Source organism: Dyella sp. SG562, assembly GCF_011759495.1.
Taxonomy (GTDB): Bacteria; Pseudomonadota; Gammaproteobacteria; order Xanthomonadales; family Rhodanobacteraceae; genus Dyella_D; species Dyella_D marensis.
In genome coordinates, this window is the sequence record NZ_JAAOYS010000008.1 from 170,526 (window position 1) to 227,551 (window position 57,026).

Consider the following 57,026-nt stretch of genomic DNA (forward strand, 5'->3'; position numbering starts at 1 on the left):
AGAATATTACGACGTGGCACGGCGCTTGCTTTACGCCACGGTAAGGGCAGTTTGATCGGCGCGGGGATAGGCCGCATGCGCGGCGGGGGTCCATTTCACGGGCACTAGTGCCTGCCGCGAATAAGTTGGATGACGCTGCACGGCAGCGGGGATGGGAGGGAAAGGCATGACCAAAGCCGGCGGCAAGCACCATAACGATGGTCCGGAGCAGCTGCGCCCCGCGCGGATGCGCATCGAGACGACCGTACTGATGAGCCGCGGCAGCCAGTCACAGCCGACGGAACTGGTAGACATCTCGGCCACCGGCGCGCTGCTGCGCCGCCCGCTGGGATGGCAGGGCGAAGTAGGGCAGAGCTGGATGCTGGACATGATTTTCGGCCACGACCTGCACATCCACCTGGAGGCCCAGGTGAAGCGCATCTCGGACCGGCACATCGGTTTCGCGTACACGCGCATACCGGAGGACAAGCAGGTTCCGCTATGGAATCTGCTGGGCGGCTACGCCGACATCCTGGAGACGTGGCACGACGATTGATTCGTCGCGGCAGCCGCTGGTGGAATCCCGCGCGGATCGGCGCGGGCGAGGCAGCCTGGAGCCTGTCCGAACTCCCTGGGGAGGACAGGCTCCTCGCTGGTTCATGAGTTGATCCATCAGGCCGCCGAGGCGGCTGGCTTCTTCTCGTCGCGCAGTTCGCGGCGGAGGATCTTGCCCACATTGCTCTTGGGCAGCGCATCGCGGAATTCGATCAGCTTGGGCCGCTTGTAGCCGGTGAGGTTGGCGCGGCAGAACTCCTTCAGCGCTTCCACCGTCAGGTTCGGGTCCTTGCGCACCACGAACAGCTTCACCACTTCGCCGGAATGCTCGTCCGGCACGCCCACCGCGGCCACTTCGGCCACGCCGGGGTGGGTCATGACGATGTCCTCGACCTCGTTCGGATACACGTTGAAGCCGGACACCAGGATCATGTCCTTCTTGCGATCGACGATATAGACGTAGCCATTCTCGTCCATGCGCGCGATGTCGCCTGTGTGCAGCCAGCCGTCGGCGCCCAGCACCTTGGCGGTCTCGTCCGGGCGCTGCCAGTAGCCCTGCATCACCTGCGGGCCCTTCACCATCAGCTCGCCCACTTCGCCGAACGGCAGCGGCTGGCCTTCCTCGGACCAGATCGCCACGTCGGTGGAAGGAATCGGCAGGCCGATCGAGGCGTTGTAGTCCTTCAGGTCCAGCGGATTGATGCAGGCCGCGGGCGAGGTCTCGGTCAGGCCGTAGGCTTCGGCCAGGGTCACGCCGGTGACTTTCTTCCAGCGCTCGGCCACGGCGCGCTGCACGGCCATGCCGCCGCCCAGGCTCAGGTGCAGGCGCGAGAAATCGACCTGGTCGAAGCCCGGCGTGTTGAGCAGGCCGTTGAACAGCGTGTTGACGCCGGTGAGCGCGGTGAAGCGCGACTTCTTCAGTTCCTTGACGAAGGCCGGCATGTCGCGCGGATTGGTGATCAGCCAGTTCAGGCCGCCCAGGCGCGTGAACACCAGGCCGTTCGCCGTGAGCGAAAAGATGTGATACAGCGGCAGGGCGGTGATGATGACCTCTTCGCCCTCCTTGGCGTTGGTGCCAATCCAGGCACCCGCCTGCAGCATGTTCGCCACCATGTTGCCGTGCGACAGCATGGCGCCCTTGGCCACGCCGGTGGTGCCGCCGGTGTACTGCAGGAAGGCGAGGTCGTCGTGGGTGAGCTCGACTTTCGGCGCCGGATGCGCGGCGCCCTGCGCCAGCGCGTCGCGGAAGCGCACGGCCTGCGGCAGGTGGTAGTCGGGCACCATCTTCTTGACGTACTTGACGACCAGGTTCATCACCTTGCCCTTCAGGCCGAGCAGGTCGCCCAGGCCCGTGGTGACGATGTGCCTGACCTGTGTCTCGGCCACCACCTGCTGCACGGTGGCGCCGAAGTTGTCCATCACCACCAGCGCCTTGGCGCCGGCGTCTTCGAGCTGGTGCTTAAGTTCGCGCGCGGTGTACAGCGGATTGGTGTTGACCACCACCAGGCCGGCGCGCAGCGCGCCGAACAGCGCGATGGGGTACTGCAGTACGTTGGGCATCATGATCGCGATGCGGTCGCCCTTGACCAGCTTCAACACGCCGGTGAGGTAGCCGGCGAAGTGGCGGCTCAGCTCGTCGATCTCGCCGTAGCTCAGCTCCTTGCCGAAGCTGTGGAAGGCGGGGCGGTCGCGGAACTTCGCGAAGGCTTCCTCCAGCACCGCGGCGACGGAAGCGTAGGCATTGAGATCGATCTGCGCGGGTACGCCTTCCGGATAATTAGCCAGCCACGGACGCTCGTTGCTCATGTTGTATCCCTGCTCCTGGTATCGAATGCCGCCGCTCGCGCGCATGGGGCATCATGGTCACAGGGCATTGGAGCATACGCCCGCGTACAGCGGCAAGCCGCGTTGCAGCGGGTTTTTCGAGGGGTGATCGGTCGATGCGCAAGCTTGTTTTTCTGCTGTTTTTCGCCGTGCTGGCGGTGGCCCTGGGCGGCTGCCGGCGCGCGCCCGACGAGGTGCGCATCCGCCAGTCCATCGAGGCCGCGCGCACCGCCGCGGCCGACGCCGATGCCGGCGCGCTCACCGGCGTGCTGAGCGAGGATTTCGACGGCAACGGCGGCGCCATGAGCGCCAAGGACCTGGGCAATCTGCTGCGCCTGGCGAAGTTCCGCGGCGAGAGCGTGCATGCGGTGCTCGGCCCGATCGAGGTGGAGCCGCGCGGCGACCGCTACGTGGCGCGCTTCACCATCACCCTGGGCAGCGGCGGCAAGCTGTTCCCGGCGGAACTGGGCATGTTCAAGGTGGAGACGGGCTGGCGCAGGGAAGGGCGCGAGTGGCGCTGCTTTACCGCGAGCTGGGAACAGCAGCTGTAAGCCGTCCCAAAAAAGAACGCCGCCTGAGGGCGGCGTTCTTTCAAGCGTTAGGAACGAAGGCCTCAGGCCGCCTTCTTCCCCGCCAGCTGCCGCAGCACGTACTGCAGGATGCCGCCGTGGCGGAAGAACTCCCGCTCCTTCGGCGTCAGCAGCAGCACCTTCACGGTGAACTCCTTCCTGCTGCCGTTCGGCGCGGTGGCGGTGACCTTGGCCACCTTCGACTCGCCGTCGTTCAAGCCGGTGATGTCGAACACCTCCTTGCCGGTCAGGCCCAGCGACTGCGCGCTCTGGCCGTCCTCGAACTGGCAGGGCAGCACGCCCATGCCGACCAGGTTGGAGCGGTGGATGCGCTCGAAGCTCTCGGCAATCACCGCCTTCACGCCCAGCAGCAAGGTGCCCTTGGCCGCCCAGTCGCGCGAGGAGCCGGTGCCGTATTCCTTGCCGGCCAGCACCACCAGCGGCGTGTGCTCGGCCTTGTACTTCATCGCCGCGTCGTAGATCGCCAGCTGCTCGCCGCTGGGCACGTGCAGGGTGTAGCCGCCTTCGACGCCGTCCAGCATCAGGTTCCTGATGCGGATGTTGGCGAAGGTGCCGCGCACCATCACGTCGTCGTTGCCGCGGCGCGAGCCGTAGGAGTTGAAGTCCTTCGGTTCCACGCCCTTGCCGATCAGGAAGCGGCCCGCCGGGCTGTCCTTCTTGATCGAGCCGGCCGGCGAGATGTGGTCGGTGGTGATGGAGTCGCCGAACAGGCCGAGCACGCGGGCGCCGTGGATGTCCTCCACCTTGCCGACTTCGCGGGTCATGCCGTCGAAGTAGGGCGGGTTCTTGATGTAGGTGGAATCGCCCCACTGGTACACCGAGCCATCCGGCGAGGCGATGTGGTTCCAGCGGTCGTCGCCCTTGAACACGTCGGCGTAGTTCTTGGTGAACATGGCCGGGTTGATCGCACCGGCGATGGTGTCGGAGATCTCCTGGTTGCTCGGCCAGATGTCCTTCAAGTACACCGGCTTGCCGTCGCTGCCGGTGCCCAGCGGTTCCTTGCTCAGATCCACGTCGAGCGAACCGGCCAGCGCATACGCCACCACCAGCGGCGGCGAGGCGAGGTAGTTCATCTTCACTTCCGGGTGCACGCGGCCCTCGAAGTTGCGGTTGCCCGACAGCACCGACGCCACCGCCAGATCGCCCTCGGCGATGCCCTTGCTGATTTCCGCCGGCAGCGGGCCGGAGTTGCCGATGCAGGTGGTGCAGCCATAGCCGACCACGTAGAAGCCGACCTTCTCCAGCTCCTTCAGCAGGCCGGTCTGCTCGAGGTAATCGGTGACCACCTTCGAACCCGGCCCGAGCGAGGTCTTCACCCACGGCTGCGCCTTCAGGCCCTTGGCCGCGGCCTTCCTGGCCAGCAGGCCGGCGGCGAGCATCACGGCGGGGTTGGAGGTATTGGTGCAGGAGGTGATCGCGGCGATCACCACCGCGCCGTCGGACAGGCGGAAATTCTCGCCGTCCTTCTCCACCAGCACGCCGCTTTCGGAAACCGCATTGGCGGGATTGCCGATCGCGGAGGAGCCGCCTTCATTGATGAAGTTCGAGGTGTCGCCGTTGCGCGGACGGCGGTTGGCCGTGAGCGGGCCGAGCGCGTCGCGGAAGCTCTTTTCGACGTCCTGCAGCAGCACGCGGTCCTGCGGACGCTTGGGGCCGGCCAGCGAGGGGCGCACGTCGCCCAGGTCCAGTTCCAGCGTGGTGGTGAACTGCGCGTGCGGCGTGTTCTCGTCGTGCCACAGGCCCTGCGCCTGCGCGTAGGACTTGACCAGCTCGATCTGCTCTTCGCTGCGGCCGGACAGGCGCAGGTAGTTCAGCGCTTCCTGGTCGATCGGGAAAATGCCGCAGGTGGCGCCGTATTCCGGCGCCATGTTGCCGATGGTGGCGCGGTCGGCCAGCGCCAGATCCTTCAGGCCGGGGCCGAAGAACTCCACGAACTTGCCCACCACGCCGAGCTTGCGCAGCATCTGGGTGACGGTGAGCACCAGGTCGGTGGCGGTCACGCCTTCGGCAAGCTTGCCGGTGAGCTTGAAGCCCACCACCTGCGGAATCAGCATCGACGACGGCTGGCCCAGCATGGCCGCCTCGGCCTCGATGCCGCCCACGCCCCAGCCCAGCACGCCCACGCCGTTGATCATGGTGGTGTGCGAGTCGGTGCCGAACACGGTGTCCGGATATGCCCAGGACTGGCCGTCCTTCTCGCCGGTGAACACCACGCGGCCGAGGTATTCCAGATTCACCTGGTGCACGATGCCGGTGCGCGGCGGCACCACCTTGAAGTTGTCGAACGCCTTCTGGCCCCAGCGCAGGAAGGCGTAGCGCTCCTGGTTGCGCTGGAATTCGATCGCCACGTTCTGTTCCAGCGCGGATTCCGAACCGTACACGTCGACCTGCACCGAGTGGTCGATCACCAGTTCCGCCGGCGCCAGCGGATTGATCTGCCTGGCGTCGCCGCCGAGCTTCACCACCGCGTCGCGCATCGCCGCCAGGTCGACCACGCAGGGCACGCCGGTGAAGTCCTGCAGCACCACGCGCGCGGGCATGAAGGCGATCTCGGTATCCGGCTCGGCCTTCGGGTTCCAGCGCGCGACCGCTTCGATTTCCTTGGCGGTGACGTTGACGCCGTCCTCGTGGCGCAACAGGTTCTCCAGCAGGATCTTCATCGAGTAGGGCAGGTGCTTGATGTCGAAGCGCTGGCCGAGCTTGGCGAGGCTGGCGATCTGGTACGAGCTGCCGTTGACCTTGAGGGTGTCGCGGGTGGCGAATGAATCCAGCATGGGTTGAACTCCTGTTGCTTGGGGTCGCGGCGCTGAGGTGGCGTCGCTGGGGGATCCTAGGGCAGCCGGCGTGAGCATCGGGCGCAAACAAGCCCTTCCGTTCTGCCGATTCCGGGGAGTTTGAGGCAAACGGCGCTACGCGCAAGTTACCGGGCGGGCGATTTGCCGTTGCCGTCATTGCAAGATATCGAACGCAGGCGGAAACAACGTCTTGCGTTGCGGCAGATGGCCTGCGGCTGGCAAAATGAGCGGCTGAAACGACCTCCGGAAGCGGCTTGGGGACTGGCTTTGCGGCCTCCTGCCAACTCGGGTGACGTTCCGCTTCCCGCCACGCCAACGGACGAGAACCACATGCTCAACGCCTATCGCCAACACGTCGCCGAGCGCGCCGCCCTCGGGATCCCCGCGCTGCCGCTGACGGCCCAGCAGACCGCCGACCTGATCGAGCTGCTGAAGAACCCGCCCGCCGGCGAGGAGGCCTTCCTGGTCGACCTGATCAGCAACCGCGTGCCGGCCGGCGTGGACGACGCGGCCAAGGTCAAGGCCTCGTACCTGGCCGCCGTGGCGTTCGGCAAGGAAGCCTGCCCGCTGCTCAGCCGCGAGAAGGCCACCGAACTGCTCGGCACCATGCTGGGCGGCTACAACATCCATCCGCTGATCGAACTGCTGGACGACGCGCAGGTGGGCGGCATCGCCGCCGATGCGCTGAAGAAGACCTTGCTGATGTTCGACTCCTTCCACGACGTGAAGGAAAAGGCCGACAAGGGCAATGCCAACGCCAAGAGCGTGCTGCAGAGCTGGGCCGACGCCGAATGGTTCACCAGCCGTCCGGAAGTGCCGCCGAGCCTGACCATCACCGTGTTCAAGGTGCCGGGCGAGACCAACACCGACGACCTGTCGCCGGCCCCCGACGCCACCACCCGCCCGGACATCCCGCTGCACGCGCTGGCCATGCTGAAGAACAAGCGCGAAGGCGCGCCGTTCCAGCCGGAAGAAGACGGCAAGCGCGGCCCGATCCAGCAGATCCAGGACCTGGCCAGGCAGGGCCACCTGGTGGCCTACGTGGGCGACGTGGTCGGCACCGGCTCCAGCCGCAAGTCCGCCACCAACTCGGTGCTGTGGTGGACCGGCGAGGACATCCCCTTCATCCCGAACAAGCGCTTCGGCGGCGTGTGCCTGGGCAGCAAGATCGCCCCGATCTTCTACAACACCATGGAAGACGCCGGCGCGCTGCCGATCGAGCTCGACGTGTCGAAGATGGACATGGGCGACGTGGTCGAGCTGCGCCCGTACGAGGGCAAGGCGCTGAAGAACGGCGAGGTGATCGCCGAGTTCCAGGTGAAGTCCGACGTGCTGTTCGACGAAGTGCGCGCCGGCGGCCGCATTCCGCTGATCATCGGCCGCGGCCTCACCGCCAAGGCGCGCGAGGCGCTGGGCCTGGCCCCGTCCACGCTGTTCCGCCTGCCGCAGAACCCGGCCGACACCGGCAAGGGCTACACCCTGGCGCAGAAGATGGTCGGCCGCGCCTGCGGCCTGGCCGAAGGCGAGGGCGTGCGCCCGGGCACCTATTGCGAGCCGAAGATGACCTCGGTCGGTTCGCAGGACACCACCGGCCCGATGACCCGCGACGAGCTGAAGGACCTGGCCTGCCTGGGCTTCTCGGCCGACCTGGTGATGCAGTCGTTCTGCCACACCGCGGCGTATCCGAAGCCGGTCGACGTGAAGACCCACCACGAGCTGCCCGCCTTCATCTCCACCCGCGGCGGCATCAGCCTGCGTCCGGGCGACGGCGTCATCCACTCCTGGCTCAACCGCATGCTGCTGCCCGACACCGTCGGCACGGGCGGCGACAGCCACACGCGCTTCCCGATCGGCATCTCCTTCCCGGCCGGCTCCGGCCTGGTGGCCTTCGCCGCCGCCACCGGCGTGATGCCGCTGGACATGCCCGAGTCGGTGCTGGTGCGCTTCAAGGGCGAGCTGCAGCCGGGCGTTACGCTGCGCGACCTGGTCAATGCGATTCCGCTGTATGCCATCAAGCAGGGCCTGCTCACCGTGGCCAAGCAGGGCAAGCAGAACATCTTCTCCGGCCGCATCCTGGAGATCGAAGGCCTGCCGAACCTCAAGGTGGAGCAGGCGTTCGAGCTGTCCGACGCCTCGGCCGAGCGCTCCGCCGCCGGCTGCACGGTGCGCCTGGACAAGGCGCCGATCATCGAATACCTCAACAGCAACATCACCCTGCTGAAGTACATGATCGCCCAGGGCTACCAGGACGCCCGCTCGCTGTCCCGCCGCATCAAGAAGATGGAAGAGTGGCTGGCCAACCCGCAGCTGCTGGAGCCGGATGCGGACGCCGAGTACGCCGCGGTGATCGAGATCGACCTGGCCGACGTGCACGAGCCGATCGTGGCCTGCCCGAACGACCCGGACGACGTGAAGTCGCTGTCCGACGTGGCCGGCGCGAAGATCGACGAGGTGTTCATCGGTTCCTGCATGACGAATATCGGTCATTTCCGGGCAGCGTCGAAGCTGCTGGAAGGCAAGCGCGATATCCCGACCCGCCTGTGGGTGGCTCCGCCGACCAAGATGGACCAGCAGCAGCTCACCGAGGAAGGCCACTACGGCGTGCTCGGCACTGCCGGCGCGCGCATGGAAATGCCGGGCTGCTCGCTGTGCATGGGCAACCAGGCGCAGGTGCGCGAAGGCGCCACGGTGATGTCCACCAGCACGCGCAACTTCCCTAACCGCCTGGGCAAGAACACCAACGTGTACCTCGGCTCGGCGGAACTGGCGGCGATCTGCTCGCGCCTGGGCCGCATCCCGACCAAGGAGGAGTACATGGCGGACATCGGCGTGATCAATGCGAATGGCGAGAAGATCTATCGCTATATGAACTTCGATCAGATTGCCGATTTCAAGCAGGTAGCGGATACCGTCGACGCTTAATCGTGGAATCCTTCTCCCATCGGGAGAAGGTGGCGGCAGCCGGATGAGGGTTCGGCCGGAGCGGCGCACATCACTCTTGCGCTCCGGCCGTACCCTCACCCCAACCCCTCTCCCGATGGGAGAGGGGCTTTCAAGAGCCCGGCCCCGTGCCGGGCTTCGTCGTTTATGCTTTGCGCCGCCTCGATGCGGGGCTTCGGCGGCGAGGCGCGGGCAGCAGGATGATTTCCACTCATTTATCGGCCGTCTCGCTGCGCGACCTGATCCTGGTCCAGGCGGTGCGCTGGCACGGCAGCTTCAACAGCGCCGCGCGCGCCATGCACATCAGCCCCTCGGGCCTGTCGCACCAGGTGCAGAAAGTGGAGCAGGCACTGGGCACGCCGCTGTTCGAGCGCGGCGGCCGCCGGGTGGTGCCCACCGCCGGCGGGCAGCGCCTGCTGGAACAGATCGATGCGGTGCTGCTGGCGGCCGACCATCTGCAGCAGGCCGCGCGCGCCGGCGAGACCGCCTTCGGCGGCGAACTGCGCCTGGGCGTGCTGGCCACCTTGGGGCCGTACCTGCTGCCGCATCTGATCGCGCCGTTTCCGCAGCATTTCCCGGGCGCCCGGCTCAGCCTGTCGGAAGGCAAGCCGCGCGGCCTGCTGCGCCGCCTGCAGGAAGGCGAGCTCGATGCCGTGCTGGCGCAGCCGTCGCCCCCGGTGAGCGGCATCGCCATGCGTCCGCTGTTCTTCGAACCCTGGGAAGTGATGCTGCGCGCCGACCATCCGCTGGCCGGCCGCCGCACCCTGACGCTGGAGCAGCTCGACGCCGCCGACGCCACCCTGATGGCGGAAAGCCGCGCCGACGACGTGCTCGGCGGCGGCCACGTACAAGATGTAAGCCTGGAAAGCCTGGCCGCCCTGGTCGGCCTGCGCGGCGGTTACGCCCTGGTGCCGGCGCTGGCGCACGAGCGGCTGGCCTCGATGCCGGAAGTGGCGCTGGCCAAGTTCAAGGGGCAGGCGCCGGGGCGCGAGATCGCGCTGTACTGGCGCGAGGCCTCGCCGTGGGAGGCGGACCTGCAGGCGTTTGCCGAGCTGCTGCGCAAGCTGGCGAAGCAGCGGCCGGGACTGAAGGTGATGGGTTGAGGGCGATGGGCTGAAGGCGGGCGACGCCGCCTGAGCGGCGTCAGCCGTTGTCCAGCGTCACCCCGGTCAACAAGCCCCGCGCCAGCATGCTGCACTGGCGCCGGTAGAACAGCAGCTGCCACTGGCGCCCGCCGATCTGTCGCCACAGCACCGCCGAACGCACCGCCGCCAGCAGGCTGGCGCGCACCTTCTCCACCACCTTGGGCTGCTGCAGCTGCTGCGGATTGCCGGTGACCATCACGCGCGGCTTCAGCGTGGACAGGGTGGACGCGTACAGCTCGGCCAGGCGCTTGACCACCTGCGGCGAGTCCTGGCCGAAGTGCTCGACCTGGCGCTGCGCGGCGACGATGCCTTTCTGCAGGTCGTCCAGCAGCTGGCGGTTGCGCGACAGGCTGCGCTCCAGCCGCATCACGGTGACCGCCATGCGGGTGACGCCCATGTCGCGGCCGGTGTCGTCCAGCTGGGCGATCAGCTGGCGCAGGCCCAGGCGCACGCCGCCGACATGGCCGTAGACGCCGACCACCGATGGCGCATCGATGCGGAACACGCTGCCGACGCTGCTCTCGAACGCGCTCTCGTCGCAGCGCCCGTCGTTGGCCAGCTGCTGGGTGAGCGCGGCGGCCTGGAACAGGCCGGCCAGCGCGAGCACGCGCTCTTCGGTCATGGCATAGGTTTCAAACACGTTGTGCGGACTCTTCGGGGACAGGGGCGGCGTTCCAGCCGCCGTAGGGAGCGTCGGTGCGGGCGATCACGGCGCCGCCCAGGCAAACCTCGCCATCGTAGAAAACTACGGACTGGCCGGGTGTGACGGCGCGCTGGGCTTCGTCGAAGCGCACTTCCACGCCGGCGGCGTCGACGCGCACGGTGCAGGCCTGGTCGTGCTGGCGGTAGCGCGTCTTGGCGGTACAGCGGAATTCGGCGGCGGGCGCCGCGCCGGCCACCCAGGTGGGAGCGTCGGCATGCAGGCGCTGCGAGTGCAGCCAGTGGTTCTCGCCGCCCTGGGCCACGTACAGCACGTTGGCGCGCACGTCCTTGCCCACCACGTACCAGGCGTCGCCGCTGGCGCCCTGGCGGCCGCCGATGCCCAGGCCGTTGCGCTGGCCCAGCGTGTAGTACATGACGCCCTGGTGCTCGCCCACGCGCGCGCCGTCGGGCGTGCGCATCTCGCCGGGGCGGGCGGGGATGTACTGGCCCAGGAATTCGCGGAAATCGCGCTCGCCGATAAAGCAGATGCCGGTGGAATCCTTCTTGGCGTGCGTCGGCAGGGCCGCGTCCAGGGCCATGCGGCGCACCGCGGATTTCTCGATCTCGCCGACCGGGAACAGCGTGGCGGCGAGCTGCCGCTGGCCCAGCGCGTGCAGGAAATAGGTCTGGTCCTTGCCAGCATCCACCGCGCGCAGCAGGCGGTGCTGCCCGTCGCGTTCGTCCACGCGGGCGTAGTGGCCGGTGGCGATCTTGTCCGCGCCGAGCGCGCGCGCTTCGTCGAGAAAGGTCTTGAACTTGATCTCGCGGTTGCACAGCACGTCGGGGTTCGGCGTGCGGCCGGCGCGGTATTCGGCGAGGAAATGCTCGAACACGCCGTCCCAGTATTCGGCGGCGAAATTGCGCGCATGGAAAGGAATGCCCAGGCGGCCGCAGACCGCGACGGCGTCCTTGCGGTCGGCGTCGGCGGTGCAGGGGCCGGCGCGGTCGTCTTCTTCCCAGTTCTGCATGAACAGGCCTTCGACCTCGTGGCCGGCCTGTTGCAGCAGCAGGGCGGCGACCGAGGAGTCCACGCCGCCGGAGATGCCCAGCATCACTTTCACGGATAGCGGTCCTCGGGCAGCAGGCTGCTCAACGCGGACAGCGGAACCCGCTGGCCGGCCAGCCAGGCGTCGATGCTCCGCAGCACCAGCGGGCTGCGCAGGCGGTCGCCCAGGCCGGCCACTTCGGCGCGGGTCAGCCACAGGGCGCGGCGGATGCCGGTATCCAGCCGGCGGTCCGGGTCGTGCCCGACGGGGCTGGCGGCGAAGCTGAAACGCAGCACGCTGTGGCCGTGCTCGGTGCTGCGCCACTGGTGCACGCCGACCAGCGCGTCGAGCTCGACGGTCCAGCCGGTTTCCTCCAGCGTCTCGCGCACGGCGGCGCTGGCCAGGCTTTCGCCATCGTCCAGATGGCCAGCCGGCTGGTTGTAGACGAGCCGGCCATTGACCTCTTCTTCCACCATCAGGTAGCGGCCGCCGTCGGCCACCACGCAGGCGACGGTGACGCGCGGACACCACACGGCAGCAGGGGCGGGAGCGGAATCGTTCATGGGCAGGGGATATAGCGCTTAAAGCCGGCACTGGAAAAGATGACATTGTGCCATCACCTGAAAGTGCTATCCCGGAACGCGGAAACCATCGCGTGGGCCGGGCGGTATACTGGCCACAAGATCGAGACAGCGGAACTCATGGCGCACGAACCCGAACACGAGCAAGGCACAGGGCATGGCCTGGCGTTGGAAACCGCCCGTCCGGAGGTGGCACGCCCGCCGCTGTTCCAGGTGGTCCTGCTCAACGACGATTTCACCCCCATGGATTTCGTGGTGGAGGTGCTGCGCAGCTTCTTCGGCCTGGACCAGGAGCGCGCGGTGCAGGTGATGCTTCACGTGCACACCCGCGGCAAGGGCGTGTGCGGGGTCTTCACGAGGGAGGTGGCCGAAACCAAGGTGACCCAGGTGAACGAATATTCACGTGCCCATCAGCATCCTTTGCTATGCACTATGGAAAAGCTGTGAGCGCCCCCATTTCGTGGTCATCGCGGCGTTAGCCGCCCTGCCATCCAAGCGGAGAAGGTCCGGATGTTCAGCAAGGATCTCGAAGTCACCATCGGCCAGTGCTACAAGCAGGCCCGCGAGCAGCGCCACGAATTCATGACGGTGGAGCACCTGCTGCTCGCGCTCACCGAAAACCAGTCCGCCCTCGGCGCCCTGCGCGCCTGCGGGGTCGACCTGCCACGGCTCACCCACGAGCTGGAAAAGATCATCGCCGAGACCGTGCCGGTACTGCCGCACGGCGACGAGCGCGACACCCAGCCCACCCTGGGTTTCCAGCGCGTGCTGCAGCGGGCCGTGTACCACGTGCAGTCCTCCGGCCGTAAGGAGGTCACCGGCGCCAACGTGCTGGTGGCGATCTTCGGCGAGAAGGACTCCCACGCGGTGTACTTCTTGCACCAGCAGGAAATCACCCGCCTGGACGTGGTCAATTACATCTCGCACGGCATCGCCAAGATCGGCGACGAACCGTCCACCGGCATGCCCGGCACCGACCGCGAAGGCGAGGAGGGCGGCGATCCCAAGGGCAATCCCTTGAGCGAGTACGCCGCCAACCTCAACGAGCTGGCGCTGGAAGGCAAGATCGACCCGCTGATCGGCCGCCAGGACGAGATCGAGCGCACCATCCAGGTGCTGTGCCGCCGCCGCAAGAACAACCCGCTCTACGTGGGCGAGGCCGGCGTGGGCAAGACCGCCCTGGCCGAAGGCCTGGCCAAGCGCATCGTCGACGGCGACGTGCCCGAGGTGCTGGAAAACGCCACCATCTGGTCGCTGGACCTGGGCGCCCTGGTAGCCGGCACCAAGTACCGCGGCGACTTCGAGAAGCGCCTGAAAGCGGTGATCACCCAGCTGAAGAAGCAGCCGGGCTCGATCCTCTTCATCGACGAGATCCATACCATCATCGGCGCCGGTTCCGCCTCGGGCGGCACCATGGACGCGTCCAACCTGATCAAGCCGATGCTGGCCTCCGGCGAGCTGCGCTGCATCGGTTCCACCACGTTCCAGGAATTCCGCGGCATCTTCGAGAAGGACCGCGCGCTGGCCCGCCGCTTCCAGAAGATCGACGTGGTCGAGCCCACCGTGGCCGACAGCATCGAGATCCTGAAAGGCCTGCGCTCGCGCTTCGAAGAGCACCACAACGTGGTCTATACCAACGAGTCGCTGAAGGCGGCGGTGGACCTGTCGGTGAAGCACATTCCCGACCGCCTGCTGCCGGACAAGGCGATCGACGTGATCGACGAAGCCGGCGCCCGCCAGCGCCTGCTGCCGGTCGACCAGCGCACCGGCAAGATCGACGTGCCGGAAGTGGAATACATCGTGGCCAAGATGGCGCGCATCCCGGCCAAGCAGGTCTCGGCCTCGGACCGCGACGTGCTGCGCAACCTGGAACGCAACCTCAAGATGGTGGTGTTCGGCCAGGATGCGGCGATCGAGGCGCTGGCCTCGTCGATCAAGATGGCGCGTTCCGGCCTGGCCGATCCGTCCAAGCCGATCGGCTCCTTCCTGCTCGCCGGCCCCACCGGCGTGGGCAAGACCGAGGTCACCCGCCAGTTGGCGATGCAGCTGGGCATCGAGATGATCCGCTTCGACATGTCCGAGTACATGGAAGCGCACTCCGTCTCGCGCCTGGTCGGCGCACCTCCGGGCTATGTCGGCTTCGACCAGGGCGGCCTGCTGACCGAGGCGGTGACCAAGCATCCGCACGCGGTGCTGCTGCTGGACGAGATCGAGAAGGCGCATCCGGATGTGTACAACATCCTGCTGCAGGTGATGGACCGCGGCGTGCTGACCGACACCAACGGCCGCGAGGCGAACTTCAAGAACGTGATCCTGGTGATGACCACCAATGCCGGCGCGCAGCAGGCGGCCCGCCGCGGCATCGGCTTCGTCAAGCAGAGCCACACCACCGACTCGATGGAAGTGATCCGCCGCACCTTCACGCCGGAGTTCCGCAACCGCCTGGACGCGGTGATCCAGTTCAACGCGCTGGACTTCGAGCACATCCTGCGCGTGGTGGACAAGTTCCTGATCGAACTGGAGACCCAGCTGGGCGAGAAGCACGTGTCGCTGGACGTGGACGCCGACGCCCGCCGCTGGCTGGCCGAGCACGGCTTCGATCCGCAGATGGGCGCGCGCCCGATGGCCCGCGTGATCCAGGAGAAGGTGAAGCGTCCGCTGGCCGACGAGCTGCTGTTCGGCAAGCTGTCCGAGGGCGGCAAGGTGCGCCTGAGCGTGGCCGACGGCGAGCTGAAGGTGGACACCGAGGAAGCGGAGAAACTGCCGGCGGTGGTTTCCTGAGCCGCCGCGGTTTCGCAGGCAGAAAGAAAAGGCCGCGCTCAGCGCGGCCTTTTCGTTTGCGGAACCCGGCCCGCTGGTGGGGCCGATCCGGATGCCCGCCCGTCCGGGCAGGCGGCCGGCATCACTTCATGCGATAGGTGATACGACCCTTGGTCAGGTCGTACGGAGTCATCTCCACCTTCACCTTGTCGCCGGTGAGGATACGGATGTAGTGCTTGCGCATGCGACCGGAAATGTGGGCGGTGATCACGTGCCCATTCTCCAGCTGCACGCGGAACATGGTGTTCGGCAGGGTCTCCATGACCGTGCCTTCCATTTCGATGACGTCGTCTTTGGCCATGCGTTCCGGTCGGTAAGAGGGCGGCCGTCGCGGCCGCGTAAGCGGGCGATTATGCCATGGAATAGCGGATGGTTAAAGAATCATCAGCCGAAGTGCTCGTCCAGCTTGCGGCGGATCTCCTGTTCCACCATCCCCTTGAGCGGGGCCAGCATCATGCCCAGCTCGGCCCGGACCTGGATGGCGTCGGTTCCCACCTCGATCGAGCCGTTGACCCCCGGCCGCTGGAAGCTGAGCGTGTCGCCCTGCCAGCTGCCCTCCATGCCGAACTTCTCGCGCATGCGCGCCGCCACCTGCTCGACCACGGCGCGGGCCTCGGGCACGGAAAGCTGGTGTGGGCGGCGGATGTCGATCTTGGGCATGGTCGGTTCCTGCGGAGAAACCACGCATATTAGCGGCGATAGCCACGCATGGCAGCGATCGCCACGCATTCAGCGCAGGCCGCATGGAGCGGACGCATGTATCTGCTAGAGTCCCGCCGGTCTCTAGACTGGTTCACAGATGCGCATCGAGTTTCCTCATTCGGCCCGCGAAGATTTTCGTTGGGAGCAGCCGCTGCTGAGGATCGGCAGCGCGCCCGACAACGATCTGGTGCTGGCCGAGCGCCAGGCCGGCAGCCACCACCTGCGCATCCAGCTGGATCGCCGCGGCTGGGTGCTGCAGGTGCTGCCGCAGGGGAACCGCATCTACGTCAATGCCCGGCCCGTACGCGAACGGGCGCTGCTGCGCGCCGGCGACATCCTGAGCGTCGGCGATTGCCGCATGCTGCTGTGCGCCGACGAGCTGCCCGAGGCCCGCGCCCCGCTCGAAAGCGTGTCCGATGCGGCCCGCTGCGCGGTGGCGCTGCGGGCGATGGGCGGCCCGCTGTCGGGCCGGGTGATCGCGGTCGACGGCGCGCTGGAATTCGGCCCGCTCGGCCGCTATCCGCTGGAACTGCCGCAGGGCGAGACGGCCTCGTTCCGCCTGGCCTGGAAGGACGGGCAGGTGTGGCTGGAATCGCTGCAGGGTTCCGAACGCTATCCGCTGCGCGTCAACGGCGCGCCGGTGCAGCGGGTGGCGCTGCATCCGGGCGACCAGATCGGCCTGGCCATGCACCGCTTCGTGGTCGATGCCCCGGGCCTGGAACGCGAGCCGGAACTGCCGCCGCCTCCGCCGGAACCCGAGCACCTGCCCGAGGAAGACGCCGGCCCGCGCGGCGAGGTGTGGTGGCTGATCGTCACCGCCGCCGTGCTGGCGCTGGGCATCGCCCTGATCTTGCTCGTCCGTTTCTAAAGCAACGGTTTTCTACGGTTGACGCTGGGTTGTTGCGGCGCGGCATAATGCGGCGCTTATTCCCTTCATAAAGGCGTCGCTCGTGAGCAGGGTCTGGAATTTCAGCGCGGGGCCGGCCGCGATTCCCACCGCGGTACTGGAACGCGCGCAGCGCGAACTGCTCGACTGGAACGGCAGCGGCGCCTCGGTGATGGAACTGTCCCACCGCGGCAAGCGCTTTATCGGCCTGGCCGAACAGGCCGAAGCGGACCTGCGCGAACTGCTGCGCATCCCGGCCGACTACGCCGTGCTGTTCCTGCAGGGCGGCGCCACCCAGCATTTCGCGCAGATTCCGCTGAACCTGGCGGGCGAGGGCGACAGCGCCGACTACATCGTCAACGGCCACTGGGGCGAGAAGGCGGCCAGCGAAGCGGCGCCGTACGTGCGGGTGAACGTCGCCGCCAGCAGCAAGGACGAGCATTACCTGCGCCTGCCGCCGCGCGGCAGCTGGCAGCTCGATCCGCGCGCGGCGTACGTGCACTACACGCCGAACGAGACCATCCACGGCGTCGAGTACCACGACGTGCCGGACGTGGGCGAGGTCCCGCTGGTCGCCGACATGTCGTCCAACATCCTGTCGGAACCGCTCGACGTCAGCCGCTTCGGCCTGATCTACGCCGGCGCGCAGAAGAATATCGGCCCCTCCGGCCTGGTGGTGATGATCGTGCGCCGCGACCTGCTGCAGCGCGCCTCGCGGCCGATGGCGAAGATCTTCCGCTACGCCGATCACGCCGCCAACGATTCCATGCTCAACACGCCCAATACCTGGGGCTGGTACCTGGCCGGGCTCACCTTCCAGTGGCTGAAGGAGCAGGGTGGCCTGGATGCGATTGCGCGCCGCAACCACGACAAGGCCGCGCTGCTGTACCAGGCCATCGACGGTTCCGGCGGCTACTACCGCAACCCGGTGGAACCGGCCGCGCGTTCGCGCATGAACGTGCCTTTCACCCTGCACGACAGCGCGCTGGACGCGGACTTCCTCAAGGAATCCGAAGCCGCCGGCCTGCTCGCGCTGAAGGGCCACAAGGCGCTGGGCGGCATGCGCGCCTCGCTGTACAACGCGGTGCCGCTGGAGGCGGTGCAGGTGCTGGTGCAGTTCATGCGCGACTTCGCCGCGCGGCATGGTTGACCGGCGTGCCTGATCGCTTTTACCGCCGCCGATCAGGCACTATGCGTTTCCCCGTTTGGACATCTTTACCCCCGAACCTCAGCTCATGACCGAATCAAAAGTCTCGCTCGAACAGGTGCGCGAACGCATCGACAGCATCGACCGCCAGATCCAGGAGCTCATCGCCGAGCGCGCGACCTGGGCCCAGGAAGTGGCGCGCGTCAAGGGCGAAGGGCTGTCGGCGATCGACTATTACCGGCCCGAGCGCGAGGCCCACGTGCTGCGCATGGTGGTGGACCGCAACCGCGGGCCGCTGTCCGACACGGAAATGGTGCGCCTGTTCCGCGAGATCATGTCCTCCTGCCTGGCGCAGGAAGACCCGCTCAAGGTCGGCTTCCTCGGCCCCGAAGGCACCTTCAGCGAGCAGGCCGTGCGCAAGCACTTCGGCCATGCCGCCTATGGCCTGCCGCTGGGCAGCATCGAGGAAGTATTCCAGGAGGTCGCCGCCGGCCATGCCGATTTCGGCGTGGTGCCGGTGGAGAACTCCGGCCAGGGCATGATCCAGATCACCCTGGACATGTTCCTTACTTCCGCGGCCACCATCTGCGGCGAGATCGAGCTGCGCGTGCACCAGTGCCTGCATTCGCAGAGCGGCAGAATGGAAGACATCAAGCGCGTCTATGCGCACGCGCAGTCGCTGCAGCAGTGCAAGACCTGGCTGCGCATCAACCTGCCGGGCGTGGAATGCATCGCGGTCAGCAGCAATGCCGAAGCCGCGCGCATGGCGCGGCATGCGGACGACGCGGGCGCGATCGCCGGCGAAACGGCCGGCCGCGTGTACGGCCTGAAGACGCTGGCCACCGGCATCGAGGACCGCGCCGACAACACCACGCGCTTCCTGGTCATCGGCCGCTCGCTGTTCCCGCCCTCGGGCAACGACCGCACCTCGCTGCTGATCACCGTGAACGACAAGCCCGGCGCGCTGTACGACGTGCTCAGCCCGTTCGCCAAGCACGACGTCAGCCTCAACCGCATCGAGTCGCGCCCGGCGCACACCGGCAAGTGGCAGTACGCGTTCTTCATCGACGTGTCCGGCCATGTGCAGGACGCGCCGATCCAGGCCGCGATGCAGGAGATGGACGGCGCCGCCGCGCAGGTGCGCGTGCTCGGTTCCTACCCGGTGGCCTTGCCCTGATCCCAGACCGCGGCGGCCGCCGGCCGCCGCCCGGAGAAGCTTCGTGACCCGACTCGACTGGTTGAGCCAGCCCGCCCGCGCGCTGCACGGCAGCGTGCGCGTGCCGGGCGACAAGTCCGTTTCGCATCGTTCGATGATGTTGTCCGCATTGGCCGAAGGCCGCTCGCATATCCGCGGCTTCCTCGAAGGCGAGGACACCCGCGCCACCGCGGCGGTGCTGCAGAAGCTCGGCGTGCGCATCGAAACGCCCAGCGCCGGCGAGCGCGTGGTCGACGGCGTCGGCCTGCACGGCCTGCGCGGCACCGCCGAAGCGCTGGACTGCGGCAACGCCGGCACCGGCATGCGCCTGCTGGCCGGCCTGCTGGCGGGGCAGGCCTTCGACAGCACCTTGATCGGCGACGAGTCGCTGTCCAGGCGCCCGATGCGCCGCGTCACCGAGCCGCTCGCCGCGATGGGCGCGCGCATCGATACGCAGGACGGCCTGCCGCCGCTGCGCGTGCACGGCGGCCAGCCGCTCAAGGGCATCCGCTACACGCTGCCGGTGGCGAGCGCGCAGGTGAAGTCCGCGCTGCTGCTGGCCGGCCTGTATGCGCAGGGCGAGACGGAAGTGATCGAGCCGCATCCCACGCGCGACTACACCGAGCGCATGCTCGCCGCCTTCGGCTGGCCGATTGAATTCGAACCCGGCCGCGCGCGCCTCAGCGGCGGCCATCGCCTGCGCGCCACCGACGTGGACGTGCCGGCGGATTTCTCCTCCGCCGCGTTCTTCCTGGTCGCGGGCAGCATCGTGCCCGGCGCCGAACTGCGCCTGCCGGCGGTGGGCCTCAACCCGCGCCGCACCGGCCTGCTGCAGGCGCTGCGCCTGATGGGCGCGGACATCACGGTCGAGCACGAACGCGAGAGCGGCGGCGAGCCGGTGGGCGATCTGATCGTGCGCCACGCGCAGTTGCATGGCGTGGAGCTGCCGGAGGCGCTGGTGCCGGACATGATCGACGAATTCCCCGCGCTGTTCATTGCCGCGACGGCGGCCAAGGGGCGCACCGTGGTGCGCGGCGCGGCCGAGCTGCGCGTGAAGGAATCGGACCGCATCGCCACCATGGCCGCCGGCATGAAGGCCATCGGCGCGAATATCGAGGAGACGCCGGACGGCGCCATCATCGACGGCGGCGCGCTGCGCGGCGGCGAAGTGGACAGCCACGGCGATCACCGCATCGCGATGAGCTTCGCCGTTGCCGGCCTGGTGGCGCAGGGGCCGATCCGCATCGCGGATTGCGCGAATGTGGCCACGTCGTTCCCGGGCTTCATGGAGCTGGCGAACGGCTGCGGTTTCGAACTGCGCACCGACGGCTGACGTAGGTTGGGGTGAGCCGCAGGCGAACCCCAACAGCGCGGCAACGTTGGGGTTCGCCTGCGGCTCACCCCAACCTGCGCGGTCGAGGCTCGTGTCAACCTTGCCCAGCGGTTAGGCTTGGCGCCTCCACACGAGGTCGCCATGTCCGCACACGTCCCGCCCTTCATCGTCGCCATCCCCGCCCGCTACGGCTCCACCCGCCTGCCGGCCAAGCCGCTGCGCGCCTTGGGCGGCGTGCCGATGGTGGTGCGCGTGGCCCAGCGTGCGCTGCAGGCCGGCGCGGCCCGGGTGGTGGTGGCGGTGGACGACCGGCGCGTCGCCGATGCGCTGGCCGGGCAGCAGGGCATCGATATCTGCATGACCCGCGCCGACCACGCTTCCGGCAGCGATCGCCTGGCCGAATGCGCCGCGCATTACGGCTGGGCGGACGACGCCATCGTGGTGAACCTGCAGGGCGACGAACCGTTCGCTCCCGCGGCCGGCATCCGCGAGGTGGCGCGTGCGCTGGCCGAGGACGATGCGCCGATGGCCACGCTGGCCACGCCCATCCTCGATGCGCACGAACTGTTCGATCCGAACGTGGTGAAGCTGGTGCGCACCGTGTCCGGCCGCGCGCTGTACTTCAGCCGCGCACCGCTGCCCTGGGCACGCGATGCCTTCGCCGCCAGCCGCGAGCAGCTGCCGGCGGATACGCCGTTCCTGCGCCATATCGGCATCTACGCGTACCGCGCCGGCTTCCTGCAGCGCTACACCACGCTGCAGCGCACGCCGCTGGAGCAGGCCGAATCGCTGGAGCAGCTGCGCGTGCTGGAACATGGCCACGCCATCGCCGTGCGCCTGACGCCGGAGCCGTTCCCGCCGGGAATCGATACCGAAGCCGACGTGCTGCGCGCGGAGCAATGGCTGGCGGCGCAGGGATGAGCGCGCCGCGCGTCCTGTTCGTGTGCCTGGGCAATATCTGCCGCTCGCCGCTGGTGGAAGGCGTGGCGCGCCAGCGCTGCGCCGAGGCGGGGCTTGCCGTGGAGGTGGCCTCCTGCGGCACCGGCCATTGGCATGTGGGCGAGGGCGCCGACCTGCGCATGGTGCATGCGGCCGCGGCGGCGGGCTTCGATCTTTCGCCGCACCGCGCGCGGCAGCTGCGGGCCGCGGACCTGGACGCATACGACCTGGTCTTCGCCATGGACAGCGACAATCTGCGCGGCATCCAGCGCTTCGTCACACCTCGCTCACGCGCCGAAACCGGCCTGTTCCTGCCCTGGACCGGCGCCGCGCCGCCGCAGGATTTCCCCGACCCGTACTACGGCGGCCCCGAAGGCTTCACCGCCTGCGTGGCGCTGGCCGAACGCGGCGTGGCCGGACTGATCGAGCGCCTGCGCCGGCGCTGATCCGCGCCATTGCAATGGCGACGCCGGCCTCCATAAGAGAGGGGCGAATCCCGTTAGAATTCACCCTATGCAGCCCACTCCGCCGCAGGCCTTCGACGGCAAGGCCTTCGTCCGCACCCTGACCACCTCGCCCGGCGTCTATCGTTATTTCGATGCCGAGGGCGAGCTGCTCTACGTCGGCAAGGCGGGCAATCTCAAGAAGCGCGTCGGCAGCTATTTCCTCAAGCCGCGGATGGAGCCGCGCATCGCCTCGATGGTGTCGCAGATCGAGAGCGCCGAGATCACCATCACGCGCACCGAGGGCGAGGCGCTGCTGCTGGAATCGCAGCTGATCAAGTCGCTGAAGCCGCGCTACAACATCCTGCTGCGCGACGACAAAAGCTATCCGTACATTTATCTGTCCAGCAAAGAGGAGTATCCGCGGCTGGCCTTCCACCGCGGCGCCAAGAACCTGCCGGGCCGCTATTTCGGCCCGTATCCGAGCGCGTTCGCGGTGCGCGAAAGCCTCAACCTGATGCAGAAGCTGTTCAAGGTGCGCCAGTGCGAGGACAGCTATTTCCGCAACCGCTCGCGGCCCTGCCTGCAGCACCAGATCGGGCGCTGCACGGCGCCGTGCGTGCAGCTGATCGCGGTCGACGACTACCGCAGCGACGTGCGCCATGCCGAGATGTTCCTGGAAGGTCGCAGCAGCGCGGTGATCGACGAGCTGGTGGGTTCGATGGAGCAGGCCAGCAAGTCGCTGGAATTCGAGCGCGCCGCCTCGATGCGCGACCAGGTGGCCGCGCTGCGCGGCCTGCAGGCGCAGCACCACGTGCATGGCGCCAGCGCCGACATGGACGTGATCGCCTGCCGCATCGAAGCCGGCATGGCCTGCGTCAGCGTGCTGTTCTTCCGCAACGGCATCAGCCTGGGCACGCGCGATTTCTTCCCGCGCCTGCCGCTGGATGCCGAGCCGGGCGACGTGATGGCCCAGTTCATCGCGCAGTACTACCTGGACCGCCCGGTGCCGCGCGAGCTGATCCTGTGCCAGCCGATTCCGGACCAGGAAATCCTGGCCGAGGTGCTGACCCAGCAATCCGGCCGCACGGTGGAACTGAAAGCCAGCGTGCGCGGCGAACGCGCGCGCTTCCTGCAGATGGCCGAGCGCAATGCGCAGGCCTCGCTCACCGCGCGCCTGGCCAGCCGGCAGACGCTGGGCGCGCGCTTCGACGACCTGCAGCGGCTGCTGGAGCTGGATGCATCGCCGCGTCGCATCGAATGCTTCGACATCAGCCACACCATGGGCGAGGCGACGGTGGCTTCGTGCGTGGTGTTCGGTCCGGAAGGGCCGGAGAAATCGCACTACCGCCGCTTCAATATCGCCGGCATCACGCCGGGCGACGACTACGCCGCCATGCACCAGGCACTGACGCGCCGCTTCCGCAAGGTGGCGGAAGGCGAGGGCGCCAGCCCCGACATCCTGCTGATCGACGGCGGCGGCGGGCAGGTGGCGCAGGCGCTGGATGTGCTGAAGGAACTGGGCGTGAGCGGCATCCGCGTGGTCGGCGTGGCGAAAGGGCCGGGCCGCCGCGCGGGCGAGGAGACCTTGATCCTCGCCGACAGCGGCCGCGAGCTGCATCCCGGCCCGGCGTCGCCGGCGCTGCATCTGGTGGCGGCCGTGCGCGACGAGGCGCACCGCTTCGCCATCAGCGGCCATCGCAAGCGGCGCGAGAAGGCGCGCGAGCGCAGTGTGCTGGAAGACGTGCCGGGCATCGGCGCACGCCGCCGCGCCGCGCTGCTCAAGGCCTTCGGCGGACTCGCCGGCGTAGAAGCGGCGGGCGTGGAGGAACTCACACGGATCAAGGGCATCGACCGTGGCCTGGCGGAGCGCATCTATGCGGCCCTGCATGGCTGAACCTTCGTTACTGTGGGCACGACGCGCGCATGCGACACTGCGCGGATGAGAGCTAAGGAACCTATGCGCATCAATCTGCCGACCTGGCTCACCCTGTTCCGCGTGGCACTGCTGCCGGTGATGGTGCTGGTGTTCTACTGGCAGTTCCCGGGCCACAACATCACCGCCGCGGTGGTGTTCCTGCTCGCGGCGATCACCGACTGGCTGGACGGCTACCTGGCGCGCCGGCTCAATCTGACATCCGCGTTCGGCGCTTTCCTGGATCCGGTGGCCGACAAGCTGATGGTGGCGGTGACGCTGTTCCTGCTGGTGGAATCGCATCGCGGCGGCTGGGCCGGCGTGCTGATGGCGGTGACGGCGGCGATTATCGTCGGGCGCGAGATCAGCGTGTCCGCGCTGCGCGAGTGGATGGCCGAGATCGGCATGCGCGCGGCGGTGAAGGTGGCCTTCGTCGGCAAGCTCAAGACCGTGATGCAGATGATCGCGCTGGTGGTGCTGATCGTGCAGCACGAGAAGAGCGCCGAGGCGCTGCGCCTGTATCACATCGGCGAGGCGCTGCTGGTGATCGCGGGCGTGCTGACCATCTGGTCCGGCCTGTACTACCTGCGCGCCGCATGGCCGATGCTGCGCGGCGAACCGCCGCGCAACGAGCCGGCGAACGAGGAAAACGGCACCGTGTGACAGAGGCTTGACGACCGCGCTTTAGCCATTACAATGCGCGACTCCGATGCGGGAATAGCTCAGTTGGTAGAGCACGACCTTGCCAAGGTCGGGGTCGCGAGTTCGAGTCTCGTTTCCCGCTCCAGTTTCGATGAAAGCCCCGGTAAATCCGGGGCTTTCTCGTTTCCGGGGTCCACGCGCCGGCGGGCTCGGAAGGGGATGAAAGCGGTAAGCGCGGGCAAATTAATCCGTCGCCGCCTCTTCACAAATCCCGATCTTCTGCTATGATTTCTGACTCTGATGCGGGAATAGCTCAGTTGGTAGAGCACGACCTTGCCAAGGTCGGGGTCGCGAGTTCGAGTCTCGTTTCCCGCTCCAGTCTTCAGCAAAACCTCGGACCGCCGGGGTTTTGTTTTTTAAGGCACAGCGTGATCTTTCCGGTTACGATGCGCCGGCAATGGCCAGGTGGCAGAGTGGTCATGCAGCGGCCTGCAAAGCCGTGTACGCCGGTTCGATTCCGACCCTGGCCTCCATTGCGAAGATTCAAAAAGCCCGCCATGCGCGGGCTTTTTGTTGCCCGCATGAGCGGGATCCGCGCAGCAGAGGACGCGGAGTGCCAGCCACGCACGCATGCTAGGATGCGCCGCGATATCGCAGGCGGCGCGCACCGCACGTGCATCATGTCGCTCGGCCCGGATGGCGAAACTGGTATACGCAAGGGACTTAAAATCCCTCAGCCGAAAGGCTATGCGGGTTCGACCCCCGCTCCGGGCACCATGTCTTCCTCTTGTTCCCTGGCTGACGCTACGGCGTCCGTTTCGTGCGCGTTCGTTTCGCGTGCGGCGGGTGCTTCCGTTTGCGCGACGGCCGCGCTGAGGGGCGGATGCCTTCGTCCATCCATCTGCGGGTGAGGTTTTCCTGACATCGCACCGACCACTGATGTAGGACGACACCGCAGACACGGCCCAGCGAAAACCGCCAGCCAGGCCGGAATCACTCCTAAAACCATGCGGCCTTCGGGAGCTGCGCTGTCAGCGGGCACCTGCTTGAGGCGCTAGGGATTTCCTGGCGCCAACGCACGTCCGGAGCCTCTGGAAAGCGCGAAAATCATCACGGGGAGATAACACTCGCCAGCTTATGACGACACACCGTAGGTCATGACTGACAGACCCGGTCAGGGCGATCGAAGATACTTGCGCAAGTCCAGGCGGCAACGCTCCGGGAAAGGGAGGCGAGAAAAAGTTTTTATGTTGGTGGACGCCACTTACAGGGGGGTGCTTGCATCGTCTGCGCATGCCGCCTACTTTCAGGAACTTGACCCACGGAGGGCGGGGACGTGATCAATCTGGTTCTTATCGACGATCACGAGCTCGTCCGCACCGGCTTTCGGATGATCCTGCAGCAGCAGCCGGACGTGCATATCTGCGGCGAGGCGGGCACGGCGGAAGAGGGACTGAAGCTGATCCGCGCGCATGAGCCGGAAATCGCGCTGGTCGACGTGCACATGCCCGGCATGAGCGGCATCGAGCTCACCGAGCGCGTCGCCCGCGCCAAGATGCCGACGCAGATCATCATCATCACCGTGGTGGACGACGCGCGCTTTCCCAAGCGCCTGCTCGAAGCCGGCGCCACCGGCTACCTCACCAAGGGCTGCACCGCCGACGAACTGCTGTGCGCGGTGCGCCAGGTCGCCGGCGGCCGCCGCTACCTGGCGCCGGCGGTGGCGCAGCAGCTGGCGCTGGCGACGCTGGACGGCGAGGCCTCGCCGTTCGACGCGCTGTCCAGCCGCGAGCTGGAAGTCGCCATGATGCTGGTGCGCGGCAAGGCGCTCACCACCATCGGCGAGCAGCTCAACCTGAGCCCCAAGACGGTGTCCACCTACAAGCAGCGCCTGATGGAGAAGCTGCAGGTGGATCACATCGTGAGCCTCGCGCACCTGATGACCATCCACGGGCTGCTGGATACGCATAACAACCAGATCGGCGGCGGTTGAGCGCGGCGTAGCGAACCGTGGCTTGCGGTCGATTCGCGGCATAAAAAAAGCCGGGCGATAAGCCCGGCTTTTTCGTTGCGCGATGCGCCGGATCAGCCGTTGGAAGCGTGGCTGTCCTTCTTCTCTTCCGAAGCAGCGTCGTCCTGCGCGGCGGCTTCGTCCGTGCTTGCGTGGGTCGCCGGCGGCGCCACGTGGCCCAGCAGATCGCCCTGTGCGGGCAACTGCGTGACCGGTGCGGGCACCACGGTGACTTCCGACGGCAGCTCCGCCTGAGCGGGTTCGTCGGCGATCGCTTCGTGTTTCGTCTCGACGGCTTCCGGCGCCTGGACTTCCGGCTCGGCCTTGACCGTCTCGACGACGACAACCGCGGGTTCGATGACCATCGGTTCCACGGCAGCCGGTTCGACCGGGAGCACCGGCTCGACATGGACCACCACCGGGGCCGCTTCAACCGCGGGCGCTTCGGCGACCGGAGCGGCAGCGACGGGCTCGGCTGCCACGGCCTCGGCGGCGGTGAACAGCGGAGCGGACTCCAGCGTCGTCACCGTCGCGGCGGCGCGGCTCTCGCTTTCCGCCACGGTGGCCGGCGGCGCCGATACGTCGGCGGCGACCGGCGCGTCTTCCACCGGCGCGTGCGCCACCACCGGCTCGGCCGGCAGTGCGGCCACGGCTTCCGGCTCGTCCGCCTTCGCGGGCACCGGCGGCAGGGCGGGCAGGTTGAACGAAGCTGGTGCCGGGGCGGGCGTTTCGACCACCGGGACCTCGAGTTCGGCGCGAGCCGCCGGAGCATGGGCCGACTCGATGCCTTCGACGGCGATCACGGCGGCGGCCGCGGTCGCGGCGACAGCCGCTGCGGCGGGACGCGCTTCGGCCTTGGCCGGCTGCCCGGCGCCATCTTCCTCGCGGTCTTCGTCGTCCAGATCGAACTCGTTGTCCTGCTGCGCGTCGGGCGAGCCGGCCTGGGCGGCGTCTTCGTGACGGCGGCGGCGGCGGCCGCCGCGGCGGCCACGGCGGCGGCGCGGCTGGCCGCCTTCGGCTTCGGCGGCGGCCGGATCCAGCGCGTCGGGTGCGACGGCATCGGTCACCGGCTTGGCGGCGAGCGCGGCGTCCTGCGCGGCTTCATCGGCGGGCGCCGGGGCCGGGCGCTGCGGCTGCGGTTGCGGGGCCGGCTGCTGCGGAGCGATCGGCTGGACGGCGGCGGCGGCCGGAGCAGCGTGCTGCGGCTGCGCGGCCGGACGCGGCTGGCGCGGTTCCTGCGCCTGCGCGGCCTGCGGCTGGGCGGGCTTGGCCTGTTCCTGGCGCGGCTGCTGCGGGTTCTGCTTGCGCTCGCCGGCCTGGGCCTCGGCGGCCTTCGGCTGCTGCTGGCGCTGCTGCTGTTCCGGCTTGGCCTGGCCCTGCTGCTGGCGCGGCTGCTGCTCGTTGCCGCGCTGGCGATTGCCCTTGCCCTGCTGTTGCTGCTGCTGGGCCTGGCCCTGCTTGGGCTGCTGGTCGCGGCGCTGCTGGGGTTGCTGCTGCTGGCGGTTCTGCGGCTGCTGTCCGCGGCCGCGCTCGTCACGGCGCTGGTTGCGGCCGCCGGTGTTGGACGGGGTGCTTTCGCGCCTGGCTTCCGGCGCGGGCGCCGGGGCCGGGGCGGCACGGAACCAGCCCAGGAAGCGGGAGATCATGCCGCCGCTCGGCGTCGGCGCGGCGGCCGGACGCGGAGCCTGGCGGGCCGGCGGCGCGGCGACCGGAGCCGGCGCGGTTTCCTCGCGCACGGGGGCGGGCGAGGCGGGCACGATGCCGCTGACGGCCGGCTGCTCGCCGCTGCCCAGGGCCTGGCCCATCTTCGGGATCGGCGCGGCTTCCACCACGGTCCGGCGCTCGTAGCTGGGCTTGCTGTGCTCGCCCATCTCCGCTTCGCGGATGCGCTGGATCTGGATGTGCGGGGTCTCGAGCTGGTCGTCGGCCACGATCACCACGTGGACCTTGTTGCGCAGCTCGATCTCGACCACGCCGGCACGCTTCTCGTTGAGCATGAAGTTGGCCACCGCCGGCGGGGCCTGCACCAGCACCTGGCCGGTGTTGTCCTTCATGGCGTGCTCTTCGATCAGGCGCAGGGTCGACAGCGCCAGCGATTCCACGCTGCGGATGTGGCCATGGCCCTCGCAGCGCGGGCACACGATCTGGGTGGCTTCACCCAGGCTCGGGCGCAGGCGCTGGCGCGACATTTCCAGCAGGCCGAAGCGCGAGATGCGGCCGACCTGCACGCGGGCGCGGTCCAGCTTCAGGGCGTCCTTCAGGCGCTCTTCCACTTCGCGCTGGTGCTTGGGGCTGTCCATGTCGATGAAATCGATCACGATCAGGCCGCCGGCATCGCGGATGCGCAACTGGCGGGCGATTTCCACCGCCGCCTCGCAGTTGGTGTTGAACGCGGTTTCCTCGATGTCGCTGCCCTTGGTGGCCTTCGAGGAGTTGATGTCGATGGCCGTCAGCGCTTCGGTCTGGTCGATCACGATCGAGCCGCCGGAGGGCAGGCGGACCTGGCGGTCGAACGCGCTCTCGATCTGGGTCTCGATCTGGTAGCGCGAGAACAGCGGGGTGTCGTCCCGGTACAGCTTGAGCTTGCGCAGGGCATTGGGCATGACCTGCTGCATGAACTCGCGCGCGTCGTTGAACAGCGATTCCTCGTCGATGAGGATCTCGCCGATGTCATTGCGCAGGTAGTCGCGCAGGGCGCGGATGAACAGCTTCGATTCCTGGTAGATCAGGAACGGCGCCTTCTGCGCGCTGGCGGCGGCCGAGATGGCCTTCCACAGCTGCAGCAGGTAGTCCAGGTCCCACTGGAGCTCTTCGGCGTCGCGGCCCATGCCGGCCGTGCGCACGATCAGGCCGACGTCGTCCGGCACCGTCAGGTGCTCGAGGGCTTCCTTCAGGGCCTGCCGGTCCTCGCCCTCGATCCGGCGCGAGACGCCGCCGGCCTTCGGGTTGTTCGGCATCAGCACCATGTAGCGGCCGGCCAGGCTGATATAGGTGGTGAGGGCGGCACCCTTGTTGCCGCGCTCCTCCTTCTCGACCTGGACGACCACTTCGTGGCCTTCCTTGATCAGATCGCGAATATTCGCCTTGTTCGGATCCAGGCCGGGGGTGAAATATTCCCGGGCGATTTCTTTCAGCGGCAGGAAGCCATGGCGCTCGGCACCGTATTCGACGAAGCAGGCTTCCAGGGAGGGTTCGACGCGAGTGATGCGGCCCTTGTAGATGTTGGCCTTTTTCTGTTCGCGGGAGGGGATTTCGATGTCGAGGTCGTACAGAGTCTGGCCATCGACGATGGCCACGCGCAACTCTTCACGCTGAGTCGCGTTGATCAACATACGTTTCATTGTAGTTTTCCTTGGCTTGCCGCGCGTCGCGTGCCGCGGTGGCGCCTTCTGGGCGGCCTGCCGGGGATCGCGCCGCAGCGGGGAAGCGGCATAAAGACGGCGCCGTTACCGGCTCCGGGGTATTCGTGGCATCACGCCAGCCGCGCCGATTCGTTAAGAAATCTCTCTTAACAATCGGACAAACGGCAACCCGAACCGTTACGATGAAAGGGAGCAGCGACCGGCTGCCGGGTGAGCGGCCGGCGCTATCCTCGCCGGCGTCACGGGCGGGCGTCCCGGCCCGGACCGGTTTCGGCGGGCTAGGACGTAGCGCCGGCCGAGTATCCTATTTAGTCAGGTTTTTTTCAATGCAGACGGCAACTTCCCACGACGCACCTCACGGAGTGCGTCAAGTCGAGATCGGCCCGGAAAGGGACGGCCAGCGGATCGACAACGCCTTGATGACCATCCTCAAGGGCGTGCCGAAAAGCATGATCTACCGTCTGCTGCGCACCGGACAGGTGCGCGTGAACGGCAAGCGCGCCAAGCCGGAAACCCGTCTCGCCGCCGGCGATATGCTGCGTATTCCGCCGGTGCGCATGGCCCCGGAGAAGACTGGCGAGCAGCCGCCTTCGGCCGCGCTGATGGAAGCTGTCGCGGAGGCTGTCATCTTCGAGGACAAGCACTTCCTGGTGATCGACAAGCCCGCCGGCATCGCCAGCCATGGCGGCAGCGGGGTCAGTCACGGGGCGATCGAGCTGCTGCGCGCGGCCCGGCCGAACGAGCATCTGGAGCTGGTCCACCGCCTGGACCGCGACACCAGCGGCGTGCTCGTGTTCGCCCGCACCCGCGCCGGCCTGACCGGGCTGCAGGCGCTGATCCGCGCCAATACGGTGACCAAGCAATACCTCTGCCTGATGGTCGGGCATCCGAACAAAGCCAAGTTCGACGTCAACGCGCCGCTGCAGAAATCGGTGCTCCAGGGCGGCGAACGGATGGTAAGAGTGTCCGATAACGGCAAGCCCTCGCTTACTTTTTTCCGCGAGATGGAGCAGTACCGCGGCGCCCGCCTGATGCAGGCCACCCTGGGCACCGGCCGTACCCACCAGATCCGCGTGCACGCCGCCCACGTCGGCCACCCGCTGGCCGGCGACGCCAAGTACGGCGACAAGGAAGCGAACAAGCTGTACCGCGAGATGGGCCTGCAGCGGCTGTTCCTGCATGCCGCGCATATGAGCTTCGAGCTCGATGGGCGCGCCTACGGCTTCTCGGCGCCCTTGCCAGAAGACTTGAAGAACTTCCTCGATGTGCTTGCCGTGAAAGGCAAAAATCCCGAGGGCTACCGCCCTAGAGGAAAAAACGCGCACTGACTTCCAGCGAGCGCAGCAGCCCGCCGGTCAGCCCGCTTTCCACCAGCAGCGCGCAGCCGGCGTGAGCCAGGGCGACCGGCAGCAGGCGGCGGGAGCGCAGGAAGCACCACGCCCACCCAAGCTCGGCCAGGAAGCACAGCTGCATCAGCGCTCCGTTCGGGGAGTGCAGCAGGGCGAACAGGGTGGCGGTGCCCAGGATCGGCAGCGCCGTTCCCCCCGGCCAGTGCTCCAGCCGGCGCAGCACCACCGCCAGCATCAGCCACTGCTGCAGGCCGGCCCAGGCGACATATAAGAAAGCGTGGCGCCATTCCGGCGCGGCGTAGCCATGGCCGAACATGGCCACCACGATCGCGGCCACCGGAAGCAGCGCCAGCGGCGCCAGCCAGTCCTTCGGCTTGCCGCCGATCCAGCGCCAAGCCGCCGGGCGCCGCCGCGTCTCCTTCCACCCGGCCCAGGCCAGCGCACCGATAAAAGCCGCCACCGCCGGCGGCGATGCGCGCAGCCCCCATTGCAGGCCGGCGACCAGCCAGAGCGGGCCGGCCGCCACGGCCAGCGCGTCCCAGGCGGGATGGGTATCGCGCCGCGCCGTATACAGCAGCACCAGCAGGTAGGCCGCGCAGATCGACCAGGCCAGCCAGGCGGGAGCGGCTTCATGCGCGGTAGCGACAGGGGTGGACCCGGCGGAAACGATGAGGGCGGCCGGCCACCGATCGCGCAGCCGGTCGCGCAGCCCGAGCCAGTTTTCGACCGAGCCTTCGCGCGGCAGCCAGACCAGCGGCACGGCCGGCATGGTGGGGGCCACGGTCAGCTGTTCGCGCAGATCGATTTCCCGTCCCGCCGAAAGGTCGACTGTGGGAGCGGAGCCGGGCAACGGGACCGGCCGCTCCGCCACCAGCGCCGCGTCGCGCAGTTCGAGCGTCCCACCGGCCGGCAGTTGCGCGCGCAGGCGGAACAGATACGCCACGGTGGCCGGCATCGCGCAGGGGGACGCGTCCCCATGCCGCCAGTCGAGCTTGCGCAGATCGAAGACCTGGGTGGCCGTGTCGCCGACAGGAATCCCGCCAGCGTCGGCCATGCACGAAGGCTCCCGCGCGTGCGGCTGGACGATGAGATAAAGCGATCCGGCCTTGCTGCCGCGGAGGTCCAGATGCAGCAACGGCCAGTGCGCCAGATCCATCGGCTGCAGCACCGGCAGGCCCAGTTCGAAAGGCTGCCCGTCACGGCTGGTCACTTTCAGACCGGTCCCATCCGCAGCCACCGAAGCATTCCCGAACGCCCGCCCGGCCACCAGATCGCGCGGCTGCCGCAGGCGCCATCGCCACAGCGGCTCGCCCGCCTGCAGCACATGCAGTTCGCGCTCCGCCTCATGGCGCAGATGGCTTTCCACCATCCAGCCCGCCAGCGCGCGCAGCCCCAGCAGCAACAAGGCCGCCGCCAGCACGAAGCTGGCGACGCGAACCGCAGCAGGCAGGCGCGCGCCCAAGCTCAGCGCGCCAGCAAGGCCTCGACGCGCGCGGCGCAGATAAAGTCGTTGAGCGAAAGCCCGCCCACGTCATGCGTCGACCACAGCACCTGGCAGTGCCCATAGCCGGCTTCGAGATCCGGATGGTGGTCTTCCTGGTTGGCCATGAAGCCGACCGCATTGATAAAGCCCAGGGTGTGGTGGAAATCGGCGAACTTGAAGTCCTTCACGATCGCCTTGCCTGCGGCGGCCAGCGTCCAGCCCGGCAGTTTCGCCAGCATGGCCTCGATCTGCGCGCCATCCAGCGCGTGCTCCTTGCCCTTGCGCGGGGTGCAGTGCTGGCTGGCGAGGTCGGCGTAGCTCATGGTCGGGACTCCGGAAGATTCAAAACGCGAAGCGTCGAAGTTGCGTGGCGAAAAGTCAAAACCATGCAGCCGGCGCAAAAGAGGACTAAAATGGTGCTGTTTCCGGCGCGGCTCCCCAGCCTGCGCCAGGCCGTTTCCCCGGAGCAGGCATGATCGACATTTCCGAACGCGCGCAGCGGCATTTCCTGCGTCTTCTTTCGCAGCAGGGCATCGAAGGCCTCAGCATCCGCCTGCGCGTCACCGCGCCGGGCACGCCCGCCGCCAATTGCGAGTTGGAGTTCTGCGAGCCGGACGAGCTCACCGGCAAGGAATGGACCATCGAATGCGAGGGCTTCCTGTTCCAGGTCGAGGGCGACAGCGCGCCCTGGCTTGACGGCGCCAGCATCGACTACGAATCCAACGCCACCGGCGGCCAGCTCAATATCCGCGCGCCGCGCATCAAGGGCGACATGCCGGGCATGGAAGCGGGCCTGGTGGAGCGCGTGCGCTACGTGCTCGACGCCGAGGTCAATCCGCGCATCGCCGCGCACGGCGGCCGCATCAGCCTGCTGGAGGTGAGTGCGCAAGGCGTGGTAGTGCTGCAGTTCGGCGGCGGCTGCCACGGCTGCGGCATGGTCGACGTGACGCTCAAGCAAGGCGTGGAGAAGACGCTGCGCGAACGCGTGCCGGAGATCACCGAAGTGCGCGATGCCACCGATCACGCGGGCGGCAGCAATCCGTACTACAGCAAGCGGGAAGGGCACTCGGCCATGGGCTGATCAGGAAGAACGGTTGAGCTTATGGCGATCCTTCGCTCGCTGCTCCGCCCGCCCCCTCACCCCGACCCTCTCCGCGGAGGGGAGAGGGGGCAAAAGAAAAAGGCCCGCGCGAGCGGGCCTTTTCATGCGGCAAGCTCAGGGCTTACTTATCGCCCTGGATATGCCCTTCGAGCGTGCTGAGCTTGCTCGGCTGCGCGGAGAAATAGGCCGCCACGTCCTCGATGTCCTGCTCGGACAGCGTGGCGACGAAGCCCTTCATGATCGCGTTGTTGCGCGCGCCGCTCTTGTACTCGTGCAGGGCGCGCTGGATGTACAGGTTGTACTGGCCGGCCAGGCGCGGGTACTGCGGGTCGACGGAATTGCCGTCGGCGCCGTGGCAGGCGAAGCAGGCAGCGGCCTTCTGCTTGCCGGCGTCGGTGTTGCCGGCGGCCGGGGCCTGGAGGGAAGCGAACGCCAGGACGGCGCCGAACGAAAGCAGGGTGAGCGCACGATTCATCGGAATCCCTTGGGCTACTTACTTGGCGAGGCTGGACAGGTAGGCGGCGATGTCCTCGATGTCCTTGTCGGACAGGCTCTGCGCCTGGGCACCCATGGTCGGATGGCTGCGGTCGCCCGCCTTGTAGCCGTGCAGGGCGTTGACGATGTACTGCGCGTTCTGCCCGGCGATCTTCGGCACGGGGTAGCGCGGATAGGCGTTTTCGTAACCCTCGACGCCGTGGCAGCCATTGCAGGTGTAGATCAGTTTGCGGCCGGCGGCCTTGTCGCCTTCGGCATGCGCGCTGCCAGTGACGAGTAGAGCGGCAGCGACGGTCAGGCCGAGCAATTGCAGTCGAGTCATCATCATTCCCACGATTCCGACGGGTACATGGCGTTAAGTCTCGGAAGTATAGTCGGTGGGTCCGAGCAGGGACAACAACGCCGATGGGCCATCCGGCGGCTTGCCCAGCCACTCGAAGAACCAGACACTTGATAGATAAGGACACGGCATGGTGGGGATTGCGTCGTACGGCCGCCCGGCGGCTTTCCGGTGGATGCTGGGCCTGGCGGCCCTGCTGCTGACGGGGGCCGCGGTGGCGAAAGAATCGCCAGCCAGCTATCGCATCGTGGGCTACGTGGCCGATGCCGACCCGCTGCCGGCCATCGACCCGGCCAAGGTCGACGTCCTCAACTACGCCTTCGGCACGCTCGACGAACAAGGCCACATCGTGCTGCGCAGCCCGCACGCCACGGCCTCGCTGGCGAGCCTGGTGGCCTTGCGCCAGCGCAACCCGCGGTTGCGCATCGTGCTGTCGGTGGGCGGCTGGAGCGCGGGGCATTTCTCCGAGGCCGCGCTCACCGAAGCCTCGCGCAAGCGCTTTGCCGACGACGCCGCGAAGCTGATCGGGCAGCACGACCTCGACGGCCTGGACGTCGACTGGGAATATCCCACGCTCCCCGGCGGCAACATCAGCCACCGCCCCGAGGACCGCCGCAACTTCAGCCTGATGCTGGAAGCCGTGCGCGCGCGCCTGGACGCGCTCGGCAAGCAGCACCAGGGCCGGCATTACCTGCTGACCATCGCCTCGGCCGACAACGAATTCGTCGCCGGCATCGAGCTGGCGCGCGTGGCGCGTTCGCTGGACTGGTTCAACATGATGGCCTACGACTTCCACAACAGCCTCACGCCCGCCACCGGCCACCACGCCGGCCTGCATCCGTCGGCGCTCGATCCATCCGGCGACCGCGCCGCGGACAAGGCGGTGCAGCAGTATCTCGACGCGGGCGTGCCGGCTTCGAAGCTGGTGCTGGGCGTGCCGTTCTACGGCCGCGCGTTTACGGACGTGGCGCCGGAACACAACGGCCTGCAGCAGAAGTACGGCAAGTTCTTCGGCGCGCCCTCGTGGCGCGAACTGACAGCGGACTACATCGGCAAGAACGGCTACGTGCGCTACTGGGACGAGCAGGCCGAGGTGCCGTATCTGTGGAATGCGAAGACGCACACGTTTGTGAGCTACGAAGACCCGCAGTCGCTGCGCATCAAGACCGGTTTCATCAAGTCGCGGCACCTGGGCGGCGCGATGTACTGGGAGCAGAGCCTGGACAAGGACAGCGAACTGCTCGACGTGCTGGTCAAGGGCCTGCACCAGCCCTGAGCGCAAGCCTCAGAACAGGCTTTTGAAGATATGGATGCCGGCGGTGTACTCGCCGGCAATCGTGCCCACGCACACCAGCAGGAAGTTGAGCAGGGTGCGCGCCACGCGGTTCTTCCACCAGCCGGTCCAGTGGCCGATGTCGTCGCGCAGGGTTTCGAAGTCGGCCACGCGCGGCTTGCGCACCCAGGCTTCGGCCATCGCGCTGATCGCGCCGGAAGGTACGCCGGGGCGGAACGGCTTGATCGGTCCGGCCACGGCCGCGGCCAGCACACTCAGCGGATGGCCGCCGGCGATGATCGCGCCCAGCGCGGAGAAGCCCGCGGTGTACATCACCCAGTCGCGCAGCGCCTGCGCGCCCAGCGCGCTGTTGCGGTGGAAGGCGATGCCGATCGCCACGAACACCAGCAGCACCAGGCCGATGGCGATCCATTTCGGCCAGCTCGATTTCACCGGCAGCCTGGCCAGCTCGGCCGCCTGCGCGGCCGCATCGCCCTGCTGCGTGCGCAGCAGTTCGCTCAGGCCCTTCAAGTGGCCGGCGCCGATCACCACCAGCACGCGCCGCGGCTCGCCGCCGTAGCCGGCCAGGCCGGCTTCTTCGCGCAGGCGCGCCGCCATGTAGGCGTCGCGCTCGGCGATCAGGCTGCGGTAGAGCGGCTCGGATTGATTGGCGAATTCGCTGAAGGCGCTTTCCAGCATGTCGCCTTCCTTGAGCTTCTCGATTTCCTTTTCCTCGATCGCCTCGCGTTCGAACACGCTGGCGAGCAGGCCGCCCATCAGGCCGAAGCGCTGCCAGAAACCGACGCTGCGCCAGGCGCGCTTGAGCGTGGTGCCGACCTCGCGGTCGACCAGCCATACCGGCACGCCGCGCTGTTCGGCGCCGTCCATCGCGGCTTTCATTTCGGCGCCGGGTTCGATGCCGAACTGGTCGGCCAGGCGCTTCTGGAAGGTGGACAGCACCAGGCTGGCGGCGACCATGCCGGCCTTGCCCTGGCGGATCACCTGGAACAGATCCATCTTCTTGAGCGCATCCGGATCGCGCATGCCCTGCGCGCGGCTCGGGCACAGTTCCACCGCCACCGCGTCGAAGCGCTCGCGCGCCAGCAGCTCGCGCACCGCTTCCACGCTGGCGCGCGACACATGCGCCGTGCCCAGCACCACGTATTCGACGCCGTCGCGCAGCACGCGCTCGATCGGCTGGCCTTCGAGGGCGGCGGGCAGGGCGGTGTCGGTGGCGTCCAGGCTCATGCGTCGGTTCGGTGCGTAAGGGAAATCACTGCATGGGGTCGGCGGCCGGAAGGCGCAAGCCATCCGGCCGGAGGTCACGCTTCAGTCGCGGAAGCGCTTCAGCAGGTCGCCGTAGGCGTCGATGCGGCGGTCGCGCAGGAACGGCCAGATCCGGCGCACGTGCTCGCTGCGCGCCATGTCGATCTCGACCACCAGCAGCTGGCGCCCGTCGGTGCCGGCCTGGCCGAGGAATTCGCCCTGCGGCCCGGCCACGAAGCTGGCGCCCCAGAACTGGATGCCGGCGCCCACGCCCGACGGATCCGGCTCGTAGCCGGTGCGGTTGCAGGCCAGCAGCGGCAGGCCGTTGGCTACCGCGTGGCCGCGCTGCACCGTGACCCAGGCTTCGCGCTGGCGGTCTTTCTCGGCCTGCTCGTCGTTCGGGTCCCAGCCGATCGCGGTGGGATAGAGCAGCAGCTCCGCGCCGGCCAGCGCCATCAGGCGCGCGGCTTCCGGATACCACTGGTCCCAGCACACCAGCACGCCGAGGCGGCCGACCGCGGTGTCGATCGGATCGAAGCCCAGGTCGCCCGGCGTGAAGTAGAACTTCTCATAGAACGCCGGATCGTCCGGGATGTGCATCTTGCGGTACTTGCCGGCGATCTTCGCCGAGCGGTCGAACACCACCGCGGTGTTGTGGTACAGCCCGGTGGCGCGCTTCTCGAACAGCGAAGCCACCACCACCAGCTTCAATTCCCCGGCCAGCTTGCCGATGCGCTCGGTGCTGTGGCCGGGGATGCTCTCGGCCAGGTCGAACTCGCCCACGGACTCGTGCTGGCAGAAATACGGGCCGTTGTGCAGCTCCTGCAGCAGCACCAGTTCGGCGCCGGCCGCGGCGGCTTCGCGCAGGCCGGCTTCGATGGCGTCGAGATTGGCGTCGCGGCTGCCGCGGTGGGTTTCCTGCAGCAGCGCGACCTTGAGGGTCTTGCGGGTCATGGGGAGTCCTGCTCGCTGGGGGCGAAAGGGCAATTGTACGTAGTAAGTAGGTTCGGGTGAGCCGCAGGCGAACCCCAACAGGCCCGCCACCGTGTCGTAACGTTGGGGTTCGCTTTGCTCACCCCAACCTACGCCGGCCGATGCTTAAGAGGATTCAGCCGTAGATGCCCGCCGGCAATTGCATGGTGATGCAGTGCAGGCTGCCGTTCTGCCAGATCAGCGGGCGGCAGGGCACCTGCACCACCTCGCGTCCCGGATGGGCCTGGCCGATGATCCGCGCCGCTTCGTCGTCGGCCGGGTCGCCATAGGCGGGCACCAGCACGCCGCCGTTGACGATCAGATAGTTGGCGTACGAGGCCGCGAGGCGGCGCCCTTCGTCCAGGATCGGCTCGGCCCAGGGCAGCGGGTGCAGCGCGTACGGCTTGCCGTCCACCGTGCACAGCGCGGCCAGTTCGCCGGCCATGCGCGCCAGTTCGTCGTGGTGCGCGTCGCCCAGGTCGTCGCAGGCCTGGAACACGATGCCGCCGTCCGGCGAGAAGCGCGCCAGCGTGTCGATATGCGCGTCGGTGTCGTCGCCTTCCAGATAACCGTAGTCCAGCCACAGGATGCGGCCGGCGTGCAGGCCGTCGCGCAGGATCGCGGTCATCTCCTCGCGCGACTGCTCCGGATGGCGCTGCACCAGGCAGCGCCAGGTGGTGAGCACGGTGCCGGCGCCATCGCTCTCGATGCCGCCGCCTTCCAGCGCCCAGTCGATGCGCTTGTGCGCGGCGCGGCCGAAGACGCCGGCCTGCACCAGGCCGGCGACCAGCGCGTCGTCCTGCTCGGCGCCGAACTTGCCGCCCCAGCCGGTGAAGCGGAAATCGGTGAGCTGGAAGGCGCCCTGGTCGTCCTTGAGGGTGATCGGGCCGGAATCGCGCAGCCAGGTGTCGTCGTAGGGCAGTTCGACGAAGCGGATGCGGGCGAGATCCACGCCGGCATCGCGCAGCTTCGCTTCGGCATGCGCGCGCAGTCCGGCGTCGGCGACCACCACGATCAGCGGCTCGAAGCGGGTGACCGCCGCGGCCAGCGCCACATAGGTGGTTTCCACCTCGGCCAGGCGCTCGGCCCAGTCGGTATCGGCATGCGGCCAGGCGATCAGGACGGCCGACTGGGGCTCCCATTCCGCCGGCAGGCGCAAGGTGGCATGGCTCATGTGAGGGGACTCGCGTTGCAAGGGGAAACGCGAATTGTAGGGGGCGGGAATCGGGAATAGGGAATCGGGAATAGCAAAAAGAGCCGCGGCAAGCGCCGCAGCTCTTCGATTCCCTATTCCCTATTCCCGCCCGGAAGGCGATGCCCTCAGTTCACCGTATCGGGATTCTTATTGTTGCCGGCCGGGGTATTCAGCACCGCATGGATCACATGGCTGTGCTCGAAATACACGATGAAGTTGGAGTAATCCCAACGATTGATCACCGGATGCTTGGCCGTATCGCCGCCGCGCGGCGAGAGCTTGCGCTTGGGCGCGCCGAACTTCTGTTCGACCTGCTCCATGCTCATGCCGCGGGCCGGAAGGTTCATGCCCTGTTCCTGCTTGACGCGATTGATCAGCAGGTTGTCGGCCCGGGCCAGCTGCGGCGCGGCGGCGCCGGCGGCGAGCAATACGAGCATGGGCAGGCTGATGCCGAACTTGGTCATGGTCCCCTCTCCACGTTGACGGGGGCAGCCGGGCTGCGCCTCCGCACGTCATATGTCTGTCGATTGCCCCCGAGCGGCAGCGGCGCGAGGCCGCTGCGCAGTGCGGCGTCGTTGTAGCAGAAACCGCGGCGGGGAAGCTACGAGCACCGCTCGCGACTGCGATGGGGTGGGCATTCCGGCCATGGGGCAGGGCGCCGCGTCCGCTATCATGGGCGGCTGAGGGCGGCTGCACGCCCTGTCCATGGGTTGTGGTTCCGATGATCGCCTTCCGTCATTTCGCCCTGCGCCGCGGCGCCCGGCTGCTGCTTTCCGACATCGACCTGGTCATCCAGAGCGGCTGGCGGCTGGGCGTGGTCGGCCGCAACGGCTGCGGCAAGTCCAGCCTGTTCGCCGCCCTGCAGGGCCAGGTGGAAGCCGACGCCGGCGAGCTCGATCTGCCCGCGCGCCTGCGCCTGGCCTCGGTGGCGCAGGAGACCCCGGCCCTGCCGGACCCGGCGATCGAATACGTGATGGGCGGCGACGAGGAACTGGCCATCGCCCTGCGCGACGAACTCGATGCCCAGGCCCGCGGCGACACCGAAGCCATGGCCAAGGCGCACCACCGCATCGAGGAACTGCACGGCTACGACGCCCGCGCCCGCGCCGGCCGCCTGCTGCACGGCCTGGGCTTCGCGCCGGAAACGCACGAGCGCGCGGTGCGCGAGTTCTCCGGCGGCTGGCGCGTGCGCCTGAATCTGGCGCGCGCGCTGATGGCGCCGTCCGAACTGCTGCTGCTCGACGAGCCCACCAACCATCTGGACCTGGACGCCGTGCTGTGGCTGGAAGAATGGCTGCGCCGCTACCAGGGCACCTTGCTGGTGATCTCGCACGACCGCGAATTCCTCGACGGCGTGATCACCCACACCCTGCATCTGAACGAAGGCCGCGCCAAGCTCTACACCGGCAACTACAGCGCCTTCGAGCGCCAGCGCGCCGAACACCTGCGCCTGCAGCAGATCGCGCACGAGCGCGAGCAGGCCGAGCGCGCCCACCTGCAGTCCTTTATCGACCGCTTCAAGGCCAAGGCCAGCAAGGCCAAGCAGGCGCAGTCGCGCATGAAGCGGCTGGAGAAGATGGCCGGCACCGAGGCCGTACGCGCCGAGCGCTCGTTCCGCTTCCAGTTCGCCGTGCCCGAGCGCCTGCCCGATTCGATGCTGCAGCTGGAAGAGGTCACCGCCGGCTATCCGGACGACGGCGGCGGCGCGCCCGCGGCGATCCTGCACGACGTGCGCTTCCGCCTGGAAGCCGGCGACCGCGTCGGCCTGCTCGGCCCCAACGGCGCGGGCAAGTCGACCCTGGTCAAGACCCTGGTCGGCGAACTGGCCCCGCTGGCCGGCGAGCGCAAGACGCACAAGGACCTGAAGATCGGCTACTTCGCCCAGCACACGGTGGAGAGCCTGCACGAGGGTTCCAGCCCGCTGCAGCATCTGCAGGACAAAGCCCCCGGCGTCGGCACGCAGGTGCTGCGCGACTTCCTCGGCGGCTGGAATTTCGCCGGCGACCGCGCCTTCGAATCGGTGGACGGTTTCTCCGGCGGCGAACGCGCGCGCCTGGCGCTGGCGCTGATCGCATGGGACAAGCCCAACCTGCTGCTGCTCGACGAGCCCACCAACCATCTGGACCTGGACATGCGCGAGGCGCTGGCCGACGCGCTGGCCGATTTCGACGGCGCCCTGGTGCTGGTCTCGCACGACCGCCATCTGCTGGGCATGGTCTGCGACAGCTTCTGGCGCGTCGCCGACGGCCAGGTCGAAGGCTTCGACGGCGACCTCGACGACTACGCCCGCTGGCTGCGTGCCCGCGGCTCCTCGCCGAAGAAGAACGCGCCGGCCAACAGCACGTCGGCCAACAGCACGTCGGCCGTCTCCGCCGCCGACCGCCGCCGCGCGGCCGCCGCGCAGCGCGAGAACGAAAAGGCCACGCGGCAGAAGGTCAAGAAGATCGAGACGCGCATGGCCGCGATCGACGAGGAGCTGGGCAAGCTGGAAGCCAAGCTCGCCGATCCGGAGGTCTACAACGGCTCCACCGCCGAGATGATGAAGCTCGGCCAGCGCCAGGCCGAACTGCGCCGCGAGAAGGAAACGCTCGAGGCCGAGTGGTTAGAGCTGTACGAGCTGCTGGAGGCCTGAGGCGATGGCGGAGGCGGCGCGACCGCTGGAACTGTGGCTGCCCGACCTGCCGCGCTTCGAGCCGGACCATCCGCTGCGCGCCTGGCTGGCGCGCGCCGACCGCATCGAGGACGGCCCGCGCGGCTTTCTCGGCGGGCTGGCCGCGTATTTCGACTGTGCCGACGGTTTCGCGCCGGCGGCGCTGACACGTGAGCTGCTGGCCGGCGATGCCGGCGAAGCCACCTGGCTCAGCGCCGACCCGGCCTGGATCCAGCCCGATCTCAACGGCGCGCGCCTGCTGGCCTGCGGGCAGATGCAGCTGGGCCTCGAAGAAGCCCGCACGCTGGCCGATGCGCTGCAGCCGGTGTTCGCCGATGCCGGCATGGTGCTGGAAGTCGGCACGCCGGACCGCTGGCACGTGCGCGTGCCGCCGGGCATCGCCTTGCCTTCGTTCGCCTCGCCGGACGAGGCGCTGGGCGAGAACCTCGTGCAGCATCTGCCGGAGGGCGCCGAAGGGCGCCGCTGGCGCGTGATCCTCACCGAGGCGCAGGTGCTGCTGCATCAGCATCCCTTGAATGCGCAGCGGCGCGAGCGCGGACTGCCGCCGGTGAACAGCCTGTGGTTGTGGGGCGGCGGCCATCTGCCGACCAAGGTGCGCAGCGAACTGAAAGCCTGCGTGAGCGACGACGTGCTGCTCGGCGCGCTGGCTGCGCGCGCCGGCGTCGATGTCGTGCCGCGTGCGCCCGAAGCCATCGCCAAGGCCGGCACCGGCTGGCTGATCGATCTGCAGGACCTGCAGGCGGGCGAGATCGGCGGCGCCTGGTGGCCGGTGCTGCAGCGTCTTGCCGCGGCTCCGCTGCAACTGTCCTTCGCCAGCGGCGAACGCTGGCTGCAGCGTCCCTGGCATCGCCTGCGCTTCTGGCGCGGTGGCCGCCGATGAGTCCGCGCCTGAGCCTGCGCCGCCGCGCGCCGAAAGGCGTGCCGCAAGGCTGGAGCGATGCCGTGCATCCGGTGCTGCGCCAGATCTATGCGGCGCGCGGCGTGCTCAGTCCCGCCGATGCCGATCACCGGCTCGCCTGCATGCTGGCGCCGCACCAGCTCGGCGGCCTGGAACGCGCGGTGGAACTGTTGGCCGAGGCGATCGGCGGCGACTGGCGCATCCTGATCGCCGGCGACTACGACTGCGACGGCGCCACCGGCACGGCCGTGGCCGTGCGCGGCCTGCGCATGCTCGGCGCGCGCCACGTCGATTACGCGGTGCCGAACCGCTTTATCCACGGCTATGGCCTGAGTCCCGCCCTGGTCGAATCGCTGCAGCCGCAGCCGCAGCTCATCATCACCGTGGACAACGGCGTCGCCAGCCTGAGCGGCGTGGCCGCGGCGCAGGCGCTGGGCATCCGCGTGATCGTCACCGACCACCATCTGCCCGGCGAGCAATTGCCGGCGGCCGATGCGATGGTCAATCCGAACCTGGCCGGCGATGCGTTTCCGAGCAAGGCGCTGGCCGGCGTCGGCGTGATGTTCTATCTGCTGCTGGCCCTGCGCGCGGCGCTGCGCGGGCAGGGCGCGTTCGCCGCGGGCAAGGAGCCCGACCTTTCCACGCTGCTGGACCTGGTGGCGCTGGGCACGGTCGCCGACCTGGTGCCGCTGGACTACAACAACCGCGTGCTGGTCGAGGCGGGCCTGAAGCGCATCCGCGCGGGGCGCGCCTGCGCGGGCATCGCGGCGCTGGTGGAGTCGGGCAAGCGCAGCGTCGCCACGCTGTGCGCCAGCGACCTGGGTTTCTCGGTGGGGCCGCGGCTCAATGCCGCCGGCCGCCTGGAAGACATGCGCCTGGGCGTGGAATGCCTGTTGACCGACGACTTCGGCGTGGCGCGCCGCTACGCCGAGCAGCTGAGCGCGATCAACCAGGAGCGCCGCGAACTGCAGGCGACCATGGTGGCCGAAGCCGAGGTGATGGTGGCGCGCGCCGCCGATATCGATGCGGTCGGCGTGGCCCTGTTCGAACCCTCGTGGCATGCCGGCGTGGTGGGGCTGGTGGCGTCTAAGCTGAAGGAGCGGCTGCATCGCCCGGTGATCGCGTTCGCTCCGGCGAGCGAGGACAACACCGGCGAGCTGCGCGGCTCCGGCCGCTCGATCGCCGGTTTTCATATCCGCGATGCGCTGGCCGTGATCGACGCGCGCCAGCCCGGCCTGATCGAACGCTTCGGCGGCCACGCCATGGCCGCAGGCCTGAGCCTTAAAGCGAGCGACTTCGCCCGTTTCGCCGCGGCGTTCGATGCGATCGCGCGCGAATGGCTGGACGAAGCCTGCCTGGAACACGTGCTCTATACCGACGGCGAACTGCCGCCCGGCGCCGCCACCCTGGAGCTGGCGCGACAGCTGCGCTACGGCGGCCCCTGGGGCCAGGCGTTTCCGGAGCCGGTGTTCGACAACGAATTCGCCTGCGCCAGCTGGCGCGTGATGGGCGAAACCCATCTGCGCCTGAGCCTGAGCGATCCGCGCGATGGCGCCGTGCTGGATGCGGTGATGTTCGGCGCCTATACCGGCCAGCCGCCGCCGGCGCGGCTGCGCGCCGCCTACGAGCTGACCATCAACGACTGGCAGGGCCGCGAAAGCCCGCGCCTGCTGCTGCGGCATATCGAGCCGTTGTGATTTGCCGCGGTGATTTGTTGGGCGCTTCTTCACGGCGCCTAGCTGCCGGCGCAACGAGCGCCGCGCTTGGATAGGGTCAGTCTCAACCATTGAGGAGCTGGCGCCATGATCGTGCAGATGACCGGACTGCCGCCCGGCGTGATCGGTTTCACCGCGCACAACCAGGTCACCGCGGCGGACTACGAACGGGTGGTGATTCCCGATATCGAGGCGGCCTTCGCGCTCAACCGCAAGCTGCGGGTGATCTTCCACATCGACCAGGACTTCACCGGCTTCGACGCCGCCGCGATGTGGGACGACGCCAAGCTGGGCTGCCGCCATTTCAGCGGCTGGGAACGCGCGGCCCTGGTCACCGACGTGGGCTGGATGCGCAACCTGGCCAAGGCGCTGGGGTTTCTGTCGCCGGGAGAGTTTCGCTTGTATGAGACGGCGCAGCTGGAAGAAGCGCGGAACTGGGTGAGCACGTAGCACGTAGGTTGGGGTGAGCCATAGGCGAACCCCAACGGACCTCGCAGGCTGCCGCACCGTTGGGGTTCGCTGCGCTCACCCCAACCTGCGCCGGCCGCGAGGAAGGTAAAAAAGCTCTTGCGCGGCGCAGCAAAGCTGTGCTTTAGTCGGCCTCATGTCCTGTGCCTTCGCCACCCAGCGCTCCGCCTTTGCCGCCTACGCGGCCGGCCTGCGCGCATCCGCGAACGCGCTGAATAACAACGCCAATAACAATCCCCGCATCGACGGGTGGGCCGGCGTGTAGACACGAAAAAAAGTCTCGAATCACGCAAAAGGGCCCGCCGACAAGCGGGCCCTTTCTTTTTCCCCGTACGCAGTTTTGCGCGTCATCCAACCTCAGGAGCGTCAAACCATGTGTTCCATCTTCGGCATGTTCGACCTGCAACCCGGCGACGACCTGGCCGCCCTGCGCCGGCAGGCGCTGGAACTCTCGCAGCGCCAGCGCCATCGCGGGCCGGACTGGAGCGGCGTGTTCGTCGACGCCGGGGTGATCCTGGTGCACGAGCGCCTGGCCATCGTCGACCCGGCCAGCGGCTCGCAGCCATTGCGCTCGCGCGACGAGAGCCTGGCCCTGGCGGTGAACGGCGAGATCTACAACCACCGCGAGCTGCGCGCCGCCAGCGGCTACGACTTCACCACGGGCTCGGACTGCGAAGTCATCAACGCGCTGTACCGCGAACTGGGGCCGGAGGAGTTCCTGGCGCGCGGCCTCAGGCAGCTCAACGGCATCTTCGCCTTCGCGCTGTGGGATGCGGCCACGCAGCGCTACCTGATCGCCCGCGATCCGATCGGCGTCTGCCCGCTGTACTGGGGCCACGACGCGGAAGGGCGCTTGTGCGTGGCCTCGGAAATGAAAGCCCTGGTCGGCATCTGCGCGGACGTCTCCGCCTTCCCGCCGGGCCATGTCTACGACAGCGCCACCGGCGAAGTGACGCGCTACTACCGCAGGAACTGGCGTTCCTATGAAGTCACCCATGGCCAGCAGCTGGAACCGTCCGAACTGCGCGGCGCCTTCGAACAGGCCGTGCACCGCCAGCTGATGACCGACGTGCCCTACGGCGTGCTGCTCTCCGGCGGCCTGGATTCCTCGCTGGTGGCCGCCTGCGCCGCACGCTTCGCGCGCGAACGCATCGAAGATGACGACCGCAGCGAAGCCTGGTGGCCGCGCCTGCATTCCTTCGCCATCGGCCTGGAAGGCTCGCCGGACCTGGCCGCCGCCCAGGTGGCCGCCGATGCGCTCGGCACCGTGCACCACGGCTTCGTCTACACCTTCTGGGAAGGGCTGGACGCGCTGCCGGAAGTGATCCGCCATATCGAGACCTACGACGTCACCACCATCCGCGCCTCCACCCCGATGTACCTGCTGGCGCGGCGCATCAAGGCGATGGGGGTGAAGATGGTGCTGTCGGGCGAGGGTTCGGACGAGATCTTCGGCGGTTATCTGTACTTCCATAAGGCGCCGTCGCCGGAAGCCTTCCACGAGGAAACCGTGCGCAAGCTCGACGCCCTGCACAGCTTCGACTGCCTGCGCGCCAACAAGGCGATGATGGCCTGGGGCGTGGAGGCGCGCGTGCCGTTCCTGGACCTGGAATTCCTCGACGTGGCGATGGGCCTGGACGCCAGGTACAAGATGGCCGGCCACGGCCGCATCGAGAAGGCCGTGCTGCGCGAGGCCTTCCAGGGCGCGCTGCCGGATTCGATCCTGTGGCGGCAGAAGGAGCAGTTCAGCGACGGCGTCGGCTACGGCTGGATCGACGGGCTGAAGGCGCATGCGGAACAAGTGGTCAGCGACCGCGAATTCGCCGCCGCCTCCACGCGCTTCCCGCACAACCCGCCGGCCACCAAGGAGGCCTACCTGTACCGGCGCATCTTCGAGCAGCACTTCCCCGGCGAGGCCTGCGCGGCCACCGTGCCGGGCGGCAAGTCGATCGCCTGTTCCTCGCCGGCCGCGCTGGCCTGGGATCCGGCCTTCGCCGCCGCGGCCGACCCGTCGGGGCGCGCGGTGCGCGGGGTGCATCAGCAGGCACTGTAGGTTGGGGTGATAACCCCAACGGACCTTCCATGCTGACCGGACGTCCGTTGGGGTTCGCCTGCGGCTCACCCCAACCTACCGTGGGCGAGGTGCGCCTGCTATCCTGTTCGGCCATTTTCCAAGCCATTCCATCCATGATCGAGACCAATCCGATCCTTGCGCAGATCGCGGACCTCAAGGGCCGCGTCGAGTCGCTTAGGGGGTATCTTTGACTACGCCACCAAGCGTGAGCGTCTGGAAGAAGTAAGCCGCGAACTGGAAAGTCCCAACGTCTGGGACGATCCGCCGCGCGCGCAGGAGCTGGGCCGCGAACGCGCCCGCCTGGAAACCATCGTCAGCGGCATCGACACGCTCACGGCCGGCCTCGCCGACGCCGGCGACCTGCTGGAGATGGCCGTCGCCGACGACGACGAATCCACCGTGCTGTCCATCGTCAGCGACCTCGGCAAGCTCGACGCCCAGGTGAGCAAGCTGGAATTCCAGCGCATGTTCTCCGGCAAGATGGACTCGGCCAATGCCTTCGTGGACATCCAGGCCGGCGCCGGCGGCACCGAGGCGCAGGACTGGGCGGAGATCCTGCTGCGCATGTACCTGCGCTGGGCCGAATCGCGCGGCTGGAAGGCCGAGCTGCTGGAAGTCAGCGGCGGCGACGTGGCCGGCATCAAGTCCGCCACCTTCCGCGTGGAAGGCGACTACGCCTACGGCTGGCTGAAGACCGAGATCGGCGTGCACCGCCTGGTGCGCAAGAGCCCGTTCGACTCCGACAACCGCCGCCACACCAGCTTCACCTCGGTGTTCGTGTCGCCGGAAGTCGACGACGACATCGATATCGAGATCAACCCGGCTGACCTGCGCACCGACGTGTACCGCTCGTCCGGTGCCGGCGGCCAGCACGTGAACAAGACCGAGTCGGCCGTGCGCATCACCCACATGCCCTCGGGCGTGGTGGTGGCCTGCCAGACCGAGCGCAGCCAGCATGCCAACCGCGACCGCGCGATGAAGATGCTGAAAGCCAAGCTGTACGAGCTGGAACTGCAGAAGCGCAATGCCGAGAAGGACGCGCTGGAAGCGACCAAGTCCGATATCGGCTGGGGCAGCCAGATCCGCAACTACGTGCTGGACCAGAGCCGCATCAAGGACCTGCGCACGGGCATCGAACGCTCCGATACGCAGAAGGTGCTGGACGGCGACCTCGACGAATTCGTCGAAGGCAGCCTGAAGGCCGGCCTGGACGCGGGCGCCAAGCGCATCGACGCCTGAGCGCTCCGCCACCGATTCCACCTGACCGCCGACGAGGTGACCGCATGAGCAGCAGCAAGATCTCCCGGATCCTGATCGCCTGTGCGGCACTGGCGGCAGGCATCGGCATGGCGAGCGCGCAGGAGAGCACGGGGCAGGGCATCAAGCAGGACGCCAAGGCAGCCGGTCACGCGGTCGGCGACGCCGGCCGCGACGTCGGCCACGCCACCCGCGACACCGCCGTCAAGGTCGGGCACGGCGCCCGCGACGCTGGGGTCAAGGTCGGGCATGGCGCGCGCGATGCGGGCGTCGAGGTGGGCCATGGCGCGCGCGATGCCGGACTGAAGGTCGGCCATGGCGCGCGCGATGCCGGACTGAAGGTCGGCCATGGCGCCAAGGACGTGGGCCTCAAGATCGGCCACGGCGCGCGCGACGGCTGGAACGCCACCAAGCATGCGGTGAAGCACGCGGTGGGCAAGGAAGACTGAATGCGCAGCGCACCGCTCGTGCCTGCGAGCCGCACTCCCAGGGAAGAGACCCACGCATGAGAAGCGCCTCGATCGCTCTGTTCGCCGTGAGCCTGCTGGCCGCCGCCACGCTGCATGCGGAAAGCCGCCTGCTGCGCGGCACGGTGGGCAAGTATCCGATCGTGATGCAGCTGGACGAGTCCGACGGCACCGTCTCCGGCACCTACTTCTACGAGAAGTTCAAGCAGGACATCCCGCTGCGCGGCGAACCCGCCAGGCAGGGCTACAAGCTCAGCTCGGCCGCCTACGACACCGACGAAGCCAAGTCGGACCACTTCGTGCTCACCAAGGCCGGCGACGGCTTCAAAGGCAGTTTCAGCGCCGGCAAGGGCGCCAGCCTGCCGGTCGAACTGCACGACGTAGCCGCCGGCTCCGTGCATGAGCCGCGGCCGGATCTGAAGTTCGAGCGTGCGCTGTCGGACTACGAAAAGCTGCGCCTGGCCGATATCCGCTTCGTGCCGGGCAAGAAGGAAACCGTCGGCGGCAAGTACCAGATCCAGTGGTTCTCCGAGCCGCTGTCCAAGCTCGCCATGTTCCATGTGGTCGGCGGTTATCCCGAGGCGGCGATGGCGGCGATCAACCGCACCATCGACACCGGTTTCTACGGCGGCCTGCAGGGGTATTTCGGCTGCGCGAACGGCGAGGGCGGCTCCGGCCAGGAGTCGGCGGAGGTGTCCAGCCACTACCTCACCGAGCGTTTCGTCAGCTACGCCGTCTCCAGCAGCTGGAGCTGCTACGGCGCGGCGCATCCGGATTTCGGCATCAGCGGCACCACCATCGACGCCGCCACCGGCAAGGAGCTGGCGCTGGAAGACGTCTACTGGCTGGGCAGCGGCAGCAAGCCGGCCGAGCGCTCCGACGCGTGGTACCAGTACCGCGAGAAGGTGTACGCGCCGGCCGTGGTGAAGCTGTTCCAGAAGCTCTATCCCGACGCCATGAAGAGCGACGGCGACGACGGCTGCGACTACACCGATCCCGGCGTGTGGGATTTCGGTCCCTGGTATCTCACCGACAAGGGCTTGTACGTCGGCGCCTATTTCGCCCGTGTGGCGCGCAATTGCGACAACCCGGACTGGTCGGTCATCCCGTACAGCGTCCTCAAGAAGAACAATCCCGCACTCTTCGGCCATTAGCCAACATCCCGGCCATCGCCACTTCGACGGCCGACACCACGGAATCACCATGAGCGAAACGACAGACAATCTGCCCATCGACGAGAACAAGCCAGACGTAAATAAGCTTGTTGCTGAGCGTCGCGAGAAACTCCGCGCGCTGCGCGGGCAGGGCGTCGCGTTCCCCAACGATTTCAAGATCGACGCCTTCGCCGGCGACCTGCAGGCCGAATACGCCGACAAGGACGTGCACACCGCCGAGGCGATCGACGCGCTCGCGCGCCGCGTGAAGATGGCCGGCCGCATCGTGCTCAAGCGCGTGCAGGGCAAGGTCAGCTTCGTGCAGGTGCAGGACATGTCCGGCCGCATCCAGTTCTTCATCCACCAGGGCACGGTGGGCGAAGCCACCTACGACGCGTTCAAGGGCTGGGATGCGGGCGACATCGTCGGCGCCGAAGGCCTGCTGATGCGCACCAAGACCGGCGAGCTGTCGGTCAAGGTCGACACCCTGCGCCTGCTGACCAAGAGCCTGCGTCCGCTGCCGGACAAGTTCCACGGCCTGGCCGACGTGGAGCAGCGCTACCGCCAGCGCTACGTCGACCTGATCGTCACCGAGGAATCGCGCCGCGCCTTCGTGCTGCGCTCGCGCATCATCGGCTACATCCGCAAGTGGCTTGAGGCGGAACCCTACCGCTTCATGGAAGTGGAAACGCCGATGATGCAGATCATCCCCGGCGGCGCCACGGCCAAGCCCTTCATCACCCACCACAACGCGCTGGACCTGGACCTGTACCTGCGCGTGGCGCCGGAGCTGTATCTGAAGCGCCTGGTGGTGGGCGGCTTCGACCGCGTGTACGAGATCAACCGCAACTTCCGCAACGAGGGCGTGTCGACCCGGCACAACCCCGAATTCACCATGCTCGAGCTCTACCAGGCCTACGCCACCTACACCGAGATCATGGACCTGACCGAAGGCGTGATCCGCGATACCGCCGCCAACGTCATCGGCAGCACGCAGATCCACTGGGACGGTGCCGACATCGACCTGGGCCCGGCCTTCCGCCGCTGGTCGATGGAGGACGCGGTGCTGGAGCACAACCCGGAGATCCGCCGCGACGAGCTGCGCGACCGCGAAGCGATGGCCGCGCACGCCAGGCGCCTGGGCTGCAACGTCAAGCCGGGCTACGGCTGGGGCAAGCTGCTGCTGGAGATTTTCGAGAAGACCGTCGAGCACACGCTGATCCAGCCCACCTTCATCACCCAGCACCCGGTCGAGGTCTCGCCGCTGGCGCGCGAGAGCGACACCGACAAGGGCATCACTGACCGCTTCGAGCTGTTCATCAACGGCCGCGAGCTGGCCAATGGCTTCTCCGAGCTCAACGATCCGGAAGACCAGGAAGCCCGCTTCCGCGCCCAGGTGGCGGCCAAGGACGCCGGCGACGACGAAGCCATGCACTTCGACGCCGACTACATCCGCGCGCTGGAGGTAGGCCTGCCGCCCACCGGCGGCCTGGGCATCGGTATCGACCGCCTGGTGATGCTGCTGACCGGCGCGGTGTCGATCCGCGACGTGCTGCTGTTCCCCTATATGCGTCCGGAGGCCTGAGCCATGTGGTACGCCATCGTCGGTACCGACGTTCCCGATTCGCTGGAGAAGCGCCTCGGCGCGCGTCCGGCCCATGTCGCCCGCCTGCAGCAGCTGCAGGCGGAGGGACGCATGCTGCTGGCCGGCCCGTTCCCGGCCATCGATGCGGAAGACCCGGGCAGCGCCGGCTTCACCGGAAGCCTGATCGTGGCCGAGTTCGCCTCGCTGCCCGAAGCGCAGGCCTGGGCCGATGCCGACCCGTACGTGGCGGCCGGGGTCTATGCTGCCGTCTCGGTCAAACCCTTCCGCAAGGTGCTGCCCTGACATGACCGCCTCGATGGCCGCCCGGATCCGCGAACGCCTGCAGGCCGCGCTGGCGCCGGTGGAGCTGGACGTGGCCGATGAAGGCCACAAGCACGCCGGCCACGCCAACGAGGGCAAGGGCCACTTCCACGTGCGCATCGTCAGCCCGGTGTTCGCCGGCCAGCCGCCGCTGAAGCGCCACCGCATGATCTATGCGGCCCTGGAAGGGCTGATGGACAACGGCATCCACGCGCTTTCCATCGACGCGCGTCCGCCGGATACCTGAAAGCCTTTGAGCGGCCAGGACATAGGCCTTATCCTGCGTCCTCAAGTCTTCCCGCTGGAATCCTTCTCCCTCCGGGAGAAGGTGCCGGCAGGCGGATGAGGGTACGGGCGGAGTGGGGCGCCTCGCTTCGCCTGTACCCTCACCCCAACCCCTCTCCCGACGGGAGAGAGGCTTCGAGTCGAATCGCAAGCCCCTCTCCAGCTGCCGCGGAATCCGCATGCGCCTGACCACGATCAAACTCGCCGGCTTCAAGTCCTTCGTCGACCCGACCACCCTGCACCTGCCGACCAATATGACCGGCGTGGTGGGTCCGAACGGCTGCGGCAAGTCCAACATCATCGACGCCATCCGCTGGGTGATGGGCGAAAGCGCCGCCAGCCGCCTGCGCGGCGACTCGCTCACCGACGTGATCTTCTCCGGCTCCAACTCGCGCAAGCCGGTGGGCCAGGCCACCGTCGAACTCATCTTCGACAACAGCGACGGCACCATCCAGGGCGAATACGGCCAGTACGCCGAGATCTCGGTGAAGCGCCAGGTCACCCGCGACGGCCAGTCCGCCTACTTCCTCAACGGCGCGCGCTGCCGCCGCCGCGACATCACCGACCTGTTCCTGGGCACGGGCCTCGGGCCCCGCAGCTACTCGATCATCGAGCAGGGCATGATCAGCCAGATCGTCGAGGCCGCGCCGGAAGAACTGCGCGTGCACCTGGAGGAAGCCGCCGGCATCTCCAAGTACAAGGAGCGCCGCAAGGAGACCGAGAGCCGCATCAAGTCCACCCGCGAAAACCTCGACCGCGTGAAGGACGTGCGCGACGAAGTGGACAAGCAGCTCGAACACCTCAACCGCCAGGCCCGCGCCGCCGAGCGCTGGAAGGCGCTGAAGGAAGAACAGACGCGCAAGGAAGCCGAGCTGCGCGCGCTGGAATACCGCGGACTCAAGAGCCAGCACGACGGCGAAGGCGCCGGGCTTTCCGCCGCCGAGATCGAGATCGAGAAGCGCGTGGCCGCGCAGCGCCACGTCGAGGCGCAGCTGGAAAGCGTGCGCGAGCGCCATACCGCCGCCAACGAGCACCTGGGCCAGGTGCAGGGCGAGGTATACAAGGTGGGCGCAGAGATCGCCCGCGTCGAGCAGCAGGTGCGCTTCAACCGCGAGACCGCCGAGCGCCTGGGGCGCGCCCAGGCCGAGGCCGAGCGCGAGCACGAGGAACTGGCCGCGCATATCGCCGCCGACCGCGAACAGACCGAAAGCCTGCGCCTGGCGCTGGCCGAGGGCGAGCCGAAGCTCGAAGCCCTGCAGCAGCTGCAGGACGACACCGCCGACGCGCAGCGCGACACCGAAACCAAGCTGTCCGACTGGCAGCAGCGCTGGGACGCCTACACCCGCACCGCCGGCGAGTCCGCCCGCGCCGCGGAAGTGGAGCGCACCAAGCTGGCCTATCTGGACCGCCAGTCGATCGACCTGGCCAAGCGCCGCGAGGCGCTGGAGAGCGAACAGAAGGCCACCGACATCGAGGCGCTGGACGCTTCCTTCGAACAATTGCAGGGCGAGCACGAAACCCAGCGCGAACGCCTGGAAACCCTGGGCGGCCTGCTCGACCAGCACAAGCTCGGCTACGAGCAGGTGCTGGACGAGGAGCGCCAGGTGCAGTCCGCGCTCAACGAGGCGCGCCAGCAGCTGCAGTCCGCGCGCGGGCGCCAGTCCTCGCTCGAAGCGCTGCAGCACGCCGCGCTGGGCCAGGAGGAAAGCGCCGCCAGCGGCTGGCTGGCGCGGCTGGGCCTGGACAAATCGCGCCGCCTGGGCGAGTCGCTGCAGGTGGAAGCGGGCTGGGAGACGGCGGTGGAAACCGCGCTGGCCGGGTTCCTCGACAGCGTGCTGGTCGACGGCGCGCACGACTACGCCAAGGACTTCGGCGAGCTGAAGGACGCGGATCTCGCCCTGCTGGATGCCGCCGAGGGCGGCGCCAACACCGCCGGGACGCTGGCGGCGCACGTGCGCGGCCCGTCCGCGGCGGTGGCGATCCTCAGCCACGTGCTCACCGCCGAGAACCTCGACGAAGCGCACCAGCGCGTGGCCGGCCTTTCCGCGCTGGCGCCGTACCAGTCGGTGATGACGCGCACCGGCGAGTGGCTCGGCCCGGGCTGGGCGCGCGTGCGCCGCGCGCAGGGCAACCAGGTCGGCGTGCTGGCGCGCGAGCGCGAGATGCGCCTGCTGGCCGAGCAGATCGCCACGCTGGAAGCGCGCATCGAAGAAGCCACCGGCGAACTCGACGACCTGCGCACGCGCAAGTTCGAAGCCGAGCGCGCGCGCGACGACGCGCAGCGCGAGCTGTACAACGCCCATCGCCGCCAGTCCGAACTGGCCGGCCAGCTGCAGAGCCACCGCGGCAAGATGGAAACCGCCCGCGCCCGCGCCGAAAAGGTCAGCGGCGAACTGGGCGAGATCATCGGCCAGCTGGACGAACTGCAGGCGCAGATCCGCGACGCGCGCGCGCGCCTGGACGAATCGGTCAACCACATGGGCGACCTGGAAGACCAGCGCCGCGAGCTGGAAAACGAGCGCCGCGCGCTGCTGGAAGCGCGCGAGGAAGCGCGCATGAATGCGCGCGAGGCCGCCGACCAGGCGCATGCGCTGGCGCTGTCGATGGAATCCAAGCGCTCCGCGCTGGCCTCGCTCGACCAGGCCCTGGCGCGCATGGACACGCAGATCCGCCAGATCGCCTCGCGCCGCGGCGAGATCGCCGAACAGCTGGCCGCCGGCTCCGACCCCATCGCGGAACTGGAAGCGGAGCGCCAGGCCTATCTGGACCAGCGCCTGCTGGTCGACAAGCAGCTGGTGGAGGCGCGCCGCGCGGTGGAAGACTGCGACGCGGAATTCCGCCGCCTGGAGCAGGAGCGCCAGCGCATCGAGCAGGGCCTCAACAGCCTGCGCGAAAGCCTGTCGCAGAAGCGCCTCGCCGCGCAGGCGCTGGAACTGCGCGCCCAGCAATTGGCCGAAGCGATCGCCGCCTCCGGCCTGGAGCTGGAACCGCTGCTGGCGGAGCTGGCCGAAGACGCCGACGCCTCGCAATGGCGCGGCGCGCTCACCGACATCGGCCAGAAGATCCAGCGCCTGGAGCCGGTCAACCTGGCCGCGATCCAGGAGCACGCCGAACAGAGCGAGCGCAAGAATTACCTGGACAACCAGCTGGCGGATCTGACCTCCGCCATGGAAACGCTGGAAGGCGCGATCAAGAAGATCGACCGCGAAACCCGCCAGCGCTTCAAGGAAACCTTCGACCGCGTCAACGCCGGCGTGCAGGAGCTGTTCCCGCGCCTGTTCGGCGGCGGCCACGCGTATCTGGAATTGACCGGCGACGATCTGCTCGATACCGGCGTGGCCATCATGGCCCGTCCGCCGGGCAAGCGCGTCTCCAACATCTCGCTGCTGTCAGGCGGCGAGAAGGCGCTGACCGCCGTATCGCTGGTGTTCTCCATCTTCGGCCTCAACCCCGCGCCGTTCTGCCTGCTGGACGAGGTGGACGCGCCGCTGGACGAGGCCAACGTGGGCCGCTTCTCCAACATGGTGAAGGAGATGAGCGAGAAGGTGCAGTTCATTTTCGTCAGCCACAACAAGGCCACCATGGAGGCCGCGTCGCAGCTGTGCGGCGTGACCATGCGCGAACCCGGCGTGTCGCGCCTGGTGCAGGTGGACCTGGCCGAAGCGGCCAAACTTGCCGGCGCAGCCTGAGGAATCCGACATGACCATGCAACCCGTGCTCGCCCTGGCCTGGAACCCCGCGGTAGGCGTCCCGCTGCTGATCGTGGGTGCGATCGTGCTGGCCCTGATCTGGCTGTTCGGCCAGCCGAAGAAGGAACAGGGCCGCCGCCGCGCGCCCGCCGCGCAGGGCGGCGAGGAGCGGCGCGAGCCGACCTTCGGCGACGACGTGGACGTGGCCGACGAAGCGCCCGGCTTCAGCGCGCGCGACGACTTCCGCCTCGACCCGCTCGACGAGCCCAAGCCGAAGCAGGGCGAGCTGGACATGGGCCTGCGCGAGGAATTGGAGAAGCTCGGCGCCACGCTGTCCAGCGAACGCGTCGCGCCCGCGCCGGTGAGCGCCAAGCCGATGGGCGCGGCGGCCTCGATCATCGAGGCGCTGCGTGCGCCGCCGGAGCAGTTCCTGGCCGCGCAGGGGCATGTCGACGAGCCGGTGAAGCCCGCGGCCGTCGAGTCCGCGCCGTTGGAAACCAGGCCTGTGGAAACCAGGCCCTCGGAAGCCAGGCCGCGCGCGCAGGCACCGGTGCCGCCGCCTGCCGCGCCGGCGCCCGCGCCAGCGGCGCCGCGCGTGCCGCCGCGTTCGGAGCTGGGCAAGCGCCCGGCGCAGTTGCCGGTGGAGCGCATCGTCACCTTGTTCGTGGTGGCGCGCGAAGGCGCGGTGTTCCTCGGGCCCGACCTGATCGTGGCGGCCGAGAAGGCCGGCCTCGAATTCGGCGACATGGGCATCTATCACCGCCTGCTCGACGGCAAGCGCGAACACGGTCCGATCTTCAGCGTGGCCAACATGCTGAAGCCTGGCAACTTCGACCTGAGCCGCCTCGACGCGCTGCGCTCGCCGGGCCTGAGCTTCTTCATGACCCTGCCGGCGCCGATCCCCGCGCTCGACGCCTGGGACGCCATGCTGCCCACGGCGCAGCGGCTGGCCGAGCTGCTGGACGGGCAGGTGCTGGACGAAGAGCGCAACGCGCTGGGCCGCCAGCGCATCGCCCACATCCGCGACGAACTGCGCGGCTGGGACCGCGACCACGAAGGCAAGGAAATCATTTTCGGGCGCTGAGCCCTGGCCGATGCCGCGGGACACCGGGCCCGCTCCCAGGTGGCGACGCCACCGCGGAGCGGGCCTTTTCGTATCCGCGGCTGTGCTGCGCCGCCGCCGGCACACGCATCGCCGGCCGCGCCGCCGCCCCTGCAAATCAGCTCCGGCGGACAGCGACGGGCGGTCTTTCGCCGGGAAAACGGCGCTCCCGCATGACGCGGTCGCAAAAAACACCATGCCGTAAGACACATTTATGCGTTTGCGTCTTGGCGGCATCGCTCACATGCCATACATTCCACCTGCCGAAAGGCACAGGTTTCAACCAAACCCATCAAAACTACGGGGAATGTATGGCCAAGAAAGCCGCCAAGAAGACCACCGCCAAGGCCGCCGCCAAGCCGGCTGCGCTGAA

Annotated in this window: 48 protein-coding genes and 4 tRNA genes (1 of these 52 only partly in view); 36 read left to right on the forward strand and 16 right to left on the reverse strand. The window is 68.2% G+C overall.

Annotated elements, in window-relative coordinates; genetic code table 11:
- The first annotated feature begins 166 nt into the window (after positions 1–166).
- Positions 167–535: a PilZ domain-containing protein gene (locus tag FHW84_RS15735; protein ID WP_167256918.1), complete on the forward strand. Its 369-nt coding sequence runs from the start codon at positions 167–169 to the stop codon at positions 533–535.
- A 116-nt stretch (positions 536–651) separates the two neighbouring features.
- On the opposite strand, the gene FHW84_RS15740 is transcribed toward FHW84_RS15735, so the two are convergent.
- Positions 652–2,340 (reverse strand): AMP-binding protein, encoded by a 1,689-nt coding sequence (locus tag FHW84_RS15740; protein ID WP_167256919.1) that lies wholly within the window; start codon positions 2,338–2,340, stop codon positions 652–654.
- Positions 2,341–2,474: 134 nt separating this feature from the next.
- On the opposite strand from FHW84_RS15740, the gene FHW84_RS15745 reads away from it, so the two are divergent.
- Complete coding sequence (locus FHW84_RS15745; protein ID WP_167256920.1) at positions 2,475–2,909, forward strand: hypothetical protein; 435 nt, start codon at positions 2,475–2,477, stop codon at positions 2,907–2,909.
- Between the two features lie 62 nt (positions 2,910–2,971).
- Here FHW84_RS15745 and acnA read toward each other — a convergent pair whose 3' ends face one another.
- Positions 2,972–5,722, reverse strand: coding sequence for an aconitate hydratase AcnA (gene acnA, locus FHW84_RS15750; RefSeq protein ID WP_167256921.1), 2,751 nt, complete (start codon positions 5,720–5,722; stop codon positions 2,972–2,974).
- A 351-nt stretch (positions 5,723–6,073) separates the two neighbouring features.
- On the opposite strand from acnA, the gene acnB reads away from it, so the two are divergent.
- Both acnB and FHW84_RS15760 read left to right on the forward strand, forming a co-directional pair.
- The gene (acnB, locus tag FHW84_RS15755; RefSeq protein WP_167256922.1) at positions 6,074–8,665 is read left to right on the forward strand and encodes a bifunctional aconitate hydratase 2/2-methylisocitrate dehydratase; all 2,592 of its coding nucleotides are present in this window, start codon (positions 6,074–6,076) and stop codon (positions 8,663–8,665) included.
- 218 nt (positions 8,666–8,883) lie between these two features.
- A complete protein-coding gene (locus FHW84_RS15760; protein WP_167256923.1) occupies positions 8,884–9,786 on the forward strand; it encodes a LysR family transcriptional regulator in 903 nt (300 codons plus the stop codon).
- A 40-nt stretch (positions 9,787–9,826) separates the two neighbouring features.
- On the opposite strand, the gene hflD is transcribed toward FHW84_RS15760, so the two are convergent.
- Genes hflD through FHW84_RS15775 form a run of 3 tightly spaced genes read right to left on the reverse strand, consistent with a single transcriptional unit; the run spans position 9,827 to position 12,079 of the window.
- The gene (gene hflD / locus FHW84_RS15765) at positions 9,827–10,450 is read right to left on the reverse strand and encodes a high frequency lysogenization protein HflD (RefSeq protein ID WP_167256924.1); all 624 of its coding nucleotides are present in this window, start codon (positions 10,448–10,450) and stop codon (positions 9,827–9,829) included.
- A 10-nt stretch (positions 10,451–10,460) separates the two neighbouring features.
- Positions 10,461–11,591, reverse strand: a complete 1,131-nt coding sequence (gene mnmA, locus FHW84_RS15770; protein WP_167256925.1) for a tRNA 2-thiouridine(34) synthase MnmA — start codon at positions 11,589–11,591, stop codon at positions 10,461–10,463.
- Positions 11,588–12,079, reverse strand: coding sequence for an NUDIX hydrolase (locus tag FHW84_RS15775; protein WP_167256926.1), 492 nt, complete (start codon positions 12,077–12,079; stop codon positions 11,588–11,590). The genes mnmA and FHW84_RS15775 overlap by 4 nt, the downstream gene beginning before the upstream one ends.
- Before the next feature lie 138 nt (positions 12,080–12,217).
- Between FHW84_RS15775 and clpS the strand changes: the two genes are divergently transcribed.
- Together clpS and clpA are read left to right on the forward strand one after the other, a co-directional pair.
- Complete coding sequence (clpS, locus tag FHW84_RS15780; protein WP_167256927.1) at positions 12,218–12,544, forward strand: ATP-dependent Clp protease adapter ClpS; 327 nt, start codon at positions 12,218–12,220, stop codon at positions 12,542–12,544.
- 63 nt (positions 12,545–12,607) lie between these two features.
- A complete protein-coding gene (gene clpA / locus FHW84_RS15785) occupies positions 12,608–14,878 on the forward strand; it encodes an ATP-dependent Clp protease ATP-binding subunit ClpA (protein ID WP_167256928.1) in 2,271 nt (756 codons plus the stop codon).
- Between the two features lie 121 nt (positions 14,879–14,999).
- Here the strand turns inward: clpA and infA are convergent, their stop codons facing one another.
- Both infA and FHW84_RS15795 read right to left on the reverse strand, forming a co-directional pair.
- On the reverse strand, positions 15,000–15,218 hold the full coding sequence (gene infA, locus FHW84_RS15790; protein WP_026636496.1) for a translation initiation factor IF-1: 219 nt from the start codon (positions 15,216–15,218) through the stop codon (positions 15,000–15,002).
- A gap of 83 nt (positions 15,219–15,301) precedes the next feature.
- Positions 15,302–15,577 (reverse strand): polyhydroxyalkanoic acid system family protein, encoded by a 276-nt coding sequence (locus FHW84_RS15795; protein WP_167256929.1) that lies wholly within the window; start codon positions 15,575–15,577, stop codon positions 15,302–15,304.
- A gap of 139 nt (positions 15,578–15,716) precedes the next feature.
- On the opposite strand from FHW84_RS15795, the gene FHW84_RS15800 reads away from it, so the two are divergent.
- The 13 genes from FHW84_RS15800 to FHW84_RS15860 all read left to right on the forward strand — a co-directional run bounded on the left by FHW84_RS15800 (position 15,717) and on the right by FHW84_RS15860 (position 26,112).
- The gene (locus FHW84_RS15800) at positions 15,717–16,487 is read left to right on the forward strand and encodes an FHA domain-containing protein (protein ID WP_167256930.1); all 771 of its coding nucleotides are present in this window, start codon (positions 15,717–15,719) and stop codon (positions 16,485–16,487) included.
- Between the two features lie 82 nt (positions 16,488–16,569).
- The gene (gene serC, locus FHW84_RS15805) at positions 16,570–17,655 is read left to right on the forward strand and encodes a 3-phosphoserine/phosphohydroxythreonine transaminase (RefSeq protein ID WP_167256931.1); all 1,086 of its coding nucleotides are present in this window, start codon (positions 16,570–16,572) and stop codon (positions 17,653–17,655) included.
- Positions 17,656–17,740: 85 nt separating this feature from the next.
- Entirely contained in the window at positions 17,741–18,829 is a 1,089-nt protein-coding gene (gene pheA, locus FHW84_RS15810; protein WP_167256932.1) for a prephenate dehydratase, read from the forward strand.
- 43 nt (positions 18,830–18,872) lie between these two features.
- Positions 18,873–20,180: a 3-phosphoshikimate 1-carboxyvinyltransferase gene (aroA, locus tag FHW84_RS15815; protein WP_343203609.1), complete on the forward strand. Its 1,308-nt coding sequence runs from the start codon at positions 18,873–18,875 to the stop codon at positions 20,178–20,180.
- A gap of 141 nt (positions 20,181–20,321) precedes the next feature.
- Positions 20,322–21,101, forward strand: coding sequence for a 3-deoxy-manno-octulosonate cytidylyltransferase (kdsB, locus tag FHW84_RS15820; protein WP_167256934.1), 780 nt, complete (start codon positions 20,322–20,324; stop codon positions 21,099–21,101).
- Positions 21,098–21,565, forward strand: coding sequence for a low molecular weight protein-tyrosine-phosphatase (locus tag FHW84_RS15825; RefSeq protein ID WP_167256935.1), 468 nt, complete (start codon positions 21,098–21,100; stop codon positions 21,563–21,565). The genes kdsB and FHW84_RS15825 overlap by 4 nt, the downstream gene beginning before the upstream one ends.
- Before the next feature lie 67 nt (positions 21,566–21,632).
- A complete protein-coding gene (gene uvrC / locus FHW84_RS15830; protein WP_167256936.1) occupies positions 21,633–23,459 on the forward strand; it encodes an excinuclease ABC subunit UvrC in 1,827 nt (608 codons plus the stop codon).
- 63 nt (positions 23,460–23,522) lie between these two features.
- Positions 23,523–24,140, forward strand: coding sequence for a CDP-diacylglycerol--glycerol-3-phosphate 3-phosphatidyltransferase (gene pgsA / locus FHW84_RS15835; protein WP_167256937.1), 618 nt, complete (start codon positions 23,523–23,525; stop codon positions 24,138–24,140).
- A 48-nt stretch (positions 24,141–24,188) separates the two neighbouring features.
- Positions 24,189–24,264 (forward strand) — tRNA-Gly (locus tag FHW84_RS15840).
- 157 nt (positions 24,265–24,421) lie between these two features.
- Positions 24,422–24,497: transfer RNA gene (locus tag FHW84_RS15845), tRNA-Gly, on the forward strand.
- An 81-nt stretch (positions 24,498–24,578) separates the two neighbouring features.
- Positions 24,579–24,652 (forward strand) — tRNA-Cys (locus FHW84_RS15850).
- A 157-nt stretch (positions 24,653–24,809) separates the two neighbouring features.
- Positions 24,810–24,896: transfer RNA gene (locus tag FHW84_RS15855), tRNA-Leu, on the forward strand.
- 559 nt (positions 24,897–25,455) lie between these two features.
- Positions 25,456–26,112, forward strand: coding sequence for a response regulator (locus FHW84_RS15860; protein WP_167256938.1), 657 nt, complete (start codon positions 25,456–25,458; stop codon positions 26,110–26,112).
- Positions 26,113–26,204: 92 nt separating this feature from the next.
- Here the strand turns inward: FHW84_RS15860 and FHW84_RS15865 are convergent, their stop codons facing one another.
- Positions 26,205–29,471, reverse strand: coding sequence for an Rne/Rng family ribonuclease (locus FHW84_RS15865; protein WP_167256939.1), 3,267 nt, complete (start codon positions 29,469–29,471; stop codon positions 26,205–26,207).
- Positions 29,472–29,911: 440 nt separating this feature from the next.
- Here FHW84_RS15865 and FHW84_RS15870 point away from each other — a divergent pair, with 440 nt between their 5' ends.
- Positions 29,912–30,820, forward strand: a complete 909-nt coding sequence (locus tag FHW84_RS15870) for an RluA family pseudouridine synthase (protein WP_243868148.1) — start codon at positions 29,912–29,914, stop codon at positions 30,818–30,820.
- Here the strand turns inward: FHW84_RS15870 and FHW84_RS15875 are convergent.
- A complete protein-coding gene (locus FHW84_RS15875) occupies positions 30,798–32,303 on the reverse strand; it encodes a CPBP family intramembrane glutamic endopeptidase (RefSeq protein WP_167256940.1) in 1,506 nt (501 codons plus the stop codon). The genes FHW84_RS15870 and FHW84_RS15875 overlap by 23 nt on opposite strands.
- A gap of 2 nt (positions 32,304–32,305) precedes the next feature.
- Positions 32,306–32,647, reverse strand: coding sequence for a 4a-hydroxytetrahydrobiopterin dehydratase (locus tag FHW84_RS15880; RefSeq protein ID WP_167256941.1), 342 nt, complete (start codon positions 32,645–32,647; stop codon positions 32,306–32,308).
- Positions 32,648–32,796: 149 nt separating this feature from the next.
- On the opposite strand from FHW84_RS15880, the gene FHW84_RS15885 reads away from it, so the two are divergent.
- Positions 32,797–33,405 (forward strand): NfuA family Fe-S biogenesis protein, encoded by a 609-nt coding sequence (locus tag FHW84_RS15885; protein WP_167256942.1) that lies wholly within the window; start codon positions 32,797–32,799, stop codon positions 33,403–33,405.
- Between the two features lie 142 nt (positions 33,406–33,547).
- On the opposite strand, the gene FHW84_RS15890 is transcribed toward FHW84_RS15885, so the two are convergent.
- Together FHW84_RS15890 and FHW84_RS15895 are read right to left on the reverse strand one after the other, a co-directional pair.
- Positions 33,548–33,901, reverse strand: a complete 354-nt coding sequence (locus FHW84_RS15890; RefSeq protein WP_167256943.1) for a cytochrome c — start codon at positions 33,899–33,901, stop codon at positions 33,548–33,550.
- Positions 33,902–33,919: 18 nt separating this feature from the next.
- Positions 33,920–34,243 carry a cytochrome c gene (locus FHW84_RS15895; RefSeq protein WP_167257002.1) on the reverse strand — a complete coding sequence of 108 codons (324 nt, stop codon included), beginning with the start codon at positions 34,241–34,243 and terminating at the stop codon, positions 33,920–33,922.
- A gap of 148 nt (positions 34,244–34,391) precedes the next feature.
- Here FHW84_RS15895 and FHW84_RS15900 point away from each other — a divergent pair, with 148 nt between their 5' ends.
- On the forward strand, positions 34,392–35,537 hold the full coding sequence (locus tag FHW84_RS15900; RefSeq protein WP_167256944.1) for a glycoside hydrolase family 18 protein: 1,146 nt from the start codon (positions 34,392–34,394) through the stop codon (positions 35,535–35,537).
- Positions 35,538–35,546: 9 nt separating this feature from the next.
- Here the strand turns inward: FHW84_RS15900 and FHW84_RS15905 are convergent, their stop codons facing one another.
- From FHW84_RS15905 to FHW84_RS15920, 4 genes are all read right to left on the reverse strand, one after another.
- Positions 35,547–36,782: a TraB/GumN family protein gene (locus FHW84_RS15905; protein WP_167256945.1), complete on the reverse strand. Its 1,236-nt coding sequence runs from the start codon at positions 36,780–36,782 to the stop codon at positions 35,547–35,549.
- A gap of 81 nt (positions 36,783–36,863) precedes the next feature.
- Entirely contained in the window at positions 36,864–37,754 is an 891-nt protein-coding gene (locus FHW84_RS15910; protein WP_167256946.1) for a carbon-nitrogen hydrolase, read from the reverse strand.
- Positions 37,755–37,908: 154 nt separating this feature from the next.
- Positions 37,909–38,946 (reverse strand): agmatine deiminase family protein, encoded by a 1,038-nt coding sequence (locus FHW84_RS15915; protein ID WP_167256947.1) that lies wholly within the window; start codon positions 38,944–38,946, stop codon positions 37,909–37,911.
- 146 nt (positions 38,947–39,092) lie between these two features.
- On the reverse strand, positions 39,093–39,431 hold the full coding sequence (locus FHW84_RS15920) for a hypothetical protein (RefSeq protein ID WP_167256948.1): 339 nt from the start codon (positions 39,429–39,431) through the stop codon (positions 39,093–39,095).
- A gap of 257 nt (positions 39,432–39,688) precedes the next feature.
- Here FHW84_RS15920 and FHW84_RS15925 point away from each other — a divergent pair, with 257 nt between their 5' ends.
- The 14 genes from FHW84_RS15925 to FHW84_RS15990 all read left to right on the forward strand — a co-directional run.
- On the forward strand, positions 39,689–41,599 hold the full coding sequence (locus tag FHW84_RS15925; protein WP_167256949.1) for an ATP-binding cassette domain-containing protein: 1,911 nt from the start codon (positions 39,689–39,691) through the stop codon (positions 41,597–41,599).
- 4 nt (positions 41,600–41,603) lie between these two features.
- Positions 41,604–42,518, forward strand: a complete 915-nt coding sequence (locus FHW84_RS15930) for a phosphoglycerate mutase (protein WP_167256950.1) — start codon at positions 41,604–41,606, stop codon at positions 42,516–42,518.
- Positions 42,515–44,233, forward strand: coding sequence for a single-stranded-DNA-specific exonuclease RecJ (gene recJ / locus FHW84_RS15935; protein ID WP_167256951.1), 1,719 nt, complete (start codon positions 42,515–42,517; stop codon positions 44,231–44,233). Before FHW84_RS15930 ends, recJ begins: the two co-directional genes overlap by 4 nt.
- A gap of 105 nt (positions 44,234–44,338) precedes the next feature.
- Positions 44,339–44,701, forward strand: coding sequence for an STAS/SEC14 domain-containing protein (locus FHW84_RS15940; RefSeq protein ID WP_167256952.1), 363 nt, complete (start codon positions 44,339–44,341; stop codon positions 44,699–44,701).
- Positions 44,702–45,092: 391 nt separating this feature from the next.
- A complete protein-coding gene (gene asnB / locus FHW84_RS15945) occupies positions 45,093–46,772 on the forward strand; it encodes an asparagine synthase B (protein WP_167256953.1) in 1,680 nt (559 codons plus the stop codon).
- A 134-nt stretch (positions 46,773–46,906) separates the two neighbouring features.
- Positions 46,907–48,032 (forward strand): peptide chain release factor 2 gene (gene prfB / locus FHW84_RS15950; RefSeq protein ID WP_167256954.1). Its coding sequence is split into 2 segments (ribosomal slippage): positions 46,907–46,981 and positions 46,983–48,032, totalling 1,125 coding nucleotides; the frame shifts between segments, so codons are not numbered across the junction.
- 44 nt (positions 48,033–48,076) lie between these two features.
- Complete coding sequence (locus FHW84_RS15955; RefSeq protein ID WP_167256955.1) at positions 48,077–48,499, forward strand: hypothetical protein; 423 nt, start codon at positions 48,077–48,079, stop codon at positions 48,497–48,499.
- Positions 48,500–48,555: 56 nt separating this feature from the next.
- Positions 48,556–49,671: a hypothetical protein gene (locus FHW84_RS15960; RefSeq protein WP_167256956.1), complete on the forward strand. Its 1,116-nt coding sequence runs from the start codon at positions 48,556–48,558 to the stop codon at positions 49,669–49,671.
- Positions 49,672–49,720: 49 nt separating this feature from the next.
- Positions 49,721–51,256, forward strand: a complete 1,536-nt coding sequence (gene lysS, locus FHW84_RS15965; RefSeq protein ID WP_167256957.1) for a lysine--tRNA ligase — start codon at positions 49,721–49,723, stop codon at positions 51,254–51,256.
- Positions 51,257–51,259: 3 nt separating this feature from the next.
- Complete coding sequence (locus tag FHW84_RS15970) at positions 51,260–51,559, forward strand: YciI family protein (RefSeq protein WP_167256958.1); 300 nt, start codon at positions 51,260–51,262, stop codon at positions 51,557–51,559.
- Between the two features lies 1 nt (position 51,560).
- Positions 51,561–51,824 (forward strand): BolA family protein, encoded by a 264-nt coding sequence (locus FHW84_RS15975; protein WP_167256959.1) that lies wholly within the window; start codon positions 51,561–51,563, stop codon positions 51,822–51,824.
- 217 nt (positions 51,825–52,041) lie between these two features.
- Complete coding sequence (smc, locus tag FHW84_RS15980) at positions 52,042–55,551, forward strand: chromosome segregation protein SMC (RefSeq protein WP_167256960.1); 3,510 nt, start codon at positions 52,042–52,044, stop codon at positions 55,549–55,551.
- A gap of 10 nt (positions 55,552–55,561) precedes the next feature.
- Positions 55,562–56,635 (forward strand): cell division protein ZipA, encoded by a 1,074-nt coding sequence (gene zipA, locus FHW84_RS15985; RefSeq protein ID WP_167256961.1) that lies wholly within the window; start codon positions 55,562–55,564, stop codon positions 56,633–56,635.
- Positions 56,636–56,964: 329 nt separating this feature from the next.
- On the forward strand, positions 56,965–57,026 hold the 5' end (the start) of the coding sequence (locus FHW84_RS15990) for an HU family DNA-binding protein (RefSeq protein ID WP_167256962.1). Its footprint extends 316 nt past the window's final position; the window shows 62 of its 378 coding nt (coding positions 1–62); it begins with the start codon at positions 56,965–56,967; the stop codon falls past the right edge of the window.

Excerpts from the sequence above, each read along its gene's own strand:
- FHW84_RS15735 (WP_167256918.1), top strand. The coding sequence starts at position 167 with ATGACCAAAGCCGGCGGCAAGCACCATAACGATGGTCCGGAGCAGCTG.
- FHW84_RS15800 (WP_167256930.1), top strand. The coding sequence starts at position 15,717 with ATGCGCATCGAGTTTCCTCATTCGGCCCGCGAAGATTTTCGTTGGGAG.
- FHW84_RS15890 (WP_167256943.1), bottom strand. The coding sequence starts at position 33,901 with ATGAATCGTGCGCTCACCCTGCTTTCGTTCGGCGCCGTCCTGGCGTTC.
- FHW84_RS15745 (WP_167256920.1), top strand. The coding sequence starts at position 2,475 with ATGCGCAAGCTTGTTTTTCTGCTGTTTTTCGCCGTGCTGGCGGTGGCC.
- acnA (WP_167256921.1), bottom strand. The coding sequence starts at position 5,722 with ATGCTGGATTCATTCGCCACCCGCGACACCCTCAAGGTCAACGGCAGC.
- FHW84_RS15825 (WP_167256935.1), top strand. The coding sequence starts at position 21,098 with ATGAGCGCGCCGCGCGTCCTGTTCGTGTGCCTGGGCAATATCTGCCGC.
- FHW84_RS15960 (WP_167256956.1), top strand. The coding sequence starts at position 48,556 with ATGAGAAGCGCCTCGATCGCTCTGTTCGCCGTGAGCCTGCTGGCCGCC.
- FHW84_RS15955 (WP_167256955.1), top strand. The coding sequence starts at position 48,077 with ATGAGCAGCAGCAAGATCTCCCGGATCCTGATCGCCTGTGCGGCACTG.
- pgsA (WP_167256937.1), top strand. The coding sequence starts at position 23,523 with ATGCGCATCAATCTGCCGACCTGGCTCACCCTGTTCCGCGTGGCACTG.
- uvrC (WP_167256936.1), top strand. The coding sequence starts at position 21,633 with ATGCAGCCCACTCCGCCGCAGGCCTTCGACGGCAAGGCCTTCGTCCGC.
- FHW84_RS15870 (WP_243868148.1), top strand. The coding sequence starts at position 29,912 with ATGACCATCCTCAAGGGCGTGCCGAAAAGCATGATCTACCGTCTGCTG.
- clpA (WP_167256928.1), top strand. The coding sequence starts at position 12,608 with ATGTTCAGCAAGGATCTCGAAGTCACCATCGGCCAGTGCTACAAGCAG.
- smc (WP_167256960.1), top strand. The coding sequence starts at position 52,042 with ATGCGCCTGACCACGATCAAACTCGCCGGCTTCAAGTCCTTCGTCGAC.
- FHW84_RS15930 (WP_167256950.1), top strand. The coding sequence starts at position 41,604 with ATGGCGGAGGCGGCGCGACCGCTGGAACTGTGGCTGCCCGACCTGCCG.
- FHW84_RS15975 (WP_167256959.1), top strand. The coding sequence starts at position 51,561 with ATGACCGCCTCGATGGCCGCCCGGATCCGCGAACGCCTGCAGGCCGCG.
- FHW84_RS15920 (WP_167256948.1), bottom strand. The coding sequence starts at position 39,431 with ATGACCAAGTTCGGCATCAGCCTGCCCATGCTCGTATTGCTCGCCGCC.
- hflD (WP_167256924.1), bottom strand. The coding sequence starts at position 10,450 with ATGACCGAAGAGCGCGTGCTCGCGCTGGCCGGCCTGTTCCAGGCCGCC.
- FHW84_RS15880 (WP_167256941.1), bottom strand. The coding sequence starts at position 32,647 with ATGAGCTACGCCGACCTCGCCAGCCAGCACTGCACCCCGCGCAAGGGC.
- infA (WP_026636496.1), bottom strand. The coding sequence starts at position 15,218 with ATGGCCAAAGACGACGTCATCGAAATGGAAGGCACGGTCATGGAGACC.
- zipA (WP_167256961.1), top strand. The coding sequence starts at position 55,562 with ATGACCATGCAACCCGTGCTCGCCCTGGCCTGGAACCCCGCGGTAGGC.
- asnB (WP_167256953.1), top strand. The coding sequence starts at position 45,093 with ATGTGTTCCATCTTCGGCATGTTCGACCTGCAACCCGGCGACGACCTG.
- FHW84_RS15760 (WP_167256923.1), top strand. The coding sequence starts at position 8,884 with ATGATTTCCACTCATTTATCGGCCGTCTCGCTGCGCGACCTGATCCTG.
- kdsB (WP_167256934.1), top strand. The coding sequence starts at position 20,322 with ATGTCCGCACACGTCCCGCCCTTCATCGTCGCCATCCCCGCCCGCTAC.
- recJ (WP_167256951.1), top strand. The coding sequence starts at position 42,515 with ATGAGTCCGCGCCTGAGCCTGCGCCGCCGCGCGCCGAAAGGCGTGCCG.
- FHW84_RS15905 (WP_167256945.1), bottom strand. The coding sequence starts at position 36,782 with ATGAGCCTGGACGCCACCGACACCGCCCTGCCCGCCGCCCTCGAAGGC.
- FHW84_RS15895 (WP_167257002.1), bottom strand. The coding sequence starts at position 34,243 with ATGACTCGACTGCAATTGCTCGGCCTGACCGTCGCTGCCGCTCTACTC.
- acnB (WP_167256922.1), top strand. The coding sequence starts at position 6,074 with ATGCTCAACGCCTATCGCCAACACGTCGCCGAGCGCGCCGCCCTCGGG.
- FHW84_RS15915 (WP_167256947.1), bottom strand. The coding sequence starts at position 38,946 with ATGAGCCATGCCACCTTGCGCCTGCCGGCGGAATGGGAGCCCCAGTCG.
- clpS (WP_167256927.1), top strand. The coding sequence starts at position 12,218 with ATGGCGCACGAACCCGAACACGAGCAAGGCACAGGGCATGGCCTGGCG.
- lysS (WP_167256957.1), top strand. The coding sequence starts at position 49,721 with ATGAGCGAAACGACAGACAATCTGCCCATCGACGAGAACAAGCCAGAC.
- pheA (WP_167256932.1), top strand. The coding sequence starts at position 17,741 with ATGACCGAATCAAAAGTCTCGCTCGAACAGGTGCGCGAACGCATCGAC.
- FHW84_RS15795 (WP_167256929.1), bottom strand. The coding sequence starts at position 15,577 with ATGCCCAAGATCGACATCCGCCGCCCACACCAGCTTTCCGTGCCCGAG.
- FHW84_RS15885 (WP_167256942.1), top strand. The coding sequence starts at position 32,797 with ATGATCGACATTTCCGAACGCGCGCAGCGGCATTTCCTGCGTCTTCTT.
- FHW84_RS15740 (WP_167256919.1), bottom strand. The coding sequence starts at position 2,340 with ATGAGCAACGAGCGTCCGTGGCTGGCTAATTATCCGGAAGGCGTACCC.
- FHW84_RS15910 (WP_167256946.1), bottom strand. The coding sequence starts at position 37,754 with ATGACCCGCAAGACCCTCAAGGTCGCGCTGCTGCAGGAAACCCACCGC.
- FHW84_RS15925 (WP_167256949.1), top strand. The coding sequence starts at position 39,689 with ATGATCGCCTTCCGTCATTTCGCCCTGCGCCGCGGCGCCCGGCTGCTG.
- FHW84_RS15775 (WP_167256926.1), bottom strand. The coding sequence starts at position 12,079 with ATGAACGATTCCGCTCCCGCCCCTGCTGCCGTGTGGTGTCCGCGCGTC.
- FHW84_RS15940 (WP_167256952.1), top strand. The coding sequence starts at position 44,339 with ATGATCGTGCAGATGACCGGACTGCCGCCCGGCGTGATCGGTTTCACC.
- FHW84_RS15900 (WP_167256944.1), top strand. The coding sequence starts at position 34,392 with ATGGTGGGGATTGCGTCGTACGGCCGCCCGGCGGCTTTCCGGTGGATG.
- FHW84_RS15970 (WP_167256958.1), top strand. The coding sequence starts at position 51,260 with ATGTGGTACGCCATCGTCGGTACCGACGTTCCCGATTCGCTGGAGAAG.
- FHW84_RS15865 (WP_167256939.1), bottom strand. The coding sequence starts at position 29,471 with ATGAAACGTATGTTGATCAACGCGACTCAGCGTGAAGAGTTGCGCGTG.